54 protein-coding genes, 1 tRNA gene and 1 rRNA gene (2 of these 56 cut by a window edge) are annotated in these 55,070 nt (G+C 60.6%); 37 read left to right on the top strand and 19 right to left on the bottom strand.

All coding sequences use genetic code 11. From position 1 onward, the window contains the following. Positions 1–265 carry the beginning of a FadR/GntR family transcriptional regulator gene (locus tag AC2FLX_RS04465; protein WP_496810290.1) on the bottom strand. It extends 506 nt beyond the left edge of the window, so only the first 265 of its 771 coding nucleotides appear in the window; the start codon lies at positions 263–265; its stop codon lies beyond the left edge, outside the window. Between the two features lie 159 nt (positions 266–424). Between AC2FLX_RS04465 and AC2FLX_RS04460 the strand changes: the two genes are divergently transcribed. From AC2FLX_RS04460 to AC2FLX_RS04440, 5 genes are all read left to right on the top strand, one after another. Next, entirely contained in the window at positions 425–1,633 is a 1,209-nt protein-coding gene (locus AC2FLX_RS04460; RefSeq protein WP_496810289.1) for an aminotransferase-like domain-containing protein, read from the top strand. Positions 1,634–1,677: 44 nt separating this feature from the next. Beyond that, positions 1,678–2,064, top strand: coding sequence for a hypothetical protein (locus tag AC2FLX_RS04455; protein ID WP_496746003.1), 387 nt, complete (start codon positions 1,678–1,680; stop codon positions 2,062–2,064). Positions 2,065–2,203: 139 nt separating this feature from the next. Next, positions 2,204–5,659 carry a chromosome segregation SMC family protein gene (locus AC2FLX_RS04450; protein WP_496810288.1) on the top strand — a complete coding sequence of 1,152 codons (3,456 nt, stop codon included), beginning with the start codon at positions 2,204–2,206 and terminating at the stop codon, positions 5,657–5,659. Between the two features lie 45 nt (positions 5,660–5,704). Continuing rightward, positions 5,705–6,082, top strand: coding sequence for a hypothetical protein (locus tag AC2FLX_RS04445; protein ID WP_496875383.1), 378 nt, complete (start codon positions 5,705–5,707; stop codon positions 6,080–6,082). 60 nt (positions 6,083–6,142) lie between these two features. After that, entirely contained in the window at positions 6,143–6,502 is a 360-nt protein-coding gene (locus AC2FLX_RS04440; RefSeq protein WP_480750657.1) for a hypothetical protein, read from the top strand. A 13-nt stretch (positions 6,503–6,515) separates the two neighbouring features. Here AC2FLX_RS04440 and AC2FLX_RS04435 read toward each other — a convergent pair whose 3' ends face one another. The 3 genes from AC2FLX_RS04435 to AC2FLX_RS04425 are packed head-to-tail and all read right to left on the bottom strand — an operon-like array spanning position 6,516 to position 9,636. After that, the gene (locus AC2FLX_RS04435) at positions 6,516–7,568 is read right to left on the bottom strand and encodes an ABC transporter substrate-binding protein (RefSeq protein WP_496810286.1); all 1,053 of its coding nucleotides are present in this window, start codon (positions 7,566–7,568) and stop codon (positions 6,516–6,518) included. Next, entirely contained in the window at positions 7,568–8,941 is a 1,374-nt protein-coding gene (locus AC2FLX_RS04430; protein WP_496746011.1) for a sensor histidine kinase, read from the bottom strand. Before AC2FLX_RS04430 ends, AC2FLX_RS04435 begins: the two co-directional genes overlap by 1 nt. Continuing rightward, positions 8,938–9,636, bottom strand: a complete 699-nt coding sequence (locus AC2FLX_RS04425) for a response regulator (RefSeq protein ID WP_480750654.1) — start codon at positions 9,634–9,636, stop codon at positions 8,938–8,940. Before AC2FLX_RS04425 ends, AC2FLX_RS04430 begins: the two co-directional genes overlap by 4 nt. A 113-nt stretch (positions 9,637–9,749) precedes the next feature. On the opposite strand from AC2FLX_RS04425, the gene AC2FLX_RS04420 reads away from it, so the two are divergent. From AC2FLX_RS04420 to AC2FLX_RS04405, 4 genes are all read left to right on the top strand, one after another. Further along, a complete protein-coding gene (locus AC2FLX_RS04420; protein WP_480750653.1) occupies positions 9,750–10,715 on the top strand; it encodes a Bug family tripartite tricarboxylate transporter substrate binding protein in 966 nt (321 codons plus the stop codon). 63 nt (positions 10,716–10,778) lie between these two features. Then, entirely contained in the window at positions 10,779–11,210 is a 432-nt protein-coding gene (locus AC2FLX_RS04415) for a tripartite tricarboxylate transporter TctB family protein (protein WP_480750652.1), read from the top strand. 15 nt (positions 11,211–11,225) lie between these two features. After that, positions 11,226–12,764: a tripartite tricarboxylate transporter permease gene (locus AC2FLX_RS04410; RefSeq protein WP_480750651.1), complete on the top strand. Its 1,539-nt coding sequence runs from the start codon at positions 11,226–11,228 to the stop codon at positions 12,762–12,764. A 222-nt stretch (positions 12,765–12,986) separates the two neighbouring features. Then, positions 12,987–13,373: a metallopeptidase family protein gene (locus AC2FLX_RS04405; RefSeq protein ID WP_480750650.1), complete on the top strand. Its 387-nt coding sequence runs from the start codon at positions 12,987–12,989 to the stop codon at positions 13,371–13,373. A gap of 139 nt (positions 13,374–13,512) precedes the next feature. Here the strand turns inward: AC2FLX_RS04405 and AC2FLX_RS04400 are convergent. Then, positions 13,513–13,589: transfer RNA gene (locus AC2FLX_RS04400), tRNA-Pro, on the bottom strand. Between the two features lie 127 nt (positions 13,590–13,716). Here AC2FLX_RS04400 and AC2FLX_RS04395 point away from each other — a divergent pair. Further along, entirely contained in the window at positions 13,717–15,309 is a 1,593-nt protein-coding gene (locus AC2FLX_RS04395; RefSeq protein WP_480750639.1) for a Na/Pi cotransporter family protein, read from the top strand. A 3-nt stretch (positions 15,310–15,312) separates the two neighbouring features. Here AC2FLX_RS04395 and leuB read toward each other — a convergent pair whose 3' ends face one another. Continuing rightward, complete coding sequence (leuB, locus tag AC2FLX_RS04390) at positions 15,313–16,416, bottom strand: 3-isopropylmalate dehydrogenase (RefSeq protein ID WP_496810285.1); 1,104 nt, start codon at positions 16,414–16,416, stop codon at positions 15,313–15,315. 91 nt (positions 16,417–16,507) lie between these two features. Here leuB and AC2FLX_RS04385 point away from each other — a divergent pair, with 91 nt between their 5' ends. Then, positions 16,508–17,041, top strand: coding sequence for a redoxin domain-containing protein (locus AC2FLX_RS04385; protein WP_496746017.1), 534 nt, complete (start codon positions 16,508–16,510; stop codon positions 17,039–17,041). On the opposite strand, the gene AC2FLX_RS04380 is transcribed toward AC2FLX_RS04385, so the two are convergent. Beyond that, positions 17,038–17,934, bottom strand: a complete 897-nt coding sequence (locus AC2FLX_RS04380) for a LysR family transcriptional regulator (RefSeq protein ID WP_496810284.1) — start codon at positions 17,932–17,934, stop codon at positions 17,038–17,040. The two genes, AC2FLX_RS04385 and AC2FLX_RS04380, sit on opposite strands and share 4 nt — an antisense overlap. Positions 17,935–18,021: 87 nt before the next feature. On the opposite strand from AC2FLX_RS04380, the gene AC2FLX_RS04375 reads away from it, so the two are divergent. After that, positions 18,022–18,930 carry a Rossmann-fold NAD(P)-binding domain-containing protein gene (locus tag AC2FLX_RS04375; protein WP_480750635.1) on the top strand — a complete coding sequence of 303 codons (909 nt, stop codon included), beginning with the start codon at positions 18,022–18,024 and terminating at the stop codon, positions 18,928–18,930. Here AC2FLX_RS04375 and AC2FLX_RS04370 read toward each other — a convergent pair. From AC2FLX_RS04370 to leuC, 5 genes are all read right to left on the bottom strand, one after another. After that, complete coding sequence (locus AC2FLX_RS04370; RefSeq protein ID WP_480750634.1) at positions 18,880–19,947, bottom strand: endonuclease/exonuclease/phosphatase family protein; 1,068 nt, start codon at positions 19,945–19,947, stop codon at positions 18,880–18,882. The genes AC2FLX_RS04375 and AC2FLX_RS04370 overlap by 51 nt on opposite strands. Next, positions 19,944–20,777 carry a hypothetical protein gene (locus AC2FLX_RS04365; protein ID WP_480750633.1) on the bottom strand — a complete coding sequence of 278 codons (834 nt, stop codon included), beginning with the start codon at positions 20,775–20,777 and terminating at the stop codon, positions 19,944–19,946. The genes AC2FLX_RS04370 and AC2FLX_RS04365 overlap by 4 nt, the downstream gene beginning before the upstream one ends. A gap of 313 nt (positions 20,778–21,090) precedes the next feature. Beyond that, positions 21,091–21,696 (bottom strand): 3-isopropylmalate dehydratase small subunit, encoded by a 606-nt coding sequence (gene leuD / locus AC2FLX_RS04360; protein ID WP_480750632.1) that lies wholly within the window; start codon positions 21,694–21,696, stop codon positions 21,091–21,093. A 41-nt stretch (positions 21,697–21,737) separates the two neighbouring features. Then, complete coding sequence (locus AC2FLX_RS04355) at positions 21,738–22,280, bottom strand: HdeD family acid-resistance protein (protein ID WP_480750631.1); 543 nt, start codon at positions 22,278–22,280, stop codon at positions 21,738–21,740. Between the two features lie 38 nt (positions 22,281–22,318). Then, positions 22,319–23,722 (bottom strand): 3-isopropylmalate dehydratase large subunit, encoded by a 1,404-nt coding sequence (gene leuC / locus AC2FLX_RS04350; protein ID WP_480750630.1) that lies wholly within the window; start codon positions 23,720–23,722, stop codon positions 22,319–22,321. A gap of 261 nt (positions 23,723–23,983) precedes the next feature. On the opposite strand from leuC, the gene AC2FLX_RS04345 reads away from it, so the two are divergent. From AC2FLX_RS04345 to AC2FLX_RS04330, 4 genes are all read left to right on the top strand, one after another. Continuing rightward, positions 23,984–25,336 (top strand): mechanosensitive ion channel family protein, encoded by a 1,353-nt coding sequence (locus AC2FLX_RS04345; protein WP_480750629.1) that lies wholly within the window; start codon positions 23,984–23,986, stop codon positions 25,334–25,336. Positions 25,337–25,490: 154 nt separating this feature from the next. Further along, the gene (rsfS, locus tag AC2FLX_RS04340) at positions 25,491–25,853 is read left to right on the top strand and encodes a ribosome silencing factor (RefSeq protein WP_480750628.1); all 363 of its coding nucleotides are present in this window, start codon (positions 25,491–25,493) and stop codon (positions 25,851–25,853) included. Between the two features lie 44 nt (positions 25,854–25,897). Next, positions 25,898–26,368, top strand: coding sequence for a 23S rRNA (pseudouridine(1915)-N(3))-methyltransferase RlmH (gene rlmH, locus AC2FLX_RS04335; protein ID WP_496746031.1), 471 nt, complete (start codon positions 25,898–25,900; stop codon positions 26,366–26,368). Positions 26,369–26,375: 7 nt separating this feature from the next. After that, positions 26,376–26,861, top strand: coding sequence for a flavodoxin family protein (locus tag AC2FLX_RS04330; RefSeq protein ID WP_496746033.1), 486 nt, complete (start codon positions 26,376–26,378; stop codon positions 26,859–26,861). A gap of 3 nt (positions 26,862–26,864) precedes the next feature. Here the strand turns inward: AC2FLX_RS04330 and AC2FLX_RS04325 are convergent, their stop codons facing one another. Both AC2FLX_RS04325 and AC2FLX_RS04320 read right to left on the bottom strand, forming a co-directional pair. Further along, positions 26,865–27,212, bottom strand: a complete 348-nt coding sequence (locus AC2FLX_RS04325; RefSeq protein WP_496810283.1) for a hypothetical protein — start codon at positions 27,210–27,212, stop codon at positions 26,865–26,867. Between the two features lie 35 nt (positions 27,213–27,247). Beyond that, complete coding sequence (locus tag AC2FLX_RS04320; protein ID WP_496810282.1) at positions 27,248–27,958, bottom strand: DUF599 domain-containing protein; 711 nt, start codon at positions 27,956–27,958, stop codon at positions 27,248–27,250. 82 nt (positions 27,959–28,040) lie between these two features. Between AC2FLX_RS04320 and AC2FLX_RS04315 the strand changes: the two genes are divergently transcribed. The 6 genes from AC2FLX_RS04315 to AC2FLX_RS04290 all read left to right on the top strand — a co-directional run bounded on the left by AC2FLX_RS04315 (position 28,041) and on the right by AC2FLX_RS04290 (position 34,272). Further along, positions 28,041–29,480: an FAD-linked oxidase C-terminal domain-containing protein gene (locus tag AC2FLX_RS04315; RefSeq protein WP_496810281.1), complete on the top strand. Its 1,440-nt coding sequence runs from the start codon at positions 28,041–28,043 to the stop codon at positions 29,478–29,480. A 49-nt stretch (positions 29,481–29,529) separates the two neighbouring features. Next, a complete protein-coding gene (locus AC2FLX_RS04310; RefSeq protein WP_496810280.1) occupies positions 29,530–30,624 on the top strand; it encodes an FAD-binding protein in 1,095 nt (364 codons plus the stop codon). Between the two features lie 3 nt (positions 30,625–30,627). Then, positions 30,628–31,938, top strand: a complete 1,311-nt coding sequence (gene glcF, locus AC2FLX_RS04305) for a glycolate oxidase subunit GlcF (protein WP_496807460.1) — start codon at positions 30,628–30,630, stop codon at positions 31,936–31,938. A gap of 115 nt (positions 31,939–32,053) precedes the next feature. After that, the gene (locus AC2FLX_RS04300; RefSeq protein ID WP_480750620.1) at positions 32,054–32,866 is read left to right on the top strand and encodes a trypsin-like serine peptidase; all 813 of its coding nucleotides are present in this window, start codon (positions 32,054–32,056) and stop codon (positions 32,864–32,866) included. Next, a complete protein-coding gene (locus tag AC2FLX_RS04295) occupies positions 32,863–33,678 on the top strand; it encodes a trypsin-like serine peptidase (RefSeq protein ID WP_480750619.1) in 816 nt (271 codons plus the stop codon). Before AC2FLX_RS04300 ends, AC2FLX_RS04295 begins: the two co-directional genes overlap by 4 nt. Before the next feature lie 126 nt (positions 33,679–33,804). After that, positions 33,805–34,272 carry an Hsp20 family protein gene (locus tag AC2FLX_RS04290; protein WP_480750618.1) on the top strand — a complete coding sequence of 156 codons (468 nt, stop codon included), beginning with the start codon at positions 33,805–33,807 and terminating at the stop codon, positions 34,270–34,272. 102 nt (positions 34,273–34,374) lie between these two features. Here the strand turns inward: AC2FLX_RS04290 and AC2FLX_RS04285 are convergent, their stop codons facing one another. Continuing rightward, positions 34,375–35,490 carry a THUMP domain-containing class I SAM-dependent RNA methyltransferase gene (locus AC2FLX_RS04285; RefSeq protein ID WP_496811235.1) on the bottom strand — a complete coding sequence of 372 codons (1,116 nt, stop codon included), beginning with the start codon at positions 35,488–35,490 and terminating at the stop codon, positions 34,375–34,377. Between the two features lie 308 nt (positions 35,491–35,798). Between AC2FLX_RS04285 and AC2FLX_RS04280 the strand changes: the two genes are divergently transcribed. The 7 genes from AC2FLX_RS04280 to AC2FLX_RS04250 all read left to right on the top strand — a co-directional run bounded on the left by AC2FLX_RS04280 (position 35,799) and on the right by AC2FLX_RS04250 (position 42,527). Further along, entirely contained in the window at positions 35,799–37,142 is a 1,344-nt protein-coding gene (locus AC2FLX_RS04280; RefSeq protein WP_496811236.1) for a Na(+)-translocating NADH-quinone reductase subunit A, read from the top strand. A 5-nt stretch (positions 37,143–37,147) separates the two neighbouring features. Further along, the gene (locus AC2FLX_RS04275) at positions 37,148–38,356 is read left to right on the top strand and encodes an NADH:ubiquinone reductase (Na(+)-transporting) subunit B (RefSeq protein ID WP_480750615.1); all 1,209 of its coding nucleotides are present in this window, start codon (positions 37,148–37,150) and stop codon (positions 38,354–38,356) included. Beyond that, complete coding sequence (locus AC2FLX_RS04270) at positions 38,349–39,164, top strand: Na(+)-translocating NADH-quinone reductase subunit C (RefSeq protein WP_480750614.1); 816 nt, start codon at positions 38,349–38,351, stop codon at positions 39,162–39,164. Before AC2FLX_RS04275 ends, AC2FLX_RS04270 begins: the two co-directional genes overlap by 8 nt. Further along, positions 39,164–39,817, top strand: coding sequence for an NADH:ubiquinone reductase (Na(+)-transporting) subunit D (locus AC2FLX_RS04265; RefSeq protein ID WP_480750613.1), 654 nt, complete (start codon positions 39,164–39,166; stop codon positions 39,815–39,817). The genes AC2FLX_RS04270 and AC2FLX_RS04265 overlap by 1 nt, the downstream gene beginning before the upstream one ends. Beyond that, a complete protein-coding gene (nqrE, locus tag AC2FLX_RS04260; protein WP_480750612.1) occupies positions 39,817–40,425 on the top strand; it encodes an NADH:ubiquinone reductase (Na(+)-transporting) subunit E in 609 nt (202 codons plus the stop codon). Before AC2FLX_RS04265 ends, nqrE begins: the two co-directional genes overlap by 1 nt. Before the next feature lie 13 nt (positions 40,426–40,438). After that, positions 40,439–41,659, top strand: coding sequence for an NADH:ubiquinone reductase (Na(+)-transporting) subunit F (nqrF, locus tag AC2FLX_RS04255; protein WP_496747155.1), 1,221 nt, complete (start codon positions 40,439–40,441; stop codon positions 41,657–41,659). Positions 41,660–41,837: 178 nt separating this feature from the next. Beyond that, positions 41,838–42,527, top strand: a complete 690-nt coding sequence (locus tag AC2FLX_RS04250; RefSeq protein ID WP_480750610.1) for a Crp/Fnr family transcriptional regulator — start codon at positions 41,838–41,840, stop codon at positions 42,525–42,527. A gap of 50 nt (positions 42,528–42,577) precedes the next feature. Here the strand turns inward: AC2FLX_RS04250 and AC2FLX_RS04245 are convergent, their stop codons facing one another. Further along, a complete protein-coding gene (locus tag AC2FLX_RS04245; RefSeq protein WP_496807456.1) occupies positions 42,578–43,591 on the bottom strand; it encodes an NAD-dependent epimerase/dehydratase family protein in 1,014 nt (337 codons plus the stop codon). A 223-nt stretch (positions 43,592–43,814) separates the two neighbouring features. Here AC2FLX_RS04245 and AC2FLX_RS04240 point away from each other — a divergent pair, with 223 nt between their 5' ends. From AC2FLX_RS04240 to cydB, 7 genes are read left to right on the top strand one after another with little or no spacing between them, the layout of a single operon-like run. After that, positions 43,815–43,970 carry a DUF5993 family protein gene (locus tag AC2FLX_RS04240; RefSeq protein ID WP_480750608.1) on the top strand — a complete coding sequence of 52 codons (156 nt, stop codon included), beginning with the start codon at positions 43,815–43,817 and terminating at the stop codon, positions 43,968–43,970. A 9-nt stretch (positions 43,971–43,979) separates the two neighbouring features. After that, on the top strand, positions 43,980–44,564 hold the full coding sequence (locus AC2FLX_RS04235) for a disulfide bond formation protein B (protein ID WP_496747159.1): 585 nt from the start codon (positions 43,980–43,982) through the stop codon (positions 44,562–44,564). Positions 44,565–44,592: 28 nt separating this feature from the next. Then, positions 44,593–44,952 carry a DUF3302 domain-containing protein gene (locus AC2FLX_RS04230; protein ID WP_480750606.1) on the top strand — a complete coding sequence of 120 codons (360 nt, stop codon included), beginning with the start codon at positions 44,593–44,595 and terminating at the stop codon, positions 44,950–44,952. A 21-nt stretch (positions 44,953–44,973) separates the two neighbouring features. Further along, positions 44,974–46,119, top strand: coding sequence for an HlyD family secretion protein (locus AC2FLX_RS04225; protein ID WP_496807455.1), 1,146 nt, complete (start codon positions 44,974–44,976; stop codon positions 46,117–46,119). A 26-nt stretch (positions 46,120–46,145) separates the two neighbouring features. Next, positions 46,146–47,702: an efflux transporter outer membrane subunit gene (locus tag AC2FLX_RS04220; protein WP_496811237.1), complete on the top strand. Its 1,557-nt coding sequence runs from the start codon at positions 46,146–46,148 to the stop codon at positions 47,700–47,702. A gap of 48 nt (positions 47,703–47,750) precedes the next feature. After that, complete coding sequence (locus tag AC2FLX_RS04215; protein ID WP_480750603.1) at positions 47,751–49,139, top strand: cytochrome ubiquinol oxidase subunit I; 1,389 nt, start codon at positions 47,751–47,753, stop codon at positions 49,137–49,139. 1 nt (position 49,140) lies between these two features. Continuing rightward, positions 49,141–50,148, top strand: a complete 1,008-nt coding sequence (gene cydB, locus AC2FLX_RS04210) for a cytochrome d ubiquinol oxidase subunit II (protein ID WP_496811238.1) — start codon at positions 49,141–49,143, stop codon at positions 50,146–50,148. Between the two features lie 112 nt (positions 50,149–50,260). Here the strand turns inward: cydB and AC2FLX_RS04205 are convergent, their stop codons facing one another. The 3 genes from AC2FLX_RS04205 to AC2FLX_RS04195 all read right to left on the bottom strand — a co-directional run bounded on the left by AC2FLX_RS04205 (position 50,261) and on the right by AC2FLX_RS04195 (position 54,183). Continuing rightward, entirely contained in the window at positions 50,261–50,584 is a 324-nt protein-coding gene (locus AC2FLX_RS04205; RefSeq protein ID WP_480750601.1) for a YidH family protein, read from the bottom strand. Between the two features lie 9 nt (positions 50,585–50,593). Beyond that, complete coding sequence (gene mprF, locus AC2FLX_RS04200) at positions 50,594–53,203, bottom strand: bifunctional lysylphosphatidylglycerol flippase/synthetase MprF (RefSeq protein WP_496811239.1); 2,610 nt, start codon at positions 53,201–53,203, stop codon at positions 50,594–50,596. A gap of 104 nt (positions 53,204–53,307) precedes the next feature. Beyond that, positions 53,308–54,183 (bottom strand): fumarylacetoacetate hydrolase family protein, encoded by an 876-nt coding sequence (locus AC2FLX_RS04195; protein WP_496747168.1) that lies wholly within the window; start codon positions 54,181–54,183, stop codon positions 53,308–53,310. An 807-nt stretch (positions 54,184–54,990) separates the two neighbouring features. Between AC2FLX_RS04195 and AC2FLX_RS04190 the strand changes: the two genes are divergently transcribed. Beyond that, positions 54,991–55,070 (top strand): 16S ribosomal RNA (locus AC2FLX_RS04190); it runs 1,384 nt beyond the window's last position.

Below are 55,070 nucleotides of genomic sequence, written 5' to 3'. Positions count from 1 at the left end.
GCCGAATTAGCGCAGGGGAAAACGCCGACCCCAGAACCTCGGCAACATAGATGCCCGAACCTGCTTTGGCGGCCAGCAGTCCCTGCTCCTGCAACTCGGCAATTGCATCGCGCAGCGACGGTCGCGACACACCAAGTCGCTCGGCAAGTTCGCGTTCCGAGGGCAGCCTCTCACCCGGGCGCAGGATCCCGCGGAGGATCAGCAATTCGATCTGACGGACGACAGCTGTAGAAAGTTTTTCTGACTGGATTTTCTGGAAAGGCATGCAGAACTCGTTCGAATTGGTAAGAACACATGACCACGGGGCGTCAGATTTCGCAAGATCGGTCCTTTGCTGATCACGAGGATTGAAACATTAGGTCAGATTTATTGACTTTATTTTCGGCCTTCCTAGGCTCTGCAATCGCATTGTCGGAGAAAAGCCATGTCATTGGACCAGATATTTGCAACCCGTGCGTCTCGCATGAAGGCATCGGAAATCCGCGAGTTGCTCAAACTGCTGGACCAGCCGGGCATCATCTCTTTTGCCGGCGGTATTCCTGACCCGGCGCTTTTCCCTGCGGACGCCTTTGCCGAGGCGTTTGCCACGACCCTTGATCCTGCGCATCAGGCGCAGGCGCTACAATACTCAGTAAGCGAAGGATACCTCCCGTTGAGGCGCTGGATCTCAGAAGAGATGGCCCGAATCGCGATCGTTTGCGACATCGACAACATCCTGATCACGTCAGGTTCGCAGCAGGCGCTCGACTATCTGGGTAAGCTGTTTCTGTCGCCGGGGGACACAGCGCTGGTTGGCTGGCCCACATATCTTGGGGCATTGGCCGCATTCAATGCCTACGAACCGCGTTTTGACCAATTGTCGATAAATGGCAATCGTCCCGCGTTGGATTATCAAGATGCCGCGCGTCAGGCGGGTGGGCAGGTCAAGGTCGCCTATCTCTCACCGGATTTTGCCAACCCGACCGGCGAAACCGTCGATCTTCGCGGACGCAAGGCGTTACTGGATTTGGCCGAAGAACTGGATTGCGCCGTGATCGAGGATGCAGCCTACCAGTCGCTGCGCTATGATGGCGAAGACGTACCACCGATGCTCGCCTTGGAAATTGAGCGGAAAGGGTCGATTGAAGACTGCCGCACTATCTATTGTGGCAGTTTTTCGAAAACCCTTGCTCCGGGTTTGCGCGTGGGCTGGGCAGTTGCGGCCAAGCCGGTCATATCGCAGATGGTATTGCTGAAACAGGCGGCCGATCTGCATTCTTCGACTATCAACCAGATGGCAATCGCCCACGTCGCGGAAAACTGCTTTGAAACGCACATTCCCAAGCTGCGTGCCGTCTATCAACGGCGGAGGGATGCAATGCTGGACGCTTTGGTGCGGCACATGCCAGACGGCGTGAAATGGACCCGTCCAGAGGGCGGCATGTTCATCTGGGTTACGTTACCGGCAGAGATGAATGGGGCAGATTTGTTGGCACGTTCGCTGGACACCGTCAAGGTCGCCTTTGTTCCCGGCCAGGCGTTTTTTGCCGACGGGTCCGGGGCCAACACCCTGCGGCTGAGTTTCTCCTGTTCGGACGAACCAACGATTCAGGAAGGCATCCGTCGGTTGAGTCAGGTCATGTTGTCGGCTTAGCTCGTTGGAAACATTCCGTTAACCAATAACTGCGACTGGTAGGCATGCTGCGTTGTCTGCCCTTCGTCCTCCTCGCCTCCTGCGCGACAGCCACCCCTCATTTCAAGGGCGTTTCGCCAACGCGTGTCGATATCGACGGCAGTTTATTCGACGTGCGGGTAAGGGGCAATCTGGCTGAGGCTGTTCGCGTCAACGGTCAATACGCACCCCGACTGGGGCCGATCCGCCAGCGCGCAGGGATGGCGATGGCCCAGGTTTCCGGATGCGAAGTTCTGGACGTTCTGGGCGATTCCGCCGTGACCACCGGAATTCTCGGATGCGACAGAGCTACAGGAGAGAAGCTGTTGCAGATTGCCAGGTCCACGCCCAACTACGATTGTATCGAAGTCGCCGGTCCCTATTACACAGATTTTGAGTGCTACCCTTACTAAGGTCCCTGAACTGGGGGAATCGGCAAGATATTGTGGATAACTGGCGCGATTGCGCCATATACAGCGTATCGGCGTTGACACAGGCCCCTTCCATTGCGCAGACTCGGACACCTACGGGAATCAAGGGACAGGTCCACCGTTGCGTTTCAACAAGCTCAGACTGACCGGCTTCAAAAGCTTCGTCGACCCGACCGATCTGATCATAGCGGACGGTTTGACAGGCGTGGTCGGCCCAAACGGCTGCGGCAAGTCCAACCTGCTTGAGGCACTGCGCTGGGTAATGGGTGAAAACCGTCCCAAGGCGATGCGCGGCGGCGGGATGGAGGACGTGATCTTTGCGGGTGCCGCCACCCGCCCCGCCCGCAATTTCGCCGAGGTGGCGCTGACAATCGACAATTCGGAACGTCTGGCCCCGTCGGGCTTCAATGACAGCGACCAATTGGAAATTATCCGTCGCATCACCCGAGATGTCGGCAGCGCCTACAAAACCAACGGCAAGGACGTTCGGGCGCGTGACGTTCAGATGCTCTTTGCTGACGCCTCAACAGGTGCGCATTCGCCGGCGCTGGTCCGTCAGGGCCAGATTGCCGAACTGATCAACGCCAAGCCCAAGGCGCGACGTCGCATTCTGGAAGAGGCGGCGGGGATCTCGGGTCTCTATCAGCGCCGGCACGAGGCCGAGCTGAAGCTGAAAGGCACCGAAACCAACCTCACCCGCGTCGATGATGTGTTGGAACAACTGGGTGCGCAGTTGGCGCAATTGGCACGCCAGGCCCGACAGGCTGCGCGCTATCGCGAAATCGGAGAACAGCTGCGCCAGGCCGAAGGCATGCTGCTGTATCGCCGTTGGAAGGAAGCAGATCTTGCCCGCCAAATGGCTGAGGACAAGCTGCGCGAACATATTACCGAGGCGTCGAGGGCCGAGGCCGGGGCGCGGCAGGCCGAAGCGGCACGTGCAAAAGCCGACGAGGTTCTGCCACCACTGCGCGAGGAAGAGGCAATCGCTGCCGCCATCCTGCAGCGCCAGCAGGTTCAGCGCGATGCGCTTGCCGATCAGGAGACCCGCGCCCGTCAGACCATCGAAACCCTGACGGCCCGCATTCTGCAACTGGCCCGCGATATCGAGCGCGAGACCGGCTTGAATCGTGACGCGGGCGAAACCATAGAGCGGCTGGAATGGGAATCACGCGAACTCGCAAAAGCCGCCGAAGGTCATGGTGACAAGCTTGCCGAGGCTGCCGAAACCGCGCACGAAGCGGCGGCGGTACTGCAGGAACGCGAAGATCACCTGTCTCAGGAAACCGAGGATATGGCCCGCCTCGTCGCCCGCCACCAATCCGCGCAGCGCCTAGTCGAAGACAGTCGCAAGACTTTGGCGCGTTCGGAGACCGAAGAGGAGAAGGCTCGTGCCGCGATGGACGACGCCCACGAAGCGCTAAGCCGCGCGGAGGAGGCGTACGGGGCGGCTCAGGAGGCCGAAGAAGAAGCCCGCGAAGCCGCCGAAGTGGCCGAAGAGGCGCTCGCCGCTGCCGATGAACTGCGCAGCGATACGCAAGCGCGCGAGGCAGATGCGCGCGCCAAGCGGTCAGAGGCCGAAGGTGAACTTGGCGCGATCCGCGCTGAAACCAGCGCATTGGCCAAGCTTGTGGCACGCGACACTGCCGAGGGCGGGCAGGTGATGGACCTTCTTCGTGTCGATCCTGGCTTTGAAAAAGCTTTGGGTGCGGCTTTGGCTGACGATTTGCGTGCTCCGGTGGTCGAAAGAGACGGCCCGTCCGGTTGGGTCAAGGTGCCCGGCTATGATGAAGACCAACATTTGCCGGATGGAGCGGAACCGTTGGCTTTGCATGTCTCGGGTCCCGACCGTCTGAGCCGACGTATTGCTCAGATCGGCATCGTCGAAACAGAACAGGGCGCGCGGCTGCAGCCCCTGCTGAAACCCGGGCAGCGACTGGTGTCGCAATCGGGGGATCTGTGGCGTTGGGACGGATTCCGTACCTGGGCCGAAGATGCGCCAAGTGCTGCCGCGATGCGCTTGGAACAGTTGAACCGTCTCGAAGCGCTGAAACAGGAACTGGCCCGCACCGAAGCACAGGCCGATGGTGCCCGAGCCGCCCATGACAGCCTGTCGCGCAAACTGGCCGAAGTGACCGAGGCCGACCGCCGCGCTCGCGAGGCGCGCCGCGCTGCCGATCAGCGTGTGGCCGAAACCGCCCGCTCGCTCAGCCGTGCTGAGGCGGATCGAAATCTTGCACAGGGCAAGCTGGAAACCCTGTCCTTGTCAGTGGACCGCCACAAGGAAGACGCCATGGCCGCCCGCGTGCAACTGCGCGAGGCTGAGGGCGCCTTGGCGAGTTTGGGCGATGTCAACAGCGCCCGCGCCCATGTCGAGGACATCAAGCAGACAGTCGAAGCCGCGCGGATCACGATGTTGACCCACCGTTCGACCCATGACGAATTGCGCCGCGAGGGCGAGGCGCGCACGCGCCGCTCTCAGGAAGTGGCGAAGGATCTGAGTGGCTGGCGGCATCGGCTTGAAACTGCAGGCAAGCGGATTGGGGAACTGACCGAGCGAAAGGCAGCCTCAGAAGAGGAGTTGTCCGAAGCCATGGCGCTGCCGGGAGAAATTGCAGAGGCCCGCGAAAATCTAAACGAACAGATCGAAGCCGCCGAGGCGCGACGGGCCGAAGCAGCTGATCGGTTGGCTGAGGCCGAAAACCAACAGCGCGCCGCCATTCTGGCTGAGCGTGAGGCGGAACGATTGGCCTCCGAAGTGCGCGAGGCACGGGCCGCCTCCGAAGCGCGTTGCGAGGCGGCGCGCGAAACAGTTCAGACCGCGGCGGAGCGGATCGCCGAGGATCAGCAACTGACCCCCAACCAGCTATTGAACCAGTTGGATGTCGATCCCGACCGGATGCCGTCGGCAGATGCGCTGGAGGCCGAGGTGAACCGCCACAAGCGTCAGCGTGATGCGATGGGCGCGGTAAACCTGCGAGCCGAGGAGGACGCTCGTGAGGTTCAGGAAGAATACGATACTCTGAATTCCGAAAAATCCGATCTGGAAGAGGCGGTAAAGGCCCTGCGCAGTGGCATCTCAAGCCTGAACCGTGAGGGGCGCGAGCGGTTGTTGACGGCGTTCGAGCAGGTGAACACCAACTTTGCTATGCTGTTCAAGCATCTGTTTAACGGCGGCGAGGCCAATCTGGTCATGGTCGAAAGCGACGATCCATTGGATGCCGGCCTGGAAATCATGTGTCAGCCGCCGGGCAAAAAACTTTCGACTCTCAGCCTTCTGTCGGGGGGCGAGCAGACGCTGACCGCAATGGCCCTGATCTTTGCCGTGTTCTTGGCCAACCCGGCCCCGATCTGCGTGCTTGACGAGGTGGACGCACCGTTGGACGATGCCAACGTGACCCGGTTCTGCGACCTTCTGGACGAAATGTGCCGCCAGACCGACACTCGTTTCTTGATCATTACCCACCACGCGGTGACGATGGCACGGATGGACAGGCTGTTTGGCGTGACTATGCAGGAACAGGGCGTCAGCCAGTTGGTCTCGGTCGACCTCAAGAAAGCCGAGGCGATGGTCGCCTAGACAATCAAAGTGGCAAAACGTCAAGATTTCTGCTATCATCTTAGTATGTTAGTTCTGCTTATGTTTTGTGTTCTGGCGATCATCTCCACGCCGTCGCAGGCGCAAGACATCCAATCTGCGCAGTTCTGGTCTATGGGCGGCGAAACTGCCTACCCGACCACTCCTCGTTTGTCTAAATCCCTGCTGCTTGACACTTCGACCAGACACGCACCAGTTCACCACGCGCATTCGCTGAGGGAACGGTTTGGCGATGGGATTTCAATTGGAATGGTTCAGTTCAAATGGCACGGCGCATTTTGCGTCAGCCTTCGAAAGGTGTTCAGCCGTTGTGATTTTCTGATCGAAAAAGATCAGCTGATGCTCTATTCGCGAGAAGGGACCGGCCAAATGCGCCTGCGGGTTCAGTTCAGCGTGCGGCCTTAAGTCGGTCTGCTCACCGCATCGTTACTCCCTGTCCAAGGCAATGTGCGCTAAAATCGCCCAATGAAAACTGTCGCCGTATTTTTCTTGTTGTCCGCGACCCCGGTCGCTGCAGCCGATTGGCATACCCGTCCTGGGGACGTCCCTCTCAGCCACGAAGAACTGAAAAATCTCCCTGGCCAAACGTTGACGTTCTATGATGATGGTCAATCCAAATACTCTGCCGGAGGTGCCTATTCCTATACTTATTCGCTGGCAAACGGCGGTGGGACTGCGTTTGGAACATATCGGATTGCAGAAGATGGCAGCGTCTGCACAGAGTTCCAAAATGGGTTCAACAGGTGTGATCTCTATGTTCGCAACGGTGGTCGTCTGATCCTGATAAACGAGAAAGGCGAGCGCTATCCGGTGCGATCCAAATAACATGCTCGGTCGATCAACGGGATAGTGCCTGTTGCCATCGTGACAGGAATTGGGCTGATTTCATCCGGTCCATAGCAACAAGGAGTGGTGGTCCAAGCTGTATCAATCGCGTTCTGGCGGTCGTTTCCTCTAACTCATCCGCGGAAAACGGCGCCATGGAGGGGGTCACCAGATGAGATTTTGTCATCATCAGTTGCCCTTCTGTGGACAGTATGTAATCCAAAAACGCTGTGGCGTGTGGGCTGGGCTGGCTTCCTGGCAGGATAGCAGCCCGTGACAGGATCAGCGTGTAGTCTTCCGGTGCGACGATGCCGAGTGTGGGGTCAGCGGTCGCAGCCTCGGCTGCGTATGACCCCAGAACGTTGTAGGCGACCAGATAATCACCGTTGCTCACGCCTGAAATGATCTCGGCCGAACAGCAGGTTGCGACGGCGCCGGATCTTGCAAAGGCTTCCAGCAACCCGCCAAAACTCGTCGCCTCTTGCGAATCCATGTAGGCAAATAGATATCCAAGCCCGGAGGATTCAATGTCATAAGTGGCGACTCGCCCGGCATAGGGCGATCCGTCCGGCCTCAGCAGATCTAGCAGATCGAAACGGGTGCGCGGGACCTCGTCCGGTGGCACCAGATCCCGATTATAGACCATCACCGCCGGTTCACGTGAAATGCCCCAGACCTGGTCACGCCAGCGCAGCGATTCTGGCAGGGAACGGGTTTCCGGAGACATCCAGGTTGCTGCGCAGTTGTCGTTGACCAGCTTCACAACCTGATGAACGCCGGAGCTGATCACAATATCGGCTCCCGCCGCTCCAATAGAGCAATCGCGTGCCGTCTGGGTGTAAAGTTCGTTTGATCCCCATTGTTCATATCGGATCGACAGATCCGGTCGTGTGGCAAGAAAATCGGTGATGGTTGGCGCAAAAATCGAAATGTCGGTTGTCGTGCGAAGGGTAAGGCTGATTACGGCATCAGGTGGGCCAAACATGCGAACGTCTTCTTGCGCGCCTGCCGGACTTGCCATGAAGCCGAAGCAAAGCAGGATCGCAAAGATGATACAGCGGATCATCAGGCCACCTTTCCGGGCAACACGATTGAGGCACGGAATCCTTGCGCACCCGCCTCCATCTCCAGCCGCCCGCCAAAAGCGTTGGCCACTGCTTGGGCAATCGACAGGCCAAGACCCGTACCGCGCGCGCTTCGGGTTGTGAATCTTTGACCATGAGCCTTGAGGATGTCAGCAGACGGGCCTGGACCGGAATCCTGCACCCAAAGGCAGACCGTCTTTCCGCTCTGATGAACGCCTATCGTCACCGGAGAGCGCCCGTGTGCCAGTGCGTTGCCAAGTAGATTCTTGGCCGCCTCGGTCAGGGACAGCGCGTCGGCCATGACAAACACAGGCGTTTCGCCGATCTCCAACCGGATTTCGGCTTGCGGTGCGAGTAGGCGGTAGTCGCCCTCCTCGAAGATATCAAGCGCAATGTCTCGCAGGTCGACTTGTTCGCGGCGGGCTGCATCACCACGATGGATGACCATGGCACGCGACAACATCTGATCCAGCAGGTGACTGAGGCGAACCGTTCCGTCATGAATCTGTTCCACGATTTGAGCGCGTTGGACCGCGTCGGTTTCGTCCGCGGCCAGATCAGCCTGAGCACGCAGAGCAGCAACCGGTGTGCGCAGCTGGTGGGCGGTGTCAGATATCAGGTTCTTCATTGTCGCGAACTGCTGATTCAATCGGCCCATGAAACCATTGATGGCCTGCACCATCGTGTCCACTTCACGCGGGACCGATGCGTCGATGCGGGTCAGGTCGCGGGGGTCTCGCGCCGTCAGACTGTTGGCAAGACGGTCGAGCGGGCGCAGCGACCGGCGCACGACAACAACCGCAAAGGCGAGCATGGCCAACCCGCCCACGGCGAGCCCGCCGAGCGCATTCCGTGTGATGTCGAATGCCAGTTCGTTGCGGGCAAGCATCGTTTGTCCGACGACAATTTCGATCTGCCCGGAAAAGCGGCGTTCGGCAAACCTTCTCGTCACCCTGATGAACCGAGCCGCCTCGCCGCTGATCTCAGCATCATACATAACCGTATCCGGCGCATTGTCGGGCGGAAGTGGAAGGCTGTCGTAACCCGTCAGCACTTGGCCATCCGGGCCGCGCAGCTGATAGGCGACGCGATCGTCGGACGCGAGGGCCAGAAGTTCAAATGCCGAAACCGGCAGATCGACGATGGGCAGGCCGTCAATAACCGAGACCGAGGCTGCAATGTCATTGGCGGCACCCATCAGCAACCTGTCATAGGCCTCTCGCGCCGCCGCACGGCCATAGGCAAAGGCCGCCATTGAAAGGACCACGCCCCCGATGATCAAGAGCCCGGTCAAACCGATTACCAAACGGGCCGATAGCGACAGGGACGGAGTGGTGCGGGCAGGTTTGGTCATGGAATCCGATCGCGCTCTTCCACAGCGTCAGTCGCGTCCAGTTTGTAGCCAAGCCCGCGCAGGGTTTGAATCTCGACATTGCCGCCAGCCAGCCGTTTGCGCAGGCGCGCCACGTAAAGCTCGATGGCGTTCACCCCTGGCGCCGCATCATCAAAGGCGTAAAGCCCATCGATCAGCCGCTCTTTTGACAGAACCTGCCCGCGGTTCTTAACCAGAAGCCCCAGTAGTGAGAACTCACGCCGGGTCAGATCAAGGGGCCGACCGGCAAGCGTGGCGATGCCGGACGTCGCGTTATAGCTCAGCTCCCCCACAATCTGTTCGGCTGATCTGTCAGCCTGTTCGCGGCGCAGGATTGCGTGAAGCCGTGCTTCCAGTTCGCGATGATCAAAGGGTTTCACCAGATAATCGTCAGCTCCAAGGCTGAAGGCCGACAGCTTGTCATCGACAGAGAACTGCGCTGTCAGCATCAATACCGGGACGACCTGCCCGGCGCGCCGCATTTCGCTCAAGAGATCTGTTCCGGCGCCGTCGGGCAGATTTATATCCAATATGACGGCATCATAGGATTGAACCTCGAAACAGGCCCGCGCATCGGCCAGGTTCGCCGCCAGATCACAGGCCATCCCCGAACGCGACAACCGCCGTTGGGTTGCCTCGGCCAAATCCTCGGAATCTTCGACCAGCAGAACCCGCATCCGCCCTCCTTCCTTTCGAAAAGGATGTGACAGGTTGGTGACAGCTTCAACCTGTATTGTGCTCGGGAACTTCGGCTGAGGAGATGAGCCGGAGACCACAGAGGAGAAATGTTATGGCATTAAATCTGGTTCGCGCGGCCATTGCGGCTGCGGGTCTTGGCCTTGCTACCGGCGCCGCGGCGCAGGAATGCATCGCGCCAGCCAACCCCGGCGGAGGATGGGATTTCACCTGCCGGCAAGTGGGCAAATCGCTTCAGGATCTCGGGCTGATCGACAAGACGATGCAGGTGGTCAATCTGGCTGGCGGCGGCGGCGGCGTGGCTTTTGCCGAGGTGGTCAACAAGCGTGGCGATGACAACGAGCTGATCGTTGCGGCCTCGTCGGCTACGGCAACCCGCCTGGCACAAGGGGCCTATCCCGGCAACACAATGGATCAGGTGCGCTGGCTGGCCTCGATCGGTGCCGATTACGGCGTGATCGCGGTGTCCAAGGACAGTCCAGTTCAGACGCTTCCCGAGCTGCTAGACCAGATCAAGGCGGACCCGACCAGTGTGTCGATTGCAGGCGGTTCAGCCGTGGGAGGCTGGGATCACCTGAAAGTACTGATCGCCGCAAACGCCTATGGGATCGACGATGTGCGCAGCGTGAAATACATTGCCTTTGACGGCGGTGGTGAGGCAGTGACACAGTTGCTTGCCGGTTCGGTTCAGGCCTTCACCGGTGATATCTCAGAGGCCAAGGGGTTCGTCGATTCAGGCGATATCCGCGTTATCGCGGTGCTAAGTCCTGAACGTTTGACAGGCGAATTCGCGGATTTCCCGACGGCGAAGGAACAGGGCATTGATGCAATTGGCGCCAACTGGCGTGGTTTCTATGCGCCCGGTGGCATGTCCGACGAGGCCTATGGAGAATGGGTCGAGAAGATCGGGACCCTCTACGCTTCGGACGAGTGGAAAGAGGTGATGGCAGCCAACGGTCTGGCCCCGCTTGACCTGCAAGGGGCCGATTTCCAAGCCTTCGTGTCCGACTCCGTGGTGCAGATCCAGCAGATCTCGCGCGACATCGGAATCATCAAATAACGCTTTAACCACGTGCCGTGGCGGGGCCGTGCCCTGCCGCGCACCCAATTCAGGGAGAACCGCATGAGCGATCGCATTTTCGGAGCCTTCGGCATTTGTCTGGCACTGTTCTATGCATGGGCGACGCTGCAGATTGAAGAAAGCTTTCTGTCGGACGCCGTCGGGCCGAAAACCTTTCCGCTCGCAATTGCCGTGATCCTGGGCCTGTCCTCGCTTGCTATTTTACTGCGCCCCGATGCCGAGCCGGAGTGGCCAAGCCTCGCGCGGCTGGCCGAGATCTTTGCCGCTGTTGTGGTGATGGTTCTCTATGCAGAATTGCTTGGCTCTCTGGGCTTTGTCATCGCCACTGCATTGGCTGCCACCTACCTGACCTGGCGGCTTGGAACCGGGCCACTGCAGGCGGTTCTGGTCGGCGTTTTGACCTCGGTCGGCATTTACGTCGTATTCAAACTCATTCTTGGACTGTCGCTTGCACGCGGTCCGCTCGGATTCTGAGAAAGGGATACTCTGATGGACATTCTTGCCTCGCTCGGCGACGGCTTTGCCACCGCACTTTCCCTCCAGAACCTCGCGCTTGCCCTGCTTGGCACGTTTCTGGGGACTATGATGGGCGCTTTGCCGGGGCTTGGCCCCTCGAACGGCGTCGCCATCCTCATTCCCTTGGCTTTCACGCTTGGGCTAGGGGCTACGCCTTCGCTGATCCTGCTCACCTCGGTCTACTACGGGGCCATGTATGGAGGCCGGATTTCCTCGATCCTTCTCAATATACCCGGAGATGAGCCAGCGATGATGACGTGCCTGGACGGCCATCCGATGGCGTTGAAGGGACAGGCGGGCGAAGCGCTTTCGTTATCTGGTGTGGCAAGCTTTGTCGGCGCATTTCTGGCCACCTGGGGCCTCATCCTGCTGGCGCCGCAACTGGTCAAGTTTGCCCTGCTCTTCGGCCCCGCCGAATATTTCGCGCTGTTCGTACTGGCCTTCGCGACGCTAGGAGGCGTGTCGTCAACCAATCAGGCGAAATCTGCCTTTGCCGCGATGCTAGGGCTTGGTCTTGCCGTGATCGGGGTAGATACCCAGACTGGCGTGCCGCGGCTGACTTTCGGCGAGGTGCATCTCTATGATGGCCTCGACTTTCTTGTTGCCATCGTCGGGCTGTTCGCCTTGTCAGAGGTCTTTATCTTCCTCGAACATCGCCACGGCGAGGCCGACGCCGATAGAAAAAAAGTTCAGGTGGGTCGATTGACGCCCTCGTGGAGCATGTTGAAATCGACCTTTGCCACCATGCTGCGGGCATCCGGTCTGGGGTTTATCGCGGGCGTTTTGCCGGGTGCGGGGGCATCGCTTGGGTCTTTCATCTCCTACTCGATGGAAAAGCGGTTGGTCGACCGGAAAAACAGCTTCGGCACAGGCGACCCGCGAGGGGTGGCCGCGCCCGAAGCGGGAAACAATGCCGCCGCCGGTGGCGCGCTGGTGCCCATGCTGGCGTTGGGTGTGCCGGGATCTGGTACCACGGCGGTGTTGCTAGCCGTTCTTCTTTCGCTCAATATCACGCCTGGCCCGTTGCTGTTCTCACAGAACCCGGATGTTGTCTGGGGGCTGATCGCCGCACTTTTCATTGCAAACTTTATGCTTCTGGCCATGAACATACCAATGGTCGGGCTGTTTACCCGCGTACTCATGGTGCCACCGCGTATTCTGATGCCGATCGTGGCGATGGTTAGTTTCGTTGGTATCTACGGAATCTCGGGTTCATCATTCGACTTGTTGGTCATGATTGGCTTTGGTGTGATGGGCTGGGTCTTGCGTAAGCTTGATGTGCCGCTGGTGCCGGTGATTCTGGGGACGCTGCTGGGCAACACGATGGAAAACAACTTGCGTCGCGCGGTTACGATCTCGAACGGGGACTACTGGACGCTGGTCGACAGCGGATTGTCGATTGCCCTGTGGGCGGTTGCTATCGCAGGTTTCATCTTGCCGCTTTTCGTGGGTCGCATCGTCAAGGCCCGTATGCACGCCCGCCGCGATACCGAAGGATCGACGGCGGATTGAGAAGGTGCCGAGTCTCCGTTTTAAAATGCCAAGCCGTTGTAAAGGTCTGTGCTGCGATGGCCAACCTTGTTGGTGGCACCTGGTCATGATCCCTTGGACAGCAGCCAGATGGGTTATTGAACGACGGCCAAAACCCAAGCAGAGCGGCCAACTACGGCGCTTGGTTTTGCCACATTGTGTTTCATGCTTCACTGTGCCGCTCCCAGATGCCATATCCGTGGCATGCAAAACGACCTCGACCACTTTGAGAAGATCGCCCGTGATACCATCGCCTCGCTGCCAATGGCGTTCCGTCCCGCAGCCGAGGCCGTCATCCTGCGCATCTCCGATTGGCCGACGCCCGACATTTTGAATGAACTGAGTATCGCTGACCCCCTTGAGTTGACTGGGCTCTACGAGGGGATACCGATGACCGAGAAATCGTTTTCCGATGTGGCGCTACCAGCAGATTCCGTCTGGCTCTTCCGTCAACCCATTCTGACTGAGTGGCGTGAGCGTGGTGACGTCGAACTGGACGAGTTGATCGCCCATGTCGTAATTCACGAGTTCGCCCATCATTTCGGCTGGTCCGATGAGGACATTGCCGCAATCGACCAATGGTGGGCTTAAACGCAATCTGGTCTCGATTACAGCATATGCTTGGAAAACCGTCTCAAAAGGCTCCTTGACGCCGATGACGGTCAAAAAAAGGGGCAAGTTAACAACAAACCGGAAAACAAAAAAGGCCCAGTCAGAGGCCTTGTTTTATTGGTCGGAGTGAGAGGATTCGAACCTCCGGCCCCTGCCTCCCGAAGACAGTGCTCTACCAGGCTGAGCTACACTCCGACCGTGGCGGGTGATCTATACTCGCGGGCATACAGTTGCAAGAGGGATTCTGATAGTAGCTCGGGAAATTGCCTCTCTTGCCGGAAGGCGGCAATTGTCAGACGGTAGGCTCAATCGAGGGTCTGGCATGAACGGGAATTTATTCTATCTGGTTGGTGGCGTTGGCATGTTCCTTGTGGGCATGGAAATCATGACCAACGCCTTGCGCGAGGCTGCTGGCAGTCGTTTGCGCCGCATTCTTACGACGTTTACCACCACACCTTTGCGCGGCGTGCTGACGGGGGCGACGACGACTGCTGTTGTGCAATCCTCTAGCGCGACGACGGTCATGACAGTCGGTTTCGTGGGGGCCGGCTTGCTGACGATGCCCGAAGCTATGGGCGTGATCTACGGCGCCAATATCGGCACGACCGCGACCGGCTGGCTGGTCTCCGTTCTGGGCTTCAAGCTCAAACTGGGCAACGTGGCCTTGGCCTTGCTGTTCCCGGCCGCGCTGGTCGATTTGCTGGCACATGGGCCGGTGGCCCGGTTCGGGCGGGTGTTGTCCGGCCTGTGCCTGCTGCTCGTCGGGTTGGAACTGATGCAGACGGGAATGGGCGATCTGACCGAGACCGTGACGCCTGCCATGCTGCCGGGTGCAACCTTTCTGGGGTTGCTGACGCTGGTGGGAGCAGGTGCAGCCATCACCATTCTCATGCAATCCTCAAGCGCCGCGATGGCCTTGTCGCTGGTGATGCTGTCGGCGGGGGCGATTTCGATGATCCAGGCGGCCAGCCTTGTCATCGGCATGAACATCGGCACCACGTTCACCGCCCTGCTTGCCTCTCTGGGTGGATCGGTTCCGATGCGGCAAACGGCGATTGCCAACCTGATCTTCAACATTGCGACATCCGTGATCGCGTTTCCGTTATTGTTCCTGTTCCGTACGAATCTGGAGCATATCGCGGCGTCAACCGACGAAATGACCTCGCTCCTGGTTTTCCACACCGGGTTCAATCTGGCCGGAACAGCGTTGTTCCTACCGATAACACGCCAGTTTTCTGGTCTGGTTGCGCGCATTCTGCCCGACAAGCGGGAGCGTCTGATCGACCTTGACGAACGGCTGCTCAGCGATCCGGGTACCGCCATTCTCGCGGCGCAGACAGCCGTTTCGTCCATTGCGGCGCGGTTGTTCACTGCAATCGGATCGGCTCTGCAGCCCGAACCGGATTTGCGCCCTCTCGCGGCTCTTGGCGTATGCGCTGACGCGTTGGAGGAGTTGAGGAAATACCTTGCCGCCATTCGTCTCACCGAAGGGCGAGCGGCCGAAGAAGAAGCCTTTGCCGCCTTGCTTCATCAAATTGATCATCTGGACCGTCTGTTGCGCCGGGCCGGACAGAGAGGCCGGATGGAAACGCTGTTGTCGGACCGCCTGTTGCGCAGACCCGGCTTGGCTGCAGGCGTGGCGCTGTCGCTGGCGGCCGGCGATCTGGCGTCTCCGACGGTCGCGGTCCGCCTGCTGCGCTTGCAAGCGCTTGTCCAGCGTCGGGCCAAGCGCCACCGCCGCGCGATGATGCTGGGGGAACATGCAGGGCTTTATTCTCTGGAAGAGGTCTTTGCGCATACCGACGCGATGCGCTGGCTTGACAGGATACTGCATCATGCCGAGCGGGTGGCGCACTACCAGCCGCACAGCCCGGTTGCAGAGCCTGCGGCAGAAACATCCGCCGCAGGCCAGTAGAAATTACAGGCTGTTGTCCAACGCGGCGATGATGGCAGCGCCCATTTCCGTGGTCGACACCGGTTTGACGCCTTCATCGGCCAGCAGATCGCCGGTGCGAACACCATCGGCTAGCACCTTTTCAACCGCCGCTTCCAGACGGTCAGCCTCGGCCCCATGATCAAAACTGTAGCGCAGCGCCATGGCGAAGCTCAGGATACAGGCGATGGGGTTGGCCTTACCCTGACCTGCGATGTCAGGGGCCGAGCCGTGTACGGGCTCGTAAAGCGCCTTGGGGCGGCCATTGGCCATGGGGGCGCCCAGCGACGCCGAGGGCAGCATGCCCAGGCTGCCGGTCAGCATCGCGGCGCAATCGGACAGGATGTCACCGAACAGGTTGTCGGTCAGGATCACGTCAAACTGTTTCGGCGCGCGCACCAGCTGCATGGCGCCGTTGTCGGCGTACATGTGGCTCAATTCGACCTCTGGATAATCTTTGGCCACGCGGGTCACCACCTCGCGCCACAGAATGCCCGATTCCATCACGTTGGCCTTCTCCATAGAGCAGACCTTCTTGTTGCGGCGCATTGCCAGTTCGAAGGCCGAGCGGGCAACACGTTCGATCTCGCTTTCGGTGTAGCGCTGAGTATTGATGCCCACGCGCTCGTTGCCTTCCTCGAAGATGCCACGCGGTTCTCCGAAATAGACGCCTGAGGTCAGTTCGCGCACGATCATGATGTCGAGACCCGCGACGATGTCCTTTTTCAGCGACGAGAAATCGGCCAGCGCGTCAAAGCACTGGGCGGGGCGCAGGTTGGAATAGAGATCCATTTCCTTGCGCAAACGCAACAGCCCGCGTTCGGGCTTCACACTGAAATCCAGGTCGTCATATTTCGGCCCGCCTACGGCACCCAACAGCACAGCATCCACGTCCTGCGCCTTGGCCATGGTCTCGTCCGCCAGCGGCTTGCCGTGCACATCATAGGCTGCACCGCCCACCAGGTCTTCGCTCACGTCAAAGTGAAGACCGCGGTTTGTACCAAACCAGTCGATGATTTTGCGCACTTCGGCCATAACTTCCGGGCCAATTCCGTCTCCGGGCAGGATGAGGAGCGAAGGGTTGGGCATGAACGGTCTCCTTGCGTTTCGTTGCCATCGCCCTAGCGTGTGCGCGGCAACGGGTCAATGAGACGATCCGGCCAAAACACGAGGAAAATACATGCTGATACCGGGAAATGCGGTCCCTGAACTGAAAATCGAAACCGTGGCGCACGGAAGCTTCGACTTGGACCGGGACAAAGGGAAAAACGGAACGCTGGTGATTCAATATCGAGGCGTGCACTGTCCGATCTGCGTCCGGCAGATGGGCGAGCTGGAGGCAGCGCTGGATGACTTTGCCGAACTTGGTGTCGAAGTCATCATGCTCAGCACGGATACGGCGGAACGCGCGGCGCAAACCGTCGAAAAGGCCGGAACCTCTCGCTTGCGCGTCGGGCACGGTCTGCCGCTGGCGGCGGCGCGGGATGATTGGGGGCTGTATATGTCGAAAGGCCGTGAAGGCACCGCCGAGGCGCCCTATTTCGCCGAACCCGGCCATTTCTATGTCGCCCCGGATCGCTCTTTGTATTTTGCCTGGCAGCAATCGACACCGTTTGGTCGTCCGTCCGTGGCGGATATCAAGGGTGGCATCAAATACGCGCTGGATAACAACTATCCACCACGCGGAACTCATACTGGCCCGCTTCCGGCCTAACGGTTCAACCCAAGCAAACCCTCCGCCAACAGGTGCCATACACGGCGAATGCGGGGGGTTTGCCGCATGGCTTGCGGCGCGGCCAGCCAGACCTGCAGAGGTGGGATGGGCAGATCGAACGGCAGCTCTTGCACTGTCGGATCGGCCTGTCCCACAGAGCGCTGCGTAAAGCCGATGCCGCATCCGGCGCGCACCAGTTCCCAATAAGCGCTGTGGTTGTCGCACCGCACGACGAACATCCTGCGCGTGGCAGGCCATCCCATTTCTCGCATCGTGGTGATGATCGCCTCGTCCGCATCCAGCCCGACGAGATCATGGTCCATCAAATCTTCGATTTTCTCAGGCATTCCTGCGCGTTTCAGATAGGATTTGGCGGCAAATGCGGCCAGTTCGATATCCGTGATGTGCTGTGCCACAATGTCGAGTTGCCGGGGCGGGTACATGCGAACGGCGATATCCGCCTCGCGAAACAACAGGTTTTCGGTGGCGTCGGTCGGCACCAATTCCAACTGAATTTCGGGCTCCAACTCTCGGATGCGGGCAAGGATTGGCGGAAGGTTGTGGTGCGAGGCAAAGACCGAGGCTGTGATCCTGACCGTACCTGCGAGGCTCTTTGCTTCGCCTGCGGTGATCAGTGAAATCTCCTGCATGGCATCGCGCATCCGGATTGCCATGGGTAACAGTTGTGCGCCAGTATCGCTCAGCCTCAGACCACGGGTGTGCCGGTGGAACAGCGACACGCCCAGGGATTGCTCCAGAGCCTGAATCTGACGGCCCAGAGTTGGTTGGCTGCTGTTCAGATTTCGGGCTGCGGCAGACAGGGAACCGGTTTCGACGACAGCCAGAAAGCTTTGAATCAGGGACCAGTCAGCGGAAATGAGCGACTTATCCATTCAGAAATGAATACATGATCTGCGTTTTTCTGCAATTCAATAACGTGATCGAATGGGTATCTTGTCCCCGAGAAGAGGAGAATATTCATGACACAGACAGTACTTGTTCTCGGGGCCTCGGGACGGTTTGGCCGAAATGCTGTATTGGCGTTTGCAAAGGCTGGCTGGACCGTGCGCGGATTTGACCGAAAGTCAGACGACTTGCTGATTGCAGCACAAGGTGCGGATGTGATCGTAAACGCCTGGAACCCGCCCTATACAGAGTGGGCCAAGCAGGTTGTCCCCCTTCATGCAAAGGTGATCGAGGCTGCGAAACTCAGCGGTTCGACGGTGATTGTGCCGGGAAATGTTTATGTCTTCGGTGCAGATACGCCGGGGCCGTGGTCGGGCGCGACACCACATCTGGCGACCAATCCACTGGGACGAATTCGCAGGCAAATGGAAGAGGCCTATCGCGCCTCGACCGTGCGTACGATCCTGTTGCGGGCAGGGGATTTCATCGACACCGAAGCTTCGGGCAACTGGTTCGATCAGGTCATGATCAAGCCTTTGGCAAAGGGCAAATTCGTCTATCCCGGCGATCCGGACATACCGCACGCCTGGGCCTATCTGCCCGATCTTGCCCGTGCAGCCGTTGCCTTGGCGGAAATCCGGGGTGAATTGCCGCGGTTCGCGGAGGTGCCTTTTGCAGGGTTCACAGTGACCGGGCGAGACATTGCCGAGGGGTTGTCGCGGGTTCTGAGGCGACCGGTTTCGGTAAAGGAAATGTCGTGGTGGCCGCTTGAACTGGCGCAGCCGTTCTGGCCAATGGCGCGGCACCTGATCGAGATGCGGTACTTGTGGAACACGCCGAATTGTCTGGATTGTACGCATTTTGAGACCCTAGTTGGCCCATTTGTACAAACCGATTTCACGACCGCGCTGGCATCGGCGGTCCCGGCGGGACTACTCGGCCAAGAGATCCACCCAGACCAGCCGGTGACGGCTGGCGCGTGACGCGGCCTCATGCCCGTCCACATCGGGGGCGGGCCAATACACCCCGGCATCTGCCACCGACCAGTCCGAGGATGGCAAGACGTAATCGACGCGAAAGCGACCGATCCCGGGCCAGTCCACTGTGTCATGTGCGTCAGGCGAGCGGTGGTTCTGGTTTCCGGCACGCGCAGCACCGGCGCTTTGTGGAGCGGGGTCTTGCAGGCGTGGGTCGGACAGCAGGGTGCGGACGGTCTCGGTGCGACCATCGCTGTCGTGCGGGTCAAGATTTGCATCACCGGCGAGGACGAATTTCGTAGCATGGGCAGGGCCAAGCGCGCCGTCCAGATAGGCTTGCCACAGCCGGATTTCGTCACGGTTGCGAAGGCCGTTGCGATCTTCGGGGCCGTCGAAGACCGGCGGTGAGGCATGGAAGGTCATCAGATGAAACCGACCCGCTGGCGCATCGATTGGAATCGCCCAATGCGCGGTGGAAGACAGGCGTTGTTGCGCCTGTGCCTCTGCCGTGGGGAAGGGACCCGAAGCCGTCTGCGGCAGTTGCGCGCCGGGCAGGTCGCGCCACAGGAGGTTGGTGAATTCAACGACCGCCTCGTTTATGATCGGGTAACGGGACAGGACGGCCAGACCGCCTTGCCCGGAAAACTCGCCCCAACCCTGCGCGTCACCGGGGCCAAAGGTGCGGCCGTCGCCGTCAAGGTCGAGGGCGGTTTCGATGCCGCTATTGGGTTGGCTGGAATAGCGGTGGGGATAGTCGATACCTGCCTTGCTGAGCAGGTCTGCCAGGGCGTTCAGGGCCAAACCGTCATGGTCCCAGTCGATACCTTGCAGGGCAATCACATCCGGCGAAACGGTTGAAATCACCGTGACAACATCCGTGACTTGCGGGTCGCTTCGTTGAATGTCGCGCAGCAACAGGCCAGGGCCCTTGCGGCTGAGTTCGGTGTTGTAGGTTGCGATACGCAAAACATCTGCCTGTGCCAGCGATGGCAACAGCAGAAGCAGCAGAACGGCCCGGATCATGCGGTCTGGGCGGCCTCGGCGGTGGAATAGGCGCGGCGGCGTTTTTCCTCGATCAGGCCGGCGATTCGCATCATGGCCATGCCTCGCATGATGATGCTGGCGGGCAGAAAGGCCCAGGCGCTCATGGTCCAGATCAGGGTTTGCGGATTGCCCAGCGAAATCGGGTCGATGACATCGGACGCCAGCTTGATCACTGCCGGAATAAGGAAGGGCAGCAGCACGCCCACCGTGACGTTGAGCCGACCGTCGCGTTGCAACCGGGTGACGACATCGCCGCCGGTTGTCGGGTCGAAAAGAGGAAGGTTCACCCAAACGTTGAAGGCGCCGTTGCCCAGGGGCCAGCCGCGAAAGCGCAGCGCGTAGGCAAAGGTGGCCACGGTGACCAGCGCGGCGATATAGGCGATTCCCGCCGACATCCGCACCAGATTGACCAGACCGGAACTGGCATCCGGCGGCAGCATCAAGACCACCAGACGCACGGGCGAATAGGGGAAATCGACGACATTCGAGATCAGTATGCCGACACCGGCAAACAAGGTGGTCAATCCTGTGGGCGCGTAGACGTGTTTGCAGACCAATGTCAGGAAGGTGACCATCGACATCAGGCCGACGAACCGCAGCCGGTTCAAAGGCGGCGCATCACGGAATTCGATGAAGCTGGGAAAGGCGGAGTTGTATTCGGCAAACGTCAGTACAAATGCGAGAATCGCGAGGAACACCACGATCTCTGTCGCATTCGAAGCTGAACCAGGCAGGTACAACGCAGGTGTGAGCACCAAAAGCGCCACAAGCAACCCACGTATCGCCGCCCCTGTTGTGCGTGCAAACACTATCCGAATCCCTTCAAACTGGACAGGCCGGTTCTTTGCCGCACCCTTGTTCCAACTTGTGCCCGCTTTGCAAAGCGGATGCCTCTTATAGGCATATTTGTGCCGACAACAGACATCCCTCTCAAGACACTAGGGCAACAAACACATGATTTGAGGCAAAAAGATGGCAAGAGTGGTGCCGCAATGCATCAATGGTGACTCAAATTCGACGTGTGTTCATAATTTTGCACTACATTTTGTGGTTGTGTAAAATTCGGCCCCAAATGAACAAAGGCCGCGCAGGGCGGCCTTTGTGGTTAACGTAGGGTCAGTCTTACACCCAGGGACGGGATTGGGCCGCTTCTGATTCGAATTTTGCGATATGTTCCGCCTTTTTCATCGTCAGCCCGATGTCATCCAGCCCGTTCAGAAGGCAGTGTTTTCGGTGCGGATCGATGTCAAACTTGATGACCGCGCCGTCAGACGTGGTGATTTCCTGAGTTTCCAGATCGACCGTCATTCGCGCGTTCTCGCCCTTGTGCGCGTCCTGCATCAGAACCTCATGCTGGTCGGGGGTGACCACGATCGGCAGGATACCGTTCTTGAAGCAGTTGTTGAAAAAGATGTCGGCGAAGCTGGTCGAGATGACCGACTTGATGCCGAAATCCTTGATCGCCCACGGTGCGTGTTCGCGCGATGATCCGCAGCCGAAGTTGTCGCCCGCGACCAGAATTTCAGCCTCGCGATAGGCAGGTTTGTTCAGCACGAAATCGGGCTTTTCGCTGCCGTCATCGTTATAGCGCATCTCGTCGAAGAGGACGACGCCAAGGCCCGACCGTTTGATGGTTTTCAGGTGGACCTTGGGAATGATCATATCGGTGTCGATGTTGATCAAAGGCATTGGGGCGGCCACCCCGTGGACTTTTTCGAACTTTTCCATTTTTTCACTCCTGCGGGAGAGGGCCAGCCCCGTTCCCCGCGCTATCCTTGTTTGATTTGGTTTCCGGCGCCCTTGAAGAACAGCGCCATGAAGATCAGGCCGAACCCGTTGAACAGCATCTCGATACCCAGAAGGATGCCGAGCAGTTTCAGCAGCCAGGTGGGGTCTTCCGCCGCGTAGTTCCAGATGATGGCGGCGAGAACCATCGACAGAATGCCCGAGATCAGTGTGGGCCAGAAAAACTGTGTTCCGCGCATCTGGAACGACAGGATGATGCGGGCGATACCGCCGGCCATGAACAGGATCAGAACCAGCATGGCCAGCGAAATGACGCCCTGCAGCGGATGAGACAGGAATGACCAGCCCAGAAACAGCATGATCGCGCCCATGATGATGGACAGGATCTTGGCACCGGTGCCTTCGACGGTGAAGCCGCCGATGACCTGAAGCCCGCCGCCGATGAGCAGCAGGATTCCGGTGAGCGTCGCGATGGCCACGGATGCCACGACAGGCGCGCCCAGGACGATGACCCCGAACACGATGAACAGTATTCCCAAAAGGAACAGTTTCAGCCAGTCACTCATTTCAGTCTCTCCCTCAAAAATTCAATTATGAGGGCAGCTTACATCAACTCGCGCACGTCTGTCAGCCGTCCTGTGATTGCCGCTGCGGCAGCCATTGCCGGGCTCAGCAGGTGGGTGCGCCCGCCGCGGCCCTGACGGCCCTCGAAGTTGCGGTTCGAGGTGGCGGCGCAGCGTTCGCCGGGGCTGAGCTGATCGGGGTTCATGGCAAGGCACATCGAGCACCCGGCCAGACGCCACTCGAACCCGGCTTCCTTGAAGATATCCGCCAGACCTTCTTCCTCGGCCTGGGCGCGGACAAGGCCCGAGCCGGGCACGACCATGGCACGCATACCGTCCTTGATCTTCTTGCCCTTGAGGATCGCGGCCGCGGCGCGCAGGTCTTCGATGCGGCCGTTGGTGCAGGAGCCGATGAAGACGGTGTCGATTTCGATATCGCTCAGCTTCTGGCCAGCGGTCAGCCCCATGTATTCGATCGAACGGCGGGCCGCGTCGACCTTGCCGCCGGTGAAATCCTCGGGGTTTGGCACGGTTGCGGTGATCGGCAGCACGTCTTCGGGCGAGGTGCCCCAGGTCACGACGGGTGCGATGTCCTCGCCCTTGAGGGTGATGACCTTGTCGAAATGCGCGTCGTCGTCGGAGTAGAGCGTTTTCCACCAGTTCAGCGCGGCTTCCCACTGCGCGCCCTTGGGGGCGTGGGGGCGGCCCTTGACGTATTCAAAGGTGGTCTCGTCCGGCGCGATCAGGCCGGCGCGGGCACCGCCTTCGATCGCCATGTTGCAGACGGTCATGCGACCTTCCATCGACAGATCGCGGATTGCTTCGCCGCAATACTCGATGACATAGCCGGTACCCCCGGCGGTGCCGGTCTCACCGATCACGGCCAGAGTGATATCCTTGGCGGTCACGCCCGGCTGCAACTTGCCGGTGATTTCCACCTTCATGTTCTTGGACTTCTTCTGGATCAGAGTCTGGGTGGCCAGAACGTGTTCGACCTCGGACGTGCCGATGCCATGGGCCAGCGCGCCGAATGCACCGTGGGTCGCTGTGTGGCTGTCGCCGCAAACCACGGTCATGCCGGGCAGGGTCCAGCCCTGCTCGGGGCCGACGATGTGCACGATGCCCTGACGGACGTCATTCACCGGGTAATAGTGAATGCCGAAATCCTTGGCGTTCTTGTCCAGCGCTTCGACCTGGATGCGCGATTCCGGGTTTTCGATCCCGTTCACGCGGTCCGGCGTGGTGGGCACGTTATGGTCCGGTACGGCGATGGTTTTATCCGGTGCGTGCACCTTTCGGCCCGCCATGCGCAGCCCTTCGAAGGCCTGCGGGCTGGTGACCTCGTGCACGAGGTGGCGGTCGATATAGAGAAGGCAGGTGCCATCGTCGGCTTCGTGCGCGACATGGGCATCCCAGATCTTGTCATAGAGTGTCTTGGGGGACATCGGTCCTCTCCCGTTTTTTGAGAATAGCTGGCAAATGGTGGCTGGACGCCGATTATAGGCGCGCCAGAACCGTGCGGGCAGCCCCGAAAAACCGTTCACGCAACCGCGCGCGGTCCTGAAGATACGGGTTCGGAGCCGGGTAGTGTCTCATGTGCACCAGATATAACGGGGCACAGTGGCAATCAAGGTTGATCTTGGCATCACGACGGGCCTTGCGCTTGGCCGCCCGGCCCGGCCATGCTGAGGGCAGGAGGTACGCGAATGGACCCAGACCTGTTGCCGACCACGTTCACGGACGTGATCAACGCGTTCACGACGCAAGGCGCGAAACTTGTCGATCTGTTCCTGACCCCCGGTTGGCGGCAATACCAGATGCTGATTCTGCTGGTTCTGCTGGCGATCGCCTATTGCCTGAAGGTACTGACAAAAAACCGCTGGGATGCGTGGGCACGCACCCGCGAGGGTTGGCCGAAATGGCGGCTGCGCGTGCTGGTGCAGATCATGCGCCGTCTGACGCTGGCCTATTTCGCGTTGTTGTCCTGGGCGGTCTATCTGGTGATGCAGCAGGCGACGTGGCCATCGCGGAGTTACATCATCGGGGTTTTCGCGACCCTCGCGACGGCGTGGCTGATCATCGGTTTTCTGGCGCGGCTGGTTCGGAACCGAACACTGAGGCAGATCTTCAAGTGGTCCATGTGGGTTTATGCGACACTGGTCGCACTGAATCTGACTGATGATGTGGCCGGGTTCCTTGATGGCGTCGCCATTTCTATCGGCGATCTGCACATTTCCATATTGGGTATTCTAAAGGCAACGCTGCTGATCGGTGTCCTTTTGGTGCTGACGCGACTGGTTACTCAGGCAGCCGCGCGCGGGCTTGAGCAGAATGACGACCTTACACCGTCAATGCAGGTGCTTTTGACCAAGGCGATTCAAGTGGCGCTTTATGGGTTGGTCCTGATGGTTGCGATCAGGACTCTCGGGTTCGACCTGACCGGCATAGCCCTGCTATCGGGTGCTGTGGGTGTCGGCATCGGCTTTGGGTTGCAGAAAGTGGTGTCGAACCTGATCTCGGGCATCATCATCCTGATGGACCGCTCGATCAAGCCAGGCGATGTCATCTCGTTGGGCGACACCTTTGGCTGGATCAATGCGTTGGGCGCGCGATATGTGTCGGTGGTGACGCGGGATGGCCGCGAGTATCTGATACCGAACGAGGATCTGATCACAAACCAGGTGGTGAACTGGTCGCATTCGGATCGGTTCGTGCGGTTGGACCTGAATTTTGGCACCGCCTATGATGACGATCCGCATCAGGTGCGCGCGGTGGCAATCAAGGCGGTCAAATCCGTTCGTCGGGTGCTGTCCGGGCCGGGGCATGAGCCGGTCTGTCACATAACCGGGTTCGGTGACAGCAGTGTCGATTACATCCTGCGGTTCTGGATCAGCGATCCGACGGCCGGCCTGACCAACATACGGGGCAACGTGTTTCTGGCGCTTTGGGACGCGTTCAAGGCCGAAGGCATCTCGATTCCGTTCCCGCAGCGAGAGGTTCGCCTGCTCAACGATGACGCCGGAAAAGAGACGGTTTCGCAACAACTTGCTGAAGAGTGAGCGCCCGTGACGCCGGGTTTCATTGAAATGACAAAATTTGGTTGCTAAATTCAACTTACCCCCGCGCCGGGGGGTTGGCCGGTGCTTTTCAAAGGAGGACTATGTCCTGTCTCTCAGTACACAGGCGGGTTTGCCCGCCGATAACGGGGCCGCAATGATGGCCCACTCTCAGCTTACCAGCGAAAAGCTGCTTGAGCGCATCCTTTCCTCACTATCCGATGACAAGGCCGAAGACGTTGTGCAGATCGATCTGCGCGGCAAGTCGTCGGTAGCGGATTACATGGTGATCGCGTCCGGACGTTCGACACGTCAGGTCTCGGCCATGGCGGAAAAGCTGATGGACCGCATCAAGCAGGAGTTCGGATTCACCTGCAAGGTCGAAGGCAAGGATGCCGGCGACTGGGCGCTGATCGATACGGGCGACGTGGTCGTTCATATCTTTCGCCCCGAAGTGCGGGAATTCTATCAGCTGGAAAAGATGTGGCTGCCGCAGGGTAGCAGCGCCTCGGCGAACTGAGGCGCTATCCCGGCCTGCGATTTCGGGCCGGAAGCGAGAGTTGAATGCGCGTTAGCATCTGCGCGGTCGGCCGATTGCGGGCCGGACCGGAGAAATCCCTGATTGACGATTATCTGACCCGGTTCGACCGGACGGGGCGGGCGCTGGGCCTGGGCCCGGCATGTGTGATCGAGGTCGAGGACAAGAAGAACGCGGGCATGGGCGCCGAGGCGGTCTTGCTGCGCAAGGCGCTGCCCAAGGGCGCGGTGATCTGCACATTGGACGAGCGCGGCAGGACGCTTTCATCGCCCGATTTCGCGGACAAGTTGGCCGGGTGGCGTGATGCCGGGCGGCAGGATCTGGCGCTGATCATCGGCGGGGCCGACGGAATCGACGCGGATTTGCGGGCCGAGGCGGATTTCTCGATATCCTTTGGCGCGATGGTCTGGCCGCACATGCTGGTGCGGGTGATGCTGGCCGAACAGCTGTACCGGGCGGCCACGATACTGGCCGGAAGCCCCTATCACCGGGTATGACGGGGTCATGGCACAGCTTTTGATCGTCTACCATTCACGCACGGGCGGCAGCCGGCAGATGGCCGAGGCCGCCGGGGCGGGTGCGCGCGGCGAGGCGCAAGTGGTGCTGAAACCCGCCGATCAGGCGGGGCCGGATGATTTGCTGGCGGCAGACGGTTATGTCTTTTGTTGCCCCGAAAACCTGGCGGCGATATCGGGCGTGATGAAGGATTTCTTTGACCGCTGCTATTACCCGGTTCTGGGCCGGATCGAGGGGCGACCCTATGCGCAGATGGTCTGCGCCGGGTCGGATGGCGAAAATGCGGTGCGCCAGGTCGCCCGGATCGCGCAGGGCTGGCGTCTGAAGGAGGTTCAGCCCGCCATGATCGTGTGTACTCACGCGCAGACCCCCGAACAGATACTGGCGGAAAAGGTCATTCCCGAAGCCGAACTGGAACAGTGCCGCGAGCTTGGCATGGCGCTGGGCGCGGGGCTGAGCATGGGGGCGTTCTGACGTTCAGTCGAGGCTCAGGGTATAGGTCTGGCCGCTCCACCCGTCGACGAGGCAACGGGACTGGATCCGAACCTCGGTGACACCCGCAGGGATCGAAACGCCGCCGAGCGAGCGGGTGAAGGGCTGTTCGTGTTCATGCGGATGCAGCAGCACGCGCAGGCCCAGTTCGTTTCCGTCGGGGTCAAGCACCCGCCAGCCGTCGGCATAATGATCCCATCCGGTATCGGGGTGGGAAAGTGTCACGTCGATTCGCCATGTGTCGCCCGAGCGGTGGGCGGTGGCGTTTTCGATGACGGGTTCATCGGCAAGGGCCGGTTGCCCCAGTAATGCGATCAGGATCAGGTATCTCATGCGGCAACCATAGGCGTGTCCGGCTGACATGGGGTTCACGACTGCGTGTGAGGTGGGCGGGTCAGCAGGATTGCGCGGGAATGCGAGGCGAATTCTCGGCGATAGAGCACTGCCAGCGTCGCCAACGTGGCAAGGATCAGCGCCAGCGGCCCCAGCAGCCAGGCGACCGTGGCCAGCGCGAAATAGGTCGTTCGCAGGGCCCGGTTGAAACTGCGGGCAGCGGTGACGCAGATCTCGGCGGCCTGCCCGGCGCGGGGATAGGCCTCGGGATGGTCCGGGTCGTTCGGGACCGCCGCCATCAGGACGGCGCAATAACCGAACAGACGATGCGCCCAGACATATTTCAGAAACGCGCTGGACAGAAACAAGAGCGTTATCAGGATCTTGATCTCCCACACCATGTCGGGTGCGGTTCCAATCGCGAGATCCTGCGCGACGCCCGCCAGCCGGTCGGTGTTGCCGATCAGCGCCAGCCCGCCGCCGATGGCGATCATCGAGGTCGAGGCGAAGAAGGTGCTGCCCTGCCGCATGCTGGCGACCAGTTGCGCGTCGAACATCCGGGGCTGGCGGGTGACCATCTCTTTCATCCAGTCGCGGCGAAAGTCGTCCATCATGCGGGCCACAGACGGTTTGCCGGGTGCGGGATTCTCGATCCGCCAGCCGATCCAGACCCATGCCCCCAACAACAGCGCGATGGCGGCATAGTCCAGCGGTGAAAACAGCAGGGCGCGGTCGATCCATGTCATGGCTGCGACAGTAAGGCTTACCGGTTGAACTTGCCAGATCGGTAAATTGGTAATATTAATTTACCAAACGGAGGAGATTGCCATGGAAATGCCGAAACCCGATACCGCGGTGCTGGCGCGCAAGGATCGGCTGCGAGAGCGGTTGGTCCAGGTACTGCCGGAGGATGCGGTGATCCATGACGAGGCCGAAACCCGCGTTTATGAATGCGATGCGCTGACCGCGTACAAATGCCCGCCGATGCTGGCGGTTCTGCCCGCCTCGACACAGGAGGTCTCGGACGTCTTGCGCATATGCCACGAGGAGGGGGTGCCGGTGGTGCCGCGCGGCTCGGGCACGTCGCTGGCGGGTGGCGCCTTGCCGACGGCGGATTGCGTGCTTCTGGGCGTTGCCCGGATGAACGAGGTACTGGAGGTCGACTATGACAACCGTTTCATCCGGGTTCAGTCGGGCCGCACCAACCTGAGCGTGACCGGGGCGGTGGAAGAGGAGGATTTCTTTTATGCCCCTGACCCCTCCTCGCAGCTGGCCTGCGCCATTGCGGGCAATATCGCGATGAACTCGGGCGGCGCGCATTGTCTGAAATACGGCGTGACCACCAACAATCTGCTCGGCGTCACGATGGTGCTGATGGATGGCTCGGTCGTCGAGATCGGCGGCGCGCATCTGGATGCGGGCGGGCTGGATCTTTTGGGGGTCATCTGCGGCTCGGAAGGGCAGTTGGGCGTGGTGACCGAGGCAACCCTGCGCATCCTGCGCAAGCCCGAGGGCGCGCGGCCGGTTCTGATGGGCTTTGACGACAACGCGGTGGCGGGGCAATGCGTGTCGGACATCATCAAATCGGGCATCCTGCCGGTGGCGATAGAATTCATGGACAAGCTTTGCATTCAGGCCTGCGAGAATTTTGCCCATGCGGGTTATCCGGACTGCGAGGCGCTGCTGATCGTCGAGGTCGAAGGATCGGAGGCCGAAATCGACGGCCAGTTGGCCAGGATCATCGAGATTGCCCGCCGTCACAACCCGGTGGAACTGCGCGAAAGCCAGTCGGCGGAGGAAAGCGCCAAGATCTGGCTGGGGCGGAAATCGGCCTTTGGCGCGATGGGACAGATCAACGATTACATGTGTCTGGATGGCACCATCCCGGTTTCGGCGCTGCCCATGGTGCTGCGCCGGATCGGCGAGATGAGCGAAGATTATGGCCTGCCGGTGGGCAACGTGTTCCATGCGGGCGACGGCAACATGCACCCGCTGATCCTGTTCGATGCCAACAAGCCTGGTGATCTGGAGAAATGCGAGGCGTTCGGGGCCGAGATCCTGAAGCTGTGCGTCGAGGCGGGCGGGTGTCTGACCGGAGAGCATGGGGTGGGGATCGAGAAACGCGATCTGATGGTGCATCAGTACGGGCGTGAGGATCTGGAGGCGCAGATGGCAGTCAAGGACGTGTTCGATCCGGCCTGGCTGTTGAATCCGGCCAAGGTGTTCCCGCTGGACAGTTCGGCAGCGCGGCGGATGGCGGCGGAATGATGGGGCTTTGCCTCCAAACCCCCAGAGTATTTTCGAAAAGATGAATGTCATGAGACCAGAGACAGAGACCGAACTGGCCGGAATGGTGGCCGGGCTGAGTGCGCCGGTGCGGATCGTTGGCGGCGGCACCCGTGGGGTTGGCGGGCCGGGCGCGGAATTGAGCGTGGCGGGGTTGCGCGGGATCACGCTTTATGAGCCGGGGGCGCTGACGCTGGTGGCGCGGGCCGGGACACCGGTGGCCGAGATCGAGGCAGCGCTGGCGGCAGAAGGGCAGCGCCTGGCCTTTGAACCGATGGATTATCGCGGGCTTCTGGCAACATCCGGCGGGCCGACAATCGGCGGGGTCGTGGCCGCCAATGTCTCGGGGCCGCGCAGGGTGCAGGCCGGGGCGTGCCGGGATTTCCTGTTGGGCGTGCGCTATGTCGACGGGCGCGGGCAGGTGATCAAGAACGGCGGCCGGGTGATGAAGAATGTGACGGGATACGATCTGGTCAAGCTCATGGCCGGGTCCTGGGGGGCATTGGGCGTTTTGAGCGAGGTGTCGCTGAAGGTTCTGCCAAGGGCAGAAATCGCCGAGACGCTGGCCGTGTCCGTGCCGGATACCCAATCGGGTGTTCAGGTGATGTCGGCCGCGCTGGGCTCGCCCTATGAGGTGAGCGGGGCCGCCTATGATCCGGTCGCGGGACGGGCGCTGCTGCGGGTGGAGGGGTTTGCGGAGTCGGTTTCCTATCGCCTTGGGCGGCTGGCCGAATTGCTGGGGGGCGAAGCCGGGCCATTGGCGGATAGCGAAAACACCTGGCGCGGCATTCGGGATGTGGAAGCCTTTCACAAGCGACAGGGGGACGTCTGGCGGATCTCGGTCAAGCCGACAGAGGCGTCCGAGATTGCCGCGCGGGCCAGGGCGGAGGGGCTGCTGTTCGACTGGGGCGGCGGGCTGATTTGGGCGCTGGTGGCCGAAGGCACCGATCTGCGGGCGCGGCTGGGCGCGATTGCGGGGCACGCGACGCTGGTGCGCGCCTCGGCAGAGACGACTGGGCGGTTGGGGCGGTTTCAGCCGGAACCGGCGGGCGTCGCGGCATTGAGCCGTGGGCTGCGGCAGCGGTTCGACCCGAAGGGGCTCTTCAATCCGGGACTGATGGGGTAGGCGATGCAGACGACATTCACGACGGAGCAACTGCGCGACCCGGCCATCCGGCGGTCGAACGAGATATTGCGCAATTGCGTTCATTGCGGGTTCTGCACCGCGACCTGCCCGACCTACCAGGTGCTGGGGGACGAGTTGGACAGCCCGAGGGGCCGGATTTATCTGATCAAGGACATGCTGGAAAACGAGCGTGTGCCGGATGAAAGGACGGTCAGGCACATCGACCGGTGCCTGTCCTGTCTGGCCTGCATGACCACCTGCCCGTCGGGGGTGCATTACATGCATCTGGTGGATCATGCGCGCGAATACATCGAAGCGCATTACCGGAGGCCCTGGCGGGACAGGGCGCTGCGCTGGGTGCTGGCACAAATCCTGCCTTATCCGACACGGTTCCGGCTGGCGCTGCTGGGGGCGAAGATCGGCAAGCCATTTCGGTTCCTGATGCCGGACGCGCGGCTGAGGGCGATGCTGGAGATGGCGCCCAAGGCGATCCCGCCGGTCAGCCGCAATGACGATCCGCAAAGCTTTGCGCCCCAAGGCGCGCGCCGGATGCGGGTGGCGCTGATGACGGGTTGTGCGCAAAAGGCGCTGAACACCGACATCAACGACGCCACCATCCGCCTGCTGACCCGGCTGGGCTGCGAGGTCGTGGTGGCCGAAGGTGCAGGCTGCTGCGGGGCGCTGACCCATCACATGGGAAAGACGCGCGACAGTCACCACACGGCAGCAGCAAACATCAAAGCCTGGGCGCGCGAAATGGACGGCGACGGGTTGGACGCCATCGTGATCAACACCTCGGGGTGCGGCACGACCGTCAAGGATTACGGGCATATGTTCCGCAACGACCCGCTGGCCGGGGATGCCGCGCGGGTGTCAGGGATCGCGATGGATGTCAGTGAATTGCTGATGCGGCTGGAGGTGCCGGAGGGCGAGGAGAAAGGGCTGACAGTTGCCTATCATGCGGCTTGTTCGCTGCAGCATGGGCAGAAGGTCAAGACCTTTCCCAAGGACCTGTTGAAGAAGGCGGGGTTTAGGGTGGTTGAACCGGCAGACAGTCACCTGTGCTGTGGCTCGGCGGGAACCTATAACCTGATGCAGCCCGAGATTTCCGGCAAACTGAAGGCACGCAAGGTGCAAACGCTGGAGGCGAAGCGGCCCGACGTCATCGCTGCGGGCAACATAGGCTGCATGATCCAGATCGGGTCGGGTACCGGTGTTCCGGTGGTGCACACGGTCGAGTTGCTGGATTGGGCCACAGGCGGGCCGAAACCGCGCGCAATGTCGGAAATGGCCGGGGTGCCGAACCTTCGCTGAGCAGGATCGGTCACTGATGCAGCGCGGCATCAGTTGCGGGCCTTGATGGGCGCGCCCTATTTTTGCCGCAGCTAATCGGTATCACTCTGGCCTTGTGGCAAGGCCGGAGGAACAGGTGAGGAACTGGGTCAAAGCTTTCATCGTGGCGCTGTTGCCGGTGGCAGCGGTGGCACAGGATTCGGCGTTGGAAAGCCTTGAAACCTCGGATGCGGGACGCGAATGGTTGGGGGTCGGGCGTCTGGATATCGGGGGCACGGGGTTTTGCACCGGCTCGCTGATCGGCCCGAATCTGGTGCTGACGGCGGCGCATTGCCTGTACGACAAGGAAACCAAAGAGCGAGTTGATCCGGCGCGGATCGAGTTCCTGGCGGGCTGGCGGCGGGGTCAGGCCTCGGCCTATCGGTCGGTTCGGCAGGCGGTGGTGCATCCGGCCTATCGCTTTGATGGAGAGGCCTCGACCGCACGGGTGCGCCATGACGTGGCGTTGATCGAACTGTCGCAACCTATCCGGAACACCACGGTTTTGCCCTTTGACACCGGCCGCAGGCCCAAGCGCGGCGAGGGCGTCGGCATTGTTTCATACGCCAAGGACCGGGCCGAGGCGCCATCGCTGCAGGAGGTCTGTTCCGTCATGGCGCGGCAGCGCGGCGTGCTGGTGATGTCGTGCGACGTCGATTACGGCTCGTCCGGGGCGCCGGTCTTTTCGTTTGATGGCGAACGTCCTCGCATCGTGTCGGTGGTCTCGGCCAAGGCCGAACTGGATGGCCAGCGGGTGGCGCTGGGCACCGCGCTGGAGGAATCGCTGGAATTGCTGCAAGCCGAGTTGTCGGCGGGACGCGGGTTCGCAAAAACCCCGGTCAACGGTGCCAGCCGGATCAGTGTCGGAAGCGTGCGCAACCAGAACGGGGCCAAGTTCCTGAAACCATGACCCGTCTGATTTCTGTCCTGATTGCGATTTGCGTCCTGTCCACGCAAGGCCTTGCCCAGAACAGCGGCCAGCGCCGCTTGTCGGATCGCGAGGATCTGCTGGGCTGGGAGGCCGTCGGGCGGCTGGATCTGGGGGATACGGGGTTTTGCACCGGAACGCTGATTGCGCGGGATCTGGTGCTGACCGCAGCCCATTGCGCGTTTGACGCAAGAACCGGAAAACCGTTTGAGTCCGGGGCCGTGACCTTTCGCGCCGGGCTGCATGACGGCAAGTCGGTGGCCGACCGCAAAGTGGTGCAGATCGCCGTGCCGCCTGATTTCACGGCCCGGGCCGGGGTGTCGGCAGAACGGGTCAAGCGGGATGTGGCGCTGATGCGGCTGGACGCGCCAATCGGGTTTGGCGAGGCGAATGCCTTCGCGCTGCATCAGGGCGATATCTCTGGCTCTGAGGTCAGTGTGGCCTCTTATGGCCGGGGGCGGTCCGAGGCGATTACGCGGCAGCGGTCCTGCAATATTCTGCGGCGGGGCGAAGGGTTGATCGCCTTTGACTGCAACATCACTTTTGGGTCTTCCGGGTCTGCCATATTGGCCAGATCCGGGCCGCGATGGCAGATTCTGTCGGTGGTGTCGGCGGGCGGGTCGATTGGCGGGCGCACCGTGGGATTCGGCATGGAACTGCCCCGTATCGTGTCCGAGTTGAAAGCGATCCTGCGCCGGGACGCGCCGCGGCCACAGCCCACGATCAAGCGGCTTGGCGTGGGGGCGGAAAAATCCCTGGGCGGGGCCAAGTTCATTGGCTCAAGCGGGTCTTGAACTCGATCATCTGACTTCCCATTTCCTGAGTATCGGATCGCCGCTTTCGGGGTCCGGTATATCGTAACCGCCCGTCCGGACGGAGGGCACAACTCGGAAATCGCTCCAGAGATGAGGATGACGAATATGCGTACGTTTGATTTTGCACCCCTGCACCGCGCCACCATCGGTTTTGACCAGATCGCCGACATGATGGATCGCGTTATGAGCAGCGACGTGGCTCAACCGAGCTATCCCCCTTACAACATTGAAAAAACTGCAGCAGACGCTTACCGGATTTCGGTGGCGGTCGCCGGTTTCGCCGAGAATGACCTGTCGGTCGAGATGAAAGAGAATTCACTGGTCGTTGCCGGTCGCAAGGCCGACGAGGACAACGAGCGCACCTATCTGCATCGCGGTATCGCCACCCGCGCGTTCGAGCGCCGGTTTGCACTGGCCGATCATGTACGTGTGACCGGGGCCAGCCTGGAAAACGGCATGCTGCATATCGAACTGAAGCGCGAGGTGCCCGAGGCGCTGAAACCGCGCCGGATCGAGATCGCGTCGGCCAAGGCCATCGAGAAGGACGTTGTGGACGCCAAGGCCGTGAACTGAGGGTCCATCGAACCCAAGGCGTAGAGATCGATCCCTTCCTCGATTGACGCCTCATGCGCCCCGCGCCCGGAAAGCGTGGGGCGCTTTGCGTTTGCGGGCGGGTCAGGGCAGGGGATCGGTCCGATAAAGGCGGATCTTTGTACCACCGTGATCGACAATTGGCCCCGGCGCCAGCAGCGGCAGCCGGGTCGACCGTGCCAACCCCTGATTGCTGGTCACAATGCCCACGCGCCAGCCCTTGAAGCGGTCCATCAAGACTTTGCCCAGCGCGCCATAGAGCGAGCGCAGGCGCTTTTCGTCCCCGATCCGTCCGCCATAGGGCGGGTTGACGATGACCAGGCCGGTGGGGCCTTCGGGCGGCTTCAGATCGCTGATGGTGCGGTTGTGAAACCGGGTGATCCGGGCCACCCCGGCGCGGTCGGCATTGGCGCGGCTGGCCTCGATCGCGCCTGCGTTGCGGTCCGATCCGTGAAACAGTTGATCGGTTTGCCGCACTTGGCCGGCGGCGTGCATTTTGGCCCACGCCTGAGGCTGAAACGAGGCAAGCTGTTCGAAGGCAAAGTTGCGGGAGCGTCCGGGATCAAGCCCCAGCGCGATTTCCGCTGATTCGGTGACGAAGGTGCCCGAGCCGCACATCGGGTCGAGCACCGGTTCGGTGCCGTCGAAGCCGCATTCCCGCAGGAACATCGCCGCCATGGTCTCGCGCATGGGGGCCTTGGCCACGGCCTCTTTGTGGCCGCGCTTGTGCAGCGGCTCTCCGGAGGTGTCCAGCGAGAAGGTGCACAGGTCTTTTTCGATGCGCAGCATGACCCGGACCCCGGCTTCGGGATCGATCGGCACGCCTAATGATTCGGAAATTGCCGTTTCCACCCGCTGGCGCGCGGCGCCGGCGTGGTAGATGCGCGACTTGCGGCTTGTCGCCTCGACCCGGACCGGCATGTCGGGGCGCAGAACGTCGGCCCAGGGAAACTTGCGGGCGCGTTTGTCGAGTTGCGCCAGATGGACGGCGGGAAAGGCGCCGATACGCGCCAGCACCTTGTTTGCACCGCGCAGTTGCAGATTGGCGCGCCAGATTTCAGACCAGTTGCCGCTGCAGACCACGCCGCCGGGCACTGCGCGTGGCTTGGCGAAGCCCTTTTCGGCGGCCTCGGCGCAGAGCGGCTGTTCCAGGCCGGGTGTGGCCACCAGAAAGATTTCCATGTCGTCATCTGTTGTCATGTCCGCTGCATATACCGGGCCGGGTTGCCGTGCGAGGGTGATTTGCGTTGGGGCGCGACGAAAGCGCCCGATTGCGGCGCAATTCGCCAAAAAACGGCGACCGAACGATTTGTTGAGCGGTAACAGGTTTGCGTTCGAGAGCGTCCCCGCGTAAACGGACCCCCAAACCAACGCGATACCTGCGGATTCCCGCCCGTTTCTGGCGGATTTGACAGGCCTTTGGCCTGCGCTTCCCGGTATCAGCATTGCTGACATCGACCAGTAGGGACACACTGGCTTGGAACAAAGGCTTGGAAGAACGTAGCGACATGCAAACTTTCAAACTGAAAAAGGGGCTGGACCTGCCGGTCGAAGGCGCGCCCGAACAGAAGATCCACGAAGGCCCCGAAGTTTCGACGGTTGCGGTGGTGGGGGCCGATTACATCGGACTGAAGCCGCGCATGCTGATCGAAGAAGGGGACGAGGTACAGCGCGGTACACCGCTGTTCTGTCACAAGGATGCCCCCGACGCGATGATGGTCGCCCCGATGAGCGGCAAGGTCGTCGCCGTCAACCGGGGTGCGCGGCGGGTGCTGCAAAGCGTGGTGATCGAAGTTGGCGACGCCAGTGACGCTGGCCTCGATTTCTCGGGTGTGGGTGATGCCGACACGGCCCAGGGCGTGACCGCCAGGCTGTGCGCCGCCGGCCTGTGGACGGCGTTCCGTACCCGTCCCTATTCCAGGATGCCACAGCCGGGTGCCGCGCCCGAGGCGGTCTTCGTCACCGCGATGGACAGCGAACCGCTGGCCGCCGACGCGGCCCTGATCATCGGCGAGGCGCAAGAGGCGTTTGCCGCCGGTCTTGCCGCCGTATCGAAGCTGACCGAGGGCAAGACCTATCTGTGTCACAAAGACGGGGATCAGATCGCCGGCGCCGACCTGCCGGGGGTCGAGGCGGCTGCCTTTGCCGGGCCGCACCCGTCGGGGCTGGCCGGCACGCATATCCATTTTCTGAAACCGCTCAGGGCCGAGTCGCAGGTCTGGACCATCGGCTATCAGGACGTGATCGCCATTGGTCGGCTGATGTTGACCGGGCATCTGGATCCGAGCATCGTGGTGGCCCTGTCGGGCCCCGCCGCGCGGCAGCCGCGTCTGATCCGTACCGTCATGGGTGCCTCGACCGAGGAACTGACACGGGGAGAGGTTGCCGTGGATGGCCCGGTACGGGTCATTTCGGGGTCGATCCTGTCGGGGCGTCATGCCGAGGGTGCGTTTGCCTATCTGGGCCGGTTTGCGCGGCAGGTGGCCCTGATCCGCGAGGATCGCGAACAGATCCCGATGGGCTGGATCCGTCCGATGCCGTCGAAATACGCGGTGCAGCCGGTGCTGGGGTCGGCCTTTGCCAAGAAGGTTTATGCCTTCACCAGCAACCTCAACGGCGGTCGCCGCGCGATGGTGCCCACGGGCACGTTCGAAGAACTGATGCCGCAGGACTACCTGCCGACACAGCTTTTACGCGCACTTCTGGTGATGGACACCGACACCGCGCAGGCGCTGGGCGCGCTGGAGCTGGACGAAGAGGATCTGGGCCTTGTGGGCTTTGCCTGTCCGGCCAAGTACGAATACGGGCTGGCGCTGCGCGACTGCCTCAGCAAGATTGAAAAGGAGGGCTGAGCCGGATGGGATTGCGCAGCTTCTTTGACCGGATCGAGCCGCATTTCACCAAGGGCGGCCGGTACGAAAAACTCTTTCCAGTCTACGAGATGGTCGAGAGTTTCATCTATACGCCGAAAACCGTGACCTCGGTCGCGCCCCATGCGCGGTCTTACGTGGATATGAAGCGGATCATGACCTATGTCGTGATCGCCACCATCCCGTGTATCCTGTGGGGACTGTGGAACACCGGCTATCAGGCCAACTCGGCGCTTGCGGTGATGGGGCCCGAGGCCGCGACCGGCTGGCGGATCGCCCTGTTGCAGATGTTCGGCATTTCGCTGGACCCGACCAGCATGTTTGCCAATTTCATGCACGGATTGCTGTATTTCCTGCCGATCTACATCGTCACGCTGGTGGCAGGCGGGATTTTCGAGGTGATCTTTGCCACCGTGCGCGGGCACGAGGTGAACGAGGGGTTCCTTGTGACCTCAATGCTTTATGCGCTGATCATGCCCGCCACGACGCCCTTGTGGCAGGTGGCGCTGGGGATCATCTTTGGCGTCGTGATCGGCAAAGAGGTGTTTGGCGGTACCGGCAAGAACTTCCTCAACCCGGCATTGGTGGGGCGGGCGTTCCTTTATTTTGCCTATCCTGCGAACATGTCGGGCGATGCGGTCTGGACCCCGGTCGACGGGTTTTCCGGTGCGACGGCTCTGGCGGTGTCGGCCGCCGAAGGATATCAGGCGCTGGCCGCTGACGGCATTACCTGGTGGAGCGCGTTTTACGGCACCATCCAAGGCAGCATCGGGGAAACCTCGACACTGGCCTGCATGATCGGTCTGGCCTTCCTGCTGATTACCAAGATCGCCAATTACCGCCTGATATTGGGCTGTCTGGCGGGCACCATCGCATTCACCTGGCTGCTGAACCTGATCGGGTCCGAGACGAACCCGATGTTCGCAATGCCGTGGTACTGGCACGTCGTGCTGGGCGGCTACGCCTTTGGCCTCGCCTTCATGGTGACCGAGCCGGTTTCGGCCAGCCACACCAATGTGGGCCGATACGTCTATGGCGCGCTGATCGGTGTCATGGTTGTGTTGATCCGTGTGGTGAACCCGGCTTTCCCCGAAGGCATGATGCTGGCCATCCTGTTCGGCAACGTCTTTGCGCCGCTGATCGACTATTTCGTGGTGCAGGCCAATATCAAACGGAGGGCGCGTCGCCATGTCTGATACGCAATCCCCTGAACCCAAGGGCGCGATTGCCCGGTTTCTGGCGGCCTCGCCGGATTCGGTGGGCAAGACGATCTTCATCGCCGTGGCGGTCTGCCTTGTTGCTTCGATGATTGTGTCGGCCGCGGCAGTGAGCCTGCGCCCGGTGCAGGAGGCCAACAAGCTGAAGGACAAGCAGGTCAACATCCTGCAGGTGGCGGGGGTGTATGAACCCGGCGTCAATATCACCGAAGCATTTGCCGCATTCGAGCCGCATGTGCTGGATCTGGCAACGGGCGATTTTGTGGACGATCAGTTTGACCCGGCCACCTTTGATGATCTGGCCGCTGCCGGTGATCCGGACCTGAGCGTCGCGCTTGACGACGACCCTGCAAGCATTGGCCGCAAGGCCAAATACCGGGTGATCTATCTGCTGCGCGACGACGCGGGGGCGTTGGACAAGGTGATCCTGCCGCTGCATGGCTATGGGTTGTGGTCCACTCTGTACGGTTTCATCGCGCTGGAGAATAACGGCAACGATATCTATGGCCTGCAATTCTATCAGCATGGTGAAACGCCCGGTTTGGGTGCCGAGGTGGACAACCCGCGCTGGAAGGCACTGTGGAACGGCAAGAAGCTGCGCGACGACGCGGGTGTGTTGCAGATCACCGTCGCCAAGTCGCAGCCTGCGGCCGGGCCGGATTATTACGTCGACGCCCTGGCAGGTGCGACCCTGACCACTGTCGGTGTCGACAACCTGGTGAGATTCTGGATGGGCGACGCGGGTTACGCGCCGTTCCTAGCCAAACTGCAAGCAGGAGAGATCTGATGTCGCAGACCAAGAAAGAGCTGTTGGTCGACCCCCTTGTCGACAACAACCCGATCACCCTGCAGGTTCTGGGCATCTGTTCGGCGCTGGCGGTGACTTCGTCGTTACAGGTGGCCTTTGTCATGGCGCTGGCGGTGACCTTTGTGACCGCGTTTTCGTCGATGTTCATCTCGATTTTGCGCAACCAGATCCCGGGCTCGATCCGGATCATCGTGCAGATGGTGATCATCGCGTCGTTGGTGATTCTGGTGGATCAGATCCTCAAGGCCTATGCCTTTCAGATTTCCAAGACGCTGTCGGTGTTCGTTGGCCTGATCATCACCAACTGCATCGTTATGGGCCGCGCCGAGGCATTCGCCATGAAGAACCCGCCGGTGGCGTCGTTCATCGACGGTCTGGGCAACGGCATGGGCTATGGCCTGATCCTGATGCTGGTGGGCATCATCCGCGAGTTGTTCGGATCGGGCAGCCTGTTCGGCGTTACGATCCTGCAGACGGTAAACAATGGCGGCTGGTACGTGCCTAACGGGTTGCTGCTGCTGCCGCCGTCGGCGTTCTTCGTGATCGGCCTGCTGATCTGGGCTTTCCGTACGTGGAAGCCGAACCAGGTCGAAGAACGTGATTACAAAATCCAGCAGGTAGAGGCGCACTGATGGAAGGGCTTATCTCTCTGGCCGTGAAGGCCGTCTTTATCGAAAACCTTGCGCTCAGCTTTTTCCTTGGCATGTGTACCTTCATTGCCGTGTCGAAAAAGATTTCGACGGCGCTGGGGCTGGGGATTTCGGTCATGGTGGTGCAGGCCATCACCGTGCCGGCCAACAACCTGTTGCTGTCCTTCCTGCTGAAACCGGGCGCTTTGGCATGGGCCGGGTTCCCGGATGTGGACCTGACTTTTCTCGGGCTGATTTCCTATATCGGCGTGATCGCGGCGATGGTTCAGATCCTCGAGATGATCCTCGATAAGTATTTCCCACCGCTCTACAACGCGCTGGGGATCTTCCTTCCGCTGATCACGGTGAACTGCGCCATTCTGGGCGGGTCGCTGTTCATGGTCGAACGCGACTATAACTTTGCCGAGGCGGCCACCTATGGCGTATCGTCCGGGTTCGGCTGGGCGCTGGCGATTACCGCGATGGCGGGGGTGCGCGAAAAACTGAAATACTCGGACGTGCCGGACGGGCTGCAAGGGCTGGGCATCACCTTTATCACCGCCGGGCTGATGGCGATGGCCTTCATGTCCTTCTCGGGCGTGAAACTGTAAGGGGGGCGTGAGAATGGAAACCTTTTCGCTCGGCGTTGTCCTGTTCACCCTGATCGTTCTGGCGCTTGTGGCCATCATCATGGCCGCACGGTCCAAGCTGGTATCGACCGGAAACGTCAACATCACCATCAACGGTGAGAAAACCATATCGGTTCCTGCGGGCGGCAAGCTGTTGCAGACACTGGCGGCCGAGAAACTGTTCGTGCCATCGGCCTGCGGTGGTGGCGGTACTTGCGCGCAATGCCGTGTGCGTGTGCATTCCGGTGGCGGTTCTATCCTGCCGACCGAAGAAAGCCATATCACCAAGCGCGAAGCATCCTGTGGCGACCGTCTATCGTGTCAGGTTGCGGTCAAGCAGGATATGGAGATCGAAGTTCCCGAAGAGGTCTTTGGCGTCAAGAAATGGGAATGCACTGTTCGCTCGAACGACAACGTTGCGACCTTCATCAAGGCGCTGACGCTGGATCTGCCCGAGGGCGAGGACGTGAACTTTCGCGCCGGGGGCTATATCCAGATCGAAGCGCCCGCGCACCAGCTCTCCTATACTGATTTCGACGTGCAGGAGGAGTATCGCGAGGATTGGGACAAGTTCAATCTGTGGCAGTACAAGTCGGTGGTGAATGAGCCGATCGAACGTGCCTATTCGATGGCGAACTATCCCGAAGAGCGCGGCATGATCATGCTGAACGTTCGCGTCGCCTCGCCGCCGCCGGGGGCCGAAGGCATCCCGCCGGGGCAGATGTCGTCTTATATCTTCAACCTGAAACCGGGTGACAAGGTCACCATTTCCGGCCCGTTCGGCGAGTTCTTTGCCCGCGATACCGACAAGGAGATGGTGTTCATCGGCGGTGGCGCGGGAATGGCACCGATGCGCAGCCACATCTTCGACCAGCTCAAGCGACTTGGTTCCAAGCGGAAAATTTCGTTCTGGTACGGCGCGCGGTCCCGAAAAGAGATGTTCTTTGTCGAGGATTTCGACACGCTGGCCGCAGAGAACCCGAATTTCGAATGGCACGTGGCGTTGAGTGATCCGCAGCCGGGCGATGACTGGGAAGGCTATACCGGCTTCATCCACAATGTGCTGTTCGAGGAATATCTCAAGAACCACCCGGCACCCGAGGATTGCGAATATTACATGTGTGGTCCGCCGATCATGAACCAGTCGGTCATCAACATGCTGCTGGATCTGGGCGTGGATCGCGAAGACATCATGCTCGACGATTTCGGCGGGTAAGAAAGGACACCGGCGCGACATGCGCCGGTTTTTCGTTGTCGGCGACGGAACCTCTGTTTACGACCGCGCCGCCATTTGATTCCGGTGCGTCGATACTTTCTGGTCAATTTGATCTGGCTCAATACGAGACCTTGAAAATCTCCCTAGCACTCCGAATGCGAACAGGAGATTCACACGCATGGCAAGTTATGCGCCGCAAGGTTCTATTTTCGAACAACTTTCTGCAAAGGTCAGGGATTGCCTGCTGGCCAAGGCGCGCACGCGAACCTTTGATCGCGGCTCGACGATCTGCCTGCAGGGCGAAGCCACCAGAACACTCAAGGTCGTGCAATCGGGCTGGGTGAAGCTGTATCGAATCTCACAAAACGGCGGCGAAGCCATCCTTGCGACGCTGAAGGAAGGGCAAAGCTTTGATGAGATCGCCTCGCTGCAGGGCAGGCACAGTTCGGCATCGGCTCAGGCTGTCAGCGATTGCACAATTCTGTATCTCGATCCGTCGAGCGTCTTTGCATGTCAGGACGCGCATCGTGAGATCATGACCGTCGTGCTGGCGGCCGCATCGGGCCATATCGAGGCGCTGATGGACGATGTCGAGCGGCTGAAGGTCAAAACAGGTGTCGAGCGGCTGTCCGACTATCTGCTCAGCCTGGCCGAAAGCTCGGCAGAGAACGGGGACATCGAGCTGCCGTTCGAGAAAAACCTGCTTGCGGGCAAGCTGGGTATGAAACCGGAAAGCCTGTCGCGGGCGTTCGGTCGTCTCAAGCCGTTTGGCGTGGCGATTCAGCAAAGAAAAGTGACGATCAAGAGTGTCGATGCGCTCCGGTCATTTTCCGAAGGCGTGGAAGGCGGGATGCTTTCGGTGCATTGACGTCTGAATGCACCGAACCTTTGGTTCCCCGCCGAACCGGCGAGAGGGGACTATTTGCCGTAATAGTCGCGATACCAGTCGACGAATTCGGCAAGTCCCTTGCGGATATTGGTCTCGGGCCGATATCCGGTCAGGCGCTGCAGCAGGCTGGTATCGGCCCAGGTGGCGGGCACGTCGCCCTTTTGCATCGGCATATAATTGCGAACGGCCTTCTTGCCGAGCGCATCCTCGATCGCTTCGATGAAATCCAGCAGGCGCACCTTGTCGGAATTGCCGATATTGACGATCCGGAAGGGCGCGATGGGCGAGAGGCTGTCGCCATCCTCGATATCGGCAGCGCTTTCGGGGCGCACCGGCACCGCGTCGATCAACAGGCGGATACCGCGCACCAGATCTTCGACATAGGTAAAATCGCGATACATGTCGCCGTGATTGTAGACGTCGATGGGGCGGTCGTTCAGGATTGCGTCGGTGAACTTGAAATAGGCCAGATCGGGGCGGCCCCAGGTGCCATAGACGGTGAAGAACCGAAACATGGTGGTGGGCAGGTTCCACAGATGGGCATAGGAATGGCCCATCGCCTCGTTCGCCTTTTTGGTCGCGGCATAGATGGTGAGCTGATTGTCGGCCTTGTCCAGTTCGGTGAACGGCATGTCCTCGTTGGCGCCATAGATGGACGAGGTCGAGGCCATCAACAGGTGTTCCACCTGAAGGGTGCGCGCCACTTCCATCACGTTGAAGGTGCCGACGACATTCGATTCGACATAGCTGCGCGGGTTTTCAAGGCTGTAGCGCACCCCCGCCTGGGCGGCGAGATGGATGATGACATCGGGATGAAATTCCTCGGCTACCCGCATCAGGCGCTCGTGATTTTCCAGCATGTCTTCGGTCGCGGTAAATCCCGGTGTCTGCATCAGCATCTGGTGCCGACGGCGTTTCAGGGCGACATCATAGTAATCGGTCATTCCGTCATAGCCGTGCACTCGGAATCCTTCGGCCAAAAGGAGCCTGCACAAATGAAAGCCGATAAACCCCGCAGAACCAGTAACCAGTATGTTTTTCATCTTGTCCCTCATGCCATTGGGCAACCTTGTGAGCCAATTCCTGCGGTTTGGTCAATGTACGGTCGAAATTTTCTTCAGATGTATCCAGCGCAGCGGCGGGCCCGCCGTGGCGTTTCACGGGCATTTGGGGCGCAATGTCAGCAGGCTTGCCACAACAGAACCGGGCTGCCACTATGGCGGGACTGGTTACATGTGTTTTCGCCCGAGACAGGAGGTCGGAGCGATGATTGCGTTGCTTTTCGCGCTTTTGGTTGTTTGCATGATCCTTTCATTCTTCGCGCTGAACCGCGTTGCCTATTCCGTGTTTGCGGTCACGTTTCTGCTCAGCCTCTATTGGTTGAAATACCACGCAACTTCTGTCCTCACGATTCAGTTGTAGGGTGTGCGTATGACGTTGAGTTTTGAAACTTCACGCACTCTGAACGCAGTCGGGATGCTGGCGGTTTGCCTTGTGCTGGCGCTGGCGTTTGTCTTTCAGCTTTGGCTTTATGAACTGCCATGCCCCCTTTGCCTGTTGCAAAGGGTCGGATTTGTTCTGGTTGGGTTCGGGATAGGACTGAACCTGCTTTATGGTCCGCGTGCGCGCCACTATGCGCTGATGCTGATCGCCGCGGTCTATGGTGGCAGCGTGTCCATCCGCCAGATTCTGCTGCATATCGTGCCGGGCACCGGGCATTACGGGTCACCGGTTCTGGGGTTGCACTATTATACCTGGGCAGGGATCGCGTTCTTTCTGGTCATTGTGGGCACATCGGTGATGTTGTTGTCCGAAGGGCAATATGAACGGCCCGCCGATCCGCAATCCGCAAAGCGCTTTGGCGGCAACAGGCTGGCAAAGATTGCTTTCTTCACGATGCTTGCGCTGGCTGTGCTGAACGCAGGCTCGGCGCTTCTGGAATGCGGGCCGACGGTCTGTGCCGATCCGCCGACGGATTACAAGCTGCTGGAGGATGCGGGCACAAGCGGGTCGTGACGCACCCAGGACAAAGAGGAGGAGACGGATGGGATTACTGGGACAACCGTTGGGGTATTATGACTACCTGACCTTTGCGGCGCTGATCCTGTTGCTGGTCGCGTTCATGGCGCTGGTGCTGTTCATCATGGGATTGCCCGGCCGCATCGCCATCAGCCGCAATCACCCTCATGCCGAAGCGGTCAAGATCATGGGCTGGATGGGGTTTCTGGCGGTGGTGCCGTGGGTGCATGCCTTTATCTGGGCCTTCCACGAGGGCGTCACCGTCGATATTCGCCGCAACCCCGATCAAGAGCGCGACGCGATCCGCAAGGAAATCGAACGGCTTGGCGGAAAGGTGAAGCCTGAATATCAGGACCCGCCAACCGACGAAGAGTCCAAGGCGTAACCGATAGTGAGTTGACCCCATATGTTCGTCGCCGTTGGCATCACCCTTTTCTACATCATTTTCGTCTGGTTCATCTTCTTCAAGGCGAAACTGCTGACATTCAACATCTACTGGGGCGTCGTCTCGTTCTGGGTGGGTGCGCATCTGCTGTTGATCTTTCTGGTCGCTCTGCGGTTTTTCCAGCCCTTCTCGGTCGATGCGCATGTGGTGCGTTCGACGATCCAGATCGTGCCCAAGCTGACGCAACCGACGATCCTGAGCGAAGTGCTGGTGACGCCGAACCAGCCGGTCAAGAAGGGTGATCCTCTGTATCGGTTCGACAAGACGATCTTTGAGCTGGCGGTGAATTCGGCCAAGGCGCAACTGGCCGCCGCCGAGCAGAACGTCAAGATCATGGAACAGGATGTAAAGGCCGCGACCGAGGCGGTCGAACGGGCGACGGCACAATTGGGATATGCAGTCAATCAGCGTCAGCGGTACGAGAAACTGGTGCCCGCCGGTGGCGCGCGGCAGGATGAACTGGAACGCTGGGTCGAACAGGTGACCGAGGACGAGGCGCAGGTTCGGCAGGCCGAGGCCAACCAGAAAAAGGCCGAATTGGCACTGGAATCCAATATCGACGGGGTGAATACCGGGGTGGCGCAGGCCCGTGCGCAACTGGCCGAGGCCGAGTACTTTCTGCAGAACACGACGATCTATGCGCCCGAGGATGGAATGATCGTGTCGCAGCAGGCCCGGCCCGGTCTGGTGGTGGGCGACGTCCGCCTTGGGGCCATCGCCAGTTTCGTAACCGACGACAACCCGTACATTCTGGCCACATACCGCCAGCAAAACCTGAAATTCGTGGAGCCGGGGCAGGAGGTCGAGGTCGCCCTTGATCTCTATCCGGGCGAGATACTGCCCGGCAGGGTCGAAGCGGTCTGGTGGGCCACGGCGCAGGGGCAGTATCTGCCGTCAGGGCGTCTGCCCGAGTTTGTGCTGCCCAAGCTGCCGGGCCGGATTGCGGTGCAGATCACGGTGGACCTGCCCGAGGGGCACGAGCTTCCGGCGGGCGGCCATGCGGCGGTGGCGATTTACACGGGGCAGGGGAAAAGCTTTGAGTTTCTGCGCCGGATCAACATACGCTTGTACAGCTTTGCCAACTTTATCCGGCCACTGGATATCTGATGGAGTTTTTTTCGGATGAACCTGGGATGGTGAGACGCGTTCGGGTCAAATTAGCGGGGCTGTGCCTCATGGCGGCGGTGGCCTGTACCCCGGTGGGTCCGAATTTTGTTCGTCCGAACTCGCCGGTCATGAAACAGTGGATCGAGGCCAACAGTCCCGGCGCCAGCCAGCAAAGCGGTTTGACCGCCCGCAGCGCGCCGGTGGTGAAATGGTGGGAGACGTTCAACGATCCGACGCTGAACAAGCTGGTGGCCGAGGCCTATGCCCAGAACCTGACGCTACAGATTGCCGGCGCGCGTGTGTTGCAGGCGCGGGCGCAGTTGGGCATCGCCTTTGGCGAGCTTTACCCGCAATCGCAGGTCGTCGGCGCCTCGGCCACGCGGCGCGAGATCAGCGACAATATCGGCCCGGTGCGCGATATCCGCCGCGTCATTCCGCTGGATACGGAATTTGCGACCTCGGAAGTCGGGTTCGACGCACAGTGGGAACTGGATGTCTGGGGCGCGCAGCGTCGGGGCACGCAGGCGGCCAAGGCCAATCTGGCAGCACAGGTGGCCAATTACGATGATGCGCTGGTAACGCTGACCGGCGATGTCGCGGCGATCTATGTCAACATCCGTGCATTGCAGGAGGCGCTGGCGGTTGCCCGCAGAAATGTCGAACTGCAACAGCAATCCTCTGATCTGGCGCAGCTGCGGTTCAACAACGGCGTCACCACGGAACTGGACGTGCAGGAGGCCACGGCGCTGCTCAACAACACCAAGGCGCTGGTGCCGGGGCTGGAAAGCGATCTGCAGCAGGCCAAGAACGCCCTGGCGGTGCTGCTGGGGGCGCCGCCGTCGCGGATGACCGGCCTGTTGGGCAATTCCGGTCGTATCCCTTCGGGCCAAGCCAATGTGGCGGTCGGCGTTCCGGCCGAGTTGCTGCGCCGCCGCCCTGATATCCGCGCTGCGGAACTGGAGGCCGCCGCGCAATCGGCACAGGTCGGCATCGCGATGGCGGATCTTTACCCGCAATTCATCCTGACCGGTTCCATCGGCTTGCAGGCGTCGTCGGGCAATGACCTGTTCAGTTCCTCAAGTGGCACCAGTCTGGCAAGCGCCGGGGTGGTGTGGAATGTGCTCAACTATGGCCGGATCAAGAACAACGTGCGGGCGCAGGACGCGGCGTTTCAGGCTTTGGTGGCGAATTACCAGAACACGGTTCTGGTTGCGTATTCCGAGGTCGAAAACGCCATGGTCGCCTATAGCGAGGCGCGCAAGCAGGTAGGGTTCTATCAGAAAAGCGTCGAGGCGGCAAAACGCGCCGCCGACATTGCCGTGGCGCAATACGGCGACGGGACGGCGGATTATTCGCGGGTGCTGAACGCGCAGACGGCCCTGCTGCGGTCCGAGGCGGATCTGATCGATGCGCGGGCCTCGGTGTCGGAGAACCTGATCGCCATCTACAAGGGATTGGGCGGCGGCTGGCAGATCCGGCAGGGGCGCGAGTTTTTGCCCGATACGGTTCTGGCCGAGATGGCCTATCGCACCGACTGGGGCGATCTGTTGGAGAAAACCCCGACGGGGGTGAGTCTTGACTGAGGCGGGTGCGGTACGTGACCGGGTTCCTGTCGGGAAAGTGAGGCTTGGATGTTTGCCAATCTGACCGCCGAAACCCTGGCGCGGATGCAGTTTGCCTTTACCGTCTCGTTCCACATCATATTTCCGGCGCTGTCCATCGGGCTGGCGAGTTTTCTGGCAGTGATGAATGCGCTCTGGCTGACCACAGGCGAGCAGGTCTATCGCACCCTGTTCGATCACTGGCGACGGATATTCGCGGTTGCCTTTGGCATGGGCGTAGTGTCGGGCGTGGTGATGTCGTTTCAGTTTGGCACCAACTGGGCCGGGTTCGCCGACAAGGCCGGCCCGGTGATCGGGCCGCTGATGGCCTATGAGGTTCTGACCGCCTTTTTCCTCGAAGCCGGGTTTCTGGGCATAATGCTGTTCGGGCGCGACCGTGTGGGCAACGGGCTGCATATGTTTGCAACGGCCATGGTGGCGTTTGGCACGCTGTTGTCGGCCACGTGGATTCTGTCGGTGAATTCCTGGATGCAGACGCCTGCGGGGTTCACCACCAACGACGTCGGGCAATTTGTGCCGACCGATTGGGGAGAGGTCATTTTCAACCCCTCGTTCCATTACCGGCTGAGCCACATGGTGCTTGCGGCGTTCCTGACCACCTCGTTGGTGATTGGTGGTGCGTCGGCCTGGGTGTTGCTGCGCGACCGGGCCGACCCGGCGGCGCGGCGCAGTTTTTCGATGGCGATGTGGGCGGTGATCATCCTGGCACCGCTGCAGATGTTTGCGGGCGACGCGCAGGGCCGCAACACGCTGGTTTATCAGCCGGTCAAGGTCATGGCGATCGAGGGGCATTTCGAAAGTTATCCGGATGGCGCACCGCTGGTTCTGTTCGGCATTCCCGATCAGAAGAATCAGCGCATCGACTATGACATCTCGATCCCCAAGCTTTCGAGCCTGATCCTGAAACACGACCTGAACGCGCCGCTGGACGGGCTGGACACGGTGCCTCTTGAAGATCAGCCGCCGGTCGGCATCGTCTTTTTCAGTTTCCGCATCATGGTGGGGCTGGGCGTGACGATCCTGCTGCTGGGTCTTTGGGGCGTGTGGGCGCGCTGGCGCGGGGGGTTGTTTCAGTCCGCATGGCTGCTTCGTGCCGCAGTAGCGCTGGGGCCCGCCGGGTTCGTGGCAATACTTGCGGGCTGGGTCACGACCGAGGTCGGGCGGCAGCCTTATACCGTTTACGGGGTGTTGCGCACGTCGGATTCGGTGTCGCCGGTCGAGGCTTCGGCGGTTGCCTCCAGCCTGACGGGGTTCATCGTCGTCTATGGTTTGGTATTCGCCGCGGGCGTCACCTATATCCTGCGCCTCATGTCCTCAGCGCCCGATGTGGGTCTGCCGGAACATGCGGGCAAGCCGGTGAACGTGGCCAGCCGTCATCCGCTGGACAGGAGGGGCTGAGATGCTGGGGATCGAGCTTTCGACCATCTGGGCCGCGCTGATCGCATTCGGGGTTCTGGCCTATGTGGTGCTGGACGGGTTCGACCTGGGGGTCGGAATCCTGTTCCCGGCGGCAAGATCGGCGCGCGAACGGGCGCTGATGATGGATTCGGTCGTGCCCGTCTGGGATGGCAACGAAACATGGATCGTTCTGGGCGGAGGCGGTTTGTTCGCGGTGTTTCCGCTGGCCTATTCCGTGATCATGCCCGCACTTTACCTTCCGATTTTCGGGATGCTTCTGGGGTTGGTTCTGCGCGGTGTCGCGTTCGAATTCCGCTGGCGCACGCAGAACTGGCGCTGGTTCTGGGACGCCGCGTTCTGGTGGGGGTCGCTGCAAGCGGGCTTCCTGCAAGGCGTCGTTCTGGGCGGCCTGGTTCAGGGCATATCCGTTACGGGCCGCAAATTCTCCGGGGGGACGTTTGACTGGCTGACACCGTATTCGATCCTGTGCGGGGTGGCGGTGGTCACGGGCTATGCCCTGCTGGGATCGACCTGGCTGAACCTCAAGCTCGAAGGGGAGTTGCAGGCCCGGATGCGCCATCTGGCGCGCCGTCTGACTTTTGCGGTTCTTGCCTTTATAGCCCTGGTTCTTTGGCGCACCGCCTTGCTGGAGCCGCAGTATCTGGAACGCTGGCTGAGCTGGCCCGCCGCCGCTTATTCGGTTGCGATGCCGCTGCTGGTTCTGGGCACGGGCTGGCGGTTGTTGCATGGCCTTGCGAGCGGGCGGGACCTGAGGCCGTTCCTGTCGGCGCAGTTGTTGTTCGTGATCTGTTATGTCGGGGTCTGTATCAGTTTCTATCCCGACATGGTGCCGCCCTCGCTGAGCATCGCCGAGGCGGCCGCGCCGGACAAAAGCCTGAGGTTCGCGCTGATCGGGGCGCTGATCCTGGTGCCGGTCATCCTGGCCTATTCCGGGTTTTCCTATTGGATCTTCCGGGGCAAGGTCGATCCGTCAAAGAGCTATGACTGATGGGCAGACGCCGTATGTTCACCCGTCTGGGCTGGTTCGCTCTCTATTGGGCGGGAGGGGTCGTGGTGCTGGGTGCGGTGACGCTGCTGATCCGCTGGGCGATCGGCTGACACTACTGAGATACGTGCAGCGCAAAGGCGCCAAGCAGGCCAAACAGGAACACGATCAAAAGCAGCAGCAACGCATCTGCCACCAGCGTGTCGTCCTCGACGTTATCCTTCGATGCGATGTTCCTTTTGATGTGTCGCATGCGCAAATAGGCGAGCACCAGAACCACACCTCCGGCGCCCAGCATCGAGGCCTCGGACCAGAAGGCCGCCTTGTCGCTTCCCAGCCGCGCGGCAACTAGCCCAAATCCGATGATCCCGATGACCGTCCGAACCCAGGCCAGAAAAGTGCGCTCGTTGGCGGCGTGGTCGCGAAATTTGTCGATCATCGCCGCCTCCTATTTGGCCAGTCCGCGCAGGCCGCCGGAAATCAGGATATTGACCTCGTACAGCACCTGCGCGGCGGCCAGACCGCCGGGACTGGCCAGATAGTTCGGCGTCCATTCCGGGTCGAATTTCTGCTTGAAGGCGCGCAGCCCCTCGAAGTGATAGAAATGCTCGCCATGCTCATAGACCAGCCCGCCGATCCGATTCCAAAGCGAGGCCAGCTGCCGGTTCTCGATCCCGGAGAACGGCGCGGCACCCAGCGAGAACCAGTGAAACCCCTGCTGTGACCCCCACAGCATCATTTCGGCAAACAGTGCGTCCATGACAAAGCTCGGCGCGTCGGGTTCATAGCGCATCAGGTCAAGCGACAGCTCGCTTTTGTGCCCGCCCTGAAACAGGTTGGCAAAGGCCACGATCCTGCCATCCTCGCCATTGCGCAGGACCGCGTGGTCGAAATTGGACATATAGGCATTGGTGAACGCCCCAAGGGCAAAACCCTTTTCCTGGCCTTGCTTGTTGGTCAGCCACCTGTCCGAGATACCGTGCAGTTCGGACAGGATCGCAGGCACGTCCCTGCGCGGCACCACTTCGAACACATAGCCTTCACGCTCGGCTCGGTTGCGGGCTTGCCGGAACCGTTTCTTGGACGAGCCGTCCAGCGTGAACCCGGTCAGATCGACCCGCGCCACCTCGCCGATTTTCAGGATCGACAGCCCGAGGTCGAGGAAAGTGGGCAGGTACCGGGGCGATACGCTGTAAAAGGCGCATTTCTTGCCTTCGCGGTCGGCCATTTCGCGCAGCTGCCAGATCAGCTGACGCCCGGCCTCTTCGTCGCCGACAGGTTCGCTTTTGGAAATCAGCGAGGCGCCGGTATCGGCATAGGCCAGAAAGGCCGTTTCGTCTGGCGAAATCAGGAACAGCTTGTCGCCGGACAGCGAGATCTGCGACTCGGTATCGGGGCTTTCCAGCGCCAGTTTCCGCACCACCTCGGGGATTTCCTCCGGCGCACTGGTCTTGACCGGCTTGCTGAGAAACGAGTTGAAGGCAACCGCAACCAGGATGATCGCCACTACAAGGCTGGAGCGCAGGAACCGGGAGGCATCGCCGTGCCACGCGAAATCCCACCAGAGCGCATTTTGATAGGCCACGTGGCCATAGGCATACATACCGATCCAGAAGATCGCCGCCATCAGGGCGAGGATGCCGATGAACCACGGGATGTTCAGGCGAAAGATCGACGCGCCGGACACCCGATAGAACGCGCCTCGAAAAAGGCCCAGCAGGGTGATGCTGAACAACATGCAGATGGCTTCTTCGGCATCCAGCCCCTTGTTCAGAGACAGAACAAACCCCACCGCCATCAGCAGCATCGCCACCACCCAGGCGCGGTAAAGCTTGCGGTAAAGGCCGCGCGATACCAGAACCAGCAACAGGCCGACCACGCTGCCCAAAAGGTGCGAGGCTTCGACAAAGGACAGGGGCAGAAAATCGCGCAGCACACCCAGCCGGCTGGTGTCGGCGGGCAGCGCGCCGGAAATCAGCAGGATCACTCCGGCCAGCATCGCCACCGCCGCCGCCGCCATCGGAACCACCGGGCGGGTCATGCGATAGGCCCATGTGGCCGCGCCCTTGACCGCATGTCGTCGGGCGATGGCGCTGGTTATGGCGATGGTAGTGCAGGCCACGAGGAAGGGCACGAAGGTATAGACCAGCCGGTAGAGCAGCAGCGCGGCGATGACGTCGGACCGGCCCGACGCGCCCAGCCCGGCAATCAGCGTGGCCTCGAACACGCCGATACCGCCCGGTGCGTGGCTGAGGATGCCGAGTGCGATAGCAGCAATGAAGATGGTGAAGAAATACGGAAAGCTCGAAACCAGATCTGCGGGCATCAGCACCTTGAGCGTCAGCGCCGCCCCCAGGACATCACCGATGGCCGCCAGCGTCAGCAGGGCGGCCAGCCGGAATCCCGGCAGGTCAAAGCCGAAGCCCAGAAAATCGAACCGCCGCGCGCCGCCGGTCAGCCAGCCAAAAAGCAGCGCCAGCGCCACCAGAAAGCCGATGCCGATCAAGGTCTCGATCATGTCCGACAGTGGCAGGACAGTGGACAGACCGCTGGGGTGCAGGGTCAACAGAACCCCCAGTATCAGGCACAGCCCCATCCAGAACGCCACCCATGAGGTGGCGATCACCCCCGCCACGCGGCCAAGATCCAACCCGAGCGAGGCATAAATGCGATACCGGACGGCAGTGCCGGTGATATAGGAAAAGCCCAGAAAGTTGGAAATCGCATATCCGCTGGCCCCGGCGATCCCGGCCACGCGGGCCGGAACCTGGCCATCGGCCACGCTGCGCACGGCCAGAATGTCGTAAAACGAGATCGACAGGAAACTGACCGCCGTCCAGACCAGCGCCAGCGCCAATGTGCTCCATTTGCTGTCGGCGACATCCGCCTTGACGTCCGTCCATTTGACATGCGCCGACAGGTCCCGCAGCACGACAAAGGCGATGGCCACGATCACCAGCGGCACCACCAGTTTCAGCAGCGGATGTGCCAGCAGACGGGAAACCCGACCGGGCAGGTCAAGGGGCGGTGTGTCCTGTGTCTGTTCGGTGTTACTCAACGATCATACCCGGTTCCTGCGCTACAAGTGCCGCCCCTGCGCGGGCGCGAGACCTGCAAGCCGTTGGCATCGAAGGTTATCCTCGCACAGTTGACGCAACCTGCCTAGTGTTCGCCGATTGTGGTTCCGGGGGCCTGGTCCGCCGAGACAAGCCGCTGTCGCTGAACGCCCAGGCCTTCGACACCCAGTTCCACCACATCGCCCGGTGACAGATACACTTGCGGATTTTGTCCCATCCCGACACCCGGTGGCGTGCCCGTACTGATCACGTCGCCGGGATGCAGGCTCATGAACTGCGAGACGTAAGAGACAAGCTCGGCCACGCCAAAGATCATCGTGGCCGTGTTGCCGTTCTGGCGGGCCGTCCCGTTGACGTTGAGCCAAAGCTTCAGGTTCTGCGGATCCGGCACTTCGTCAGCTGTCACCAGCCACGGGCCGATGGGGCCGAATGTGTCGGCGCTCTTGCCTTTGACCCACTGGCCCCCGCGCTCCATCTGAAAGCTGCGCTCGGATATGTCGTTGGCAACGCAATAACCGGCGACATGGTTCAGCGCCTCGGCGACAGGCACATATTGCGCCGCGCGGCCGATCACCACCGCAAGCTCGACCTCCCAATCCGTCTTGACGGATCCCCTCGGGATGATCACGTCGTCATTGGGCCCGCAGATGCACGACGTGGCTTTCATGAACAGAATGGGTTCCGTCGGTACCGGCAGCCCCGATTCCGCCGCATGGTCGGAATAGTTCAGGCCGATGCCGATGAACTTGCCCGGCCCGGCAACACAAGGGCCGATTCTTTCGGTATTCGGCAAGACGGGCAGTCCTGCCAGCACCGCCTGACCCAGTTCCGCGAGTTTGGTCGGCTCGAGGTTCGATCCCCCCCAATCCGCCACCAGAGACGAGGCGTCCAGCCGCCGCCCGTCATCGTCCAGAATCGCCGGCTTCTCCTGCCCCGGCTGCCCGATACGCATCAGTTTCATTTCGTCATGTCCGCCTTGCTGTCGACTGTCCCGGCAACCCTAGGGAATTAGGGGCGTCTGGCAAATACTTCCGGGCGCATGCGGGGCCGAAACCGACAGGCCCGATGAAAAGTGCTGCGGTAAAACCGACTCGCGGTACTTGCAGGTGGAGTGGATTCTTGTGCCGCCAAGATGGGCGTCCACAACATATGGTGCGATGGTCCGATTGTTTGGGGTTTTGTTTTGTTATTTTTTGGGCTGTGAGTTTTTGGTGTTTGTTTTTTTGGTTTGATTTGGGCGGGTGTATTTCTTGTAAGGTGTTGAAAACAGGTTGATTTATTGGGGTTTTGTATTTTTTTTGGATTTTTTTGATTTTGTGCTTGCGGTGATTTGAGGTTGGGCCTAGAACGCCCCTCACCGGCGGCGCTGAGGTGCTGTTGGGGGGCTGGATGGAGCGGCTGGGACGGATTGAGTTCTGGATTGGCTGCGAAGCGAGGCGACAAACTGAGGCGATGATGGGCGGGTTGCACCGGGAATTTAGGGTGCGCCGGTTGGTTTTTGTCTCTGGGTCTTTCGGGGCCTGTGTTCTTTGACATTGATGGATAACTGAAGAGATATGTGGGCGGTTTGGTCTGTTTCGACGGATTGAATGTCTGTATATCGCGCTCATAGGGGGTACCCGATGATTGAGTGTCAGCTTCACTGTTTGAGTGGTTCACTGATTTCTTAGGAGATCTGTGTACATCAAACAGAAGACTTCATCTGGTTTAGCCACCAGATGAGATGTGCAGAGGTTCGAACGTCAAGGACAAGCATGTAAGTGCTTTTCAACTTGAGAGTTTGATCCTGGCTCAGAACGAACGCTGGCGGCAGGCCTAACACATGCAAGTCGAGCGCGCCTTTCGGGG

It is taken from the genome of Ruegeria sp. YKSF57 (genome assembly GCF_059612585.1).
This window is presented reverse-complemented; position numbering and strand designations above follow the sequence as displayed.

Excerpts from the sequence above, each read along its gene's own strand:
- AC2FLX_RS04460 (WP_496810289.1), top strand. The coding sequence starts at position 425 with ATGTCATTGGACCAGATATTTGCAACCCGTGCGTCTCGCATGAAGGCA.
- AC2FLX_RS04455 (WP_496746003.1), top strand. The coding sequence starts at position 1,678 with ATGCTGCGTTGTCTGCCCTTCGTCCTCCTCGCCTCCTGCGCGACAGCC.
- AC2FLX_RS04445 (WP_496875383.1), top strand. The coding sequence starts at position 5,705 with ATGTTAGTTCTGCTTATGTTTTGTGTTCTGGCGATCATCTCCACGCCG.
- AC2FLX_RS04440 (WP_480750657.1), top strand. The coding sequence starts at position 6,143 with ATGAAAACTGTCGCCGTATTTTTCTTGTTGTCCGCGACCCCGGTCGCT.
- AC2FLX_RS04435 (WP_496810286.1), bottom strand. The coding sequence starts at position 7,568 with ATGATCCGCTGTATCATCTTTGCGATCCTGCTTTGCTTCGGCTTCATG.
- AC2FLX_RS04430 (WP_496746011.1), bottom strand. The coding sequence starts at position 8,941 with ATGACCAAACCTGCCCGCACCACTCCGTCCCTGTCGCTATCGGCCCGT.
- AC2FLX_RS04425 (WP_480750654.1), bottom strand. The coding sequence starts at position 9,636 with ATGCGGGTTCTGCTGGTCGAAGATTCCGAGGATTTGGCCGAGGCAACC.
- AC2FLX_RS04420 (WP_480750653.1), top strand. The coding sequence starts at position 9,750 with ATGGCATTAAATCTGGTTCGCGCGGCCATTGCGGCTGCGGGTCTTGGC.
- AC2FLX_RS04415 (WP_480750652.1), top strand. The coding sequence starts at position 10,779 with ATGAGCGATCGCATTTTCGGAGCCTTCGGCATTTGTCTGGCACTGTTC.
- AC2FLX_RS04410 (WP_480750651.1), top strand. The coding sequence starts at position 11,226 with ATGGACATTCTTGCCTCGCTCGGCGACGGCTTTGCCACCGCACTTTCC.
- AC2FLX_RS04405 (WP_480750650.1), top strand. The coding sequence starts at position 12,987 with ATGCAAAACGACCTCGACCACTTTGAGAAGATCGCCCGTGATACCATC.
- AC2FLX_RS04395 (WP_480750639.1), top strand. The coding sequence starts at position 13,717 with ATGAACGGGAATTTATTCTATCTGGTTGGTGGCGTTGGCATGTTCCTT.
- leuB (WP_496810285.1), bottom strand. The coding sequence starts at position 16,416 with ATGCCCAACCCTTCGCTCCTCATCCTGCCCGGAGACGGAATTGGCCCG.
- AC2FLX_RS04385 (WP_496746017.1), top strand. The coding sequence starts at position 16,508 with ATGCTGATACCGGGAAATGCGGTCCCTGAACTGAAAATCGAAACCGTG.
- AC2FLX_RS04380 (WP_496810284.1), bottom strand. The coding sequence starts at position 17,934 with ATGGATAAGTCGCTCATTTCCGCTGACTGGTCCCTGATTCAAAGCTTT.
- AC2FLX_RS04375 (WP_480750635.1), top strand. The coding sequence starts at position 18,022 with ATGACACAGACAGTACTTGTTCTCGGGGCCTCGGGACGGTTTGGCCGA.
- AC2FLX_RS04370 (WP_480750634.1), bottom strand. The coding sequence starts at position 19,947 with ATGATCCGGGCCGTTCTGCTGCTTCTGCTGTTGCCATCGCTGGCACAG.
- leuD (WP_480750632.1), bottom strand. The coding sequence starts at position 21,696 with ATGGAAAAGTTCGAAAAAGTCCACGGGGTGGCCGCCCCAATGCCTTTG.
- AC2FLX_RS04355 (WP_480750631.1), bottom strand. The coding sequence starts at position 22,280 with ATGAGTGACTGGCTGAAACTGTTCCTTTTGGGAATACTGTTCATCGTG.
- leuC (WP_480750630.1), bottom strand. The coding sequence starts at position 23,722 with ATGTCCCCCAAGACACTCTATGACAAGATCTGGGATGCCCATGTCGCG.
- AC2FLX_RS04345 (WP_480750629.1), top strand. The coding sequence starts at position 23,984 with ATGGACCCAGACCTGTTGCCGACCACGTTCACGGACGTGATCAACGCG.
- rsfS (WP_480750628.1), top strand. The coding sequence starts at position 25,491 with ATGATGGCCCACTCTCAGCTTACCAGCGAAAAGCTGCTTGAGCGCATC.
- rlmH (WP_496746031.1), top strand. The coding sequence starts at position 25,898 with ATGCGCGTTAGCATCTGCGCGGTCGGCCGATTGCGGGCCGGACCGGAG.
- AC2FLX_RS04330 (WP_496746033.1), top strand. The coding sequence starts at position 26,376 with ATGGCACAGCTTTTGATCGTCTACCATTCACGCACGGGCGGCAGCCGG.
- AC2FLX_RS04325 (WP_496810283.1), bottom strand. The coding sequence starts at position 27,212 with ATGAGATACCTGATCCTGATCGCATTACTGGGGCAACCGGCCCTTGCC.
- AC2FLX_RS04320 (WP_496810282.1), bottom strand. The coding sequence starts at position 27,958 with ATGACATGGATCGACCGCGCCCTGCTGTTTTCACCGCTGGACTATGCC.
- AC2FLX_RS04315 (WP_496810281.1), top strand. The coding sequence starts at position 28,041 with ATGGAAATGCCGAAACCCGATACCGCGGTGCTGGCGCGCAAGGATCGG.
- AC2FLX_RS04310 (WP_496810280.1), top strand. The coding sequence starts at position 29,530 with ATGAGACCAGAGACAGAGACCGAACTGGCCGGAATGGTGGCCGGGCTG.
- glcF (WP_496807460.1), top strand. The coding sequence starts at position 30,628 with ATGCAGACGACATTCACGACGGAGCAACTGCGCGACCCGGCCATCCGG.
- AC2FLX_RS04295 (WP_480750619.1), top strand. The coding sequence starts at position 32,863 with ATGACCCGTCTGATTTCTGTCCTGATTGCGATTTGCGTCCTGTCCACG.
- AC2FLX_RS04290 (WP_480750618.1), top strand. The coding sequence starts at position 33,805 with ATGCGTACGTTTGATTTTGCACCCCTGCACCGCGCCACCATCGGTTTT.
- AC2FLX_RS04285 (WP_496811235.1), bottom strand. The coding sequence starts at position 35,490 with ATGACAACAGATGACGACATGGAAATCTTTCTGGTGGCCACACCCGGC.
- AC2FLX_RS04280 (WP_496811236.1), top strand. The coding sequence starts at position 35,799 with ATGCAAACTTTCAAACTGAAAAAGGGGCTGGACCTGCCGGTCGAAGGC.
- AC2FLX_RS04275 (WP_480750615.1), top strand. The coding sequence starts at position 37,148 with ATGGGATTGCGCAGCTTCTTTGACCGGATCGAGCCGCATTTCACCAAG.
- AC2FLX_RS04270 (WP_480750614.1), top strand. The coding sequence starts at position 38,349 with ATGTCTGATACGCAATCCCCTGAACCCAAGGGCGCGATTGCCCGGTTT.
- AC2FLX_RS04265 (WP_480750613.1), top strand. The coding sequence starts at position 39,164 with ATGTCGCAGACCAAGAAAGAGCTGTTGGTCGACCCCCTTGTCGACAAC.
- nqrE (WP_480750612.1), top strand. The coding sequence starts at position 39,817 with ATGGAAGGGCTTATCTCTCTGGCCGTGAAGGCCGTCTTTATCGAAAAC.
- nqrF (WP_496747155.1), top strand. The coding sequence starts at position 40,439 with ATGGAAACCTTTTCGCTCGGCGTTGTCCTGTTCACCCTGATCGTTCTG.
- AC2FLX_RS04250 (WP_480750610.1), top strand. The coding sequence starts at position 41,838 with ATGGCAAGTTATGCGCCGCAAGGTTCTATTTTCGAACAACTTTCTGCA.
- AC2FLX_RS04245 (WP_496807456.1), bottom strand. The coding sequence starts at position 43,591 with ATGAAAAACATACTGGTTACTGGTTCTGCGGGGTTTATCGGCTTTCAT.
- AC2FLX_RS04240 (WP_480750608.1), top strand. The coding sequence starts at position 43,815 with ATGATTGCGTTGCTTTTCGCGCTTTTGGTTGTTTGCATGATCCTTTCA.
- AC2FLX_RS04235 (WP_496747159.1), top strand. The coding sequence starts at position 43,980 with ATGACGTTGAGTTTTGAAACTTCACGCACTCTGAACGCAGTCGGGATG.
- AC2FLX_RS04230 (WP_480750606.1), top strand. The coding sequence starts at position 44,593 with ATGGGATTACTGGGACAACCGTTGGGGTATTATGACTACCTGACCTTT.
- AC2FLX_RS04225 (WP_496807455.1), top strand. The coding sequence starts at position 44,974 with ATGTTCGTCGCCGTTGGCATCACCCTTTTCTACATCATTTTCGTCTGG.
- AC2FLX_RS04220 (WP_496811237.1), top strand. The coding sequence starts at position 46,146 with ATGGTGAGACGCGTTCGGGTCAAATTAGCGGGGCTGTGCCTCATGGCG.
- AC2FLX_RS04215 (WP_480750603.1), top strand. The coding sequence starts at position 47,751 with ATGTTTGCCAATCTGACCGCCGAAACCCTGGCGCGGATGCAGTTTGCC.
- cydB (WP_496811238.1), top strand. The coding sequence starts at position 49,141 with ATGCTGGGGATCGAGCTTTCGACCATCTGGGCCGCGCTGATCGCATTC.
- AC2FLX_RS04205 (WP_480750601.1), bottom strand. The coding sequence starts at position 50,584 with ATGATCGACAAATTTCGCGACCACGCCGCCAACGAGCGCACTTTTCTG.
- AC2FLX_RS04195 (WP_496747168.1), bottom strand. The coding sequence starts at position 54,183 with ATGAAACTGATGCGTATCGGGCAGCCGGGGCAGGAGAAGCCGGCGATT.